The organism is Clostridium sp. (genome assembly GCF_030532265.1).
GTDB lineage: Bacteria > Bacillota > Clostridia > Clostridiales > Clostridiaceae > Clostridium.
On the sequence record NZ_JAUNLM010000010.1, the window covers coordinates 1 to 55,638 of the forward strand.

Below are 55,638 nucleotides of genomic sequence, written 5' to 3' on the forward strand. Positions count from 1 at the left end.
AATAATAAATCAAATTGAATATTTATTTAAAAAAGTAATATGAGTGTTGAAAGACTAATTTTTAATAAATATAATAGTATTTAAATATCTTTGTTATGGATAAGTAAAGTATATAATTTATAGAAATAATAACCTATTAAAATTTAAAAAATATTATATATAATTTATTCAAATTTCAATAAGTGTGATAAATATCACGTTATAAAAGAAAAATGAATGTTAAAATTATAACAACTAAAAGTAGTTAGGACTTTAAAAGGAGATGTTTTTTTATGGATGTTAAACAATCAGTATGTAATTATTGCTCTACTGGATGCAATCTTAATTTTAATATAGAAAATGATAAAATAGTTAAAATAATGGGAAAAAAAGGTTACCCTGTTAATGATGGAATGGCTTGTATAAAAGGACTTAATCTAGATAAGCAACTTACTATGTATGGACAGCAAAGACTTCCTCTTCTTAGAGGTGAAGATGGAAAAATGCATGAAATATCATGGGAAGAAGCATTTGAAGTTTTTGCTAAAAAAATGACAGAGATTCAAAATAAATATGGTAAAGAAAGTGCCGCTTTTATAAGTACAGGACAGCTTCCTATGGAAGAAATGGCTATATTAGGATACGTAGGAAGAGGGCTTATGGGAATGCATGGAGATGGAAATACAAGACTTTGTATGGCTACATCAGTTGTTGCATATAAGCAAAGCTTTGGATTTGACGCACCACCATACACATTAGAAGATTTAGAACTTTCAGATACACTTATATTTATAGGGGCAAATCCAGCTGTTGCTCATCCAATATTATGGGGAAGAATAAGAAAAAATAAAGATGCTAAGAAGATTGTTATAGATCCAAGAAAATCAGAAACTGTAAAGGGATGTGATGATTGGTATCCAATAAAACCAAAAACTGATTTAAGATTTTTATATACATTAGCTAATGTTTTAATAGAAAAAGGATATATAGATGAAGAATATATAGAAAAATATACAGAGGACTTTGAAGGATTCAAAGAACACGTTAAAAAGTATAAATTAGATAATATTTATGAAACTACAGGAATTTCAAAGGAAAGAGTATTAGAGCTTGCAGAAACAATACATAACGGTAAAAAGGTTTCAATTTGGTGGACTATGGGAGTAAATCAAGGTTATGAAGCTGTAAGAACTGCTCAGGCTATAATAAATATTTGTGTAATGACAGGTAATATAGGAAGGGAAGGAACAGGTCCTAATTCAATTACAGGTCAATGTAATGCTATGGGGTCAAGATTATTTAGTAATACAACTTGTATTTATGGCGGAAGAGATTATGCTAATGAAGAAGATAGAAAATTTATAACAAAAGTTATGGGAATAAAAGATGAGCATATACCTAAAAAACCAACTATGGCATATCCAGAAATAATACAAGGAGCATTAGATGGAAATATAAAAGCACTTTGGATAGTTTCAACAAATCCAGCTGATTCATGGATAGATAACAAAAAATTTAAAGAAGCTGCAGAAAAAATTGATTTTTTAGTTGTTCAAGATTTATACTCAGACACTGATACAGCTAAATTATGTGATCTTTTCTTACCTGCTATACCAGGAATCAAGAAAAATGGTACATATATTAATACTGAACGTAGAATGTCAGCATTAGTTCCTATGCTTTCAAGAGGTGAAAAAGAGCTTACTGATTTTGAAATTATAAGGGGAATAGGAAAAGCTTTAGGAAAAGAAGAAGAATTAAAGCTTTGGAAAACTCCAAGAGATGTATTTGAACTTCTAAAAAAATCTACTGAAGGTATGCCATGTGATATTACTGGAGTAGAATATGATATGGTTAGAGAAGGGAACGGAGTACAATGGCCTTTTAAAAAGGGAGATAAGTTAGAGAAAGACCAAAGAAGACTTTTTGAAGATGGAATTTATTATAGACCTAATGGAAAAATGAAATTTATGTATGAAGATATAATGGAAAATAATGAAAAGCAAACAGAACAATTTCCTTATATTTTTAATACAGGAAGAGGGACTGTAGGACAATGGCATACTCAAACAAGAACTAGGGAAATTCCTATGGTTACAAAAATGGTTTCAGAAAAAGCTTATATTGAAATTAGTTCAGAAATAGCGAAAGAGCATGATGTTAAAGATGGAGATATAATAGAAGTTACATCATCAAATGGAGAAACTGTAAGAGTAATTGCTAAAATAAATGATGGCTTATTAAAAGATGAGATGTATGGACCTATGCATTATATAGAAATTAATATGTTAACAAAAGGAAAATATGACACATATTCAAGAGAGCCATCATATAAATATGTAACATGTAATTTAAAGAAAATAGATTAATTAAATAATGCTCATTCTTTTAAAGAGTGGGCATTAATGTTTTAAGGAGGGTTATTTTTGATAAGTTTAGAGGAAGCTAAAAAATTAATTTTAGGAAAAGTGAAAAGTTTAGGTTCAGAAGAAGTTAATATTGAAGATTCTGTAGGAAGAATTTTATATGAAGATATATATTCTCCTATAAATAACCCACCATTTCCAAGATCTCCTTTAGATGGATATGCCATTAGAAGCGAGGATACAAAAGGTGCAACGAGAGAAAATCCTATTAATTTAAAAGTAATAGATAAAATATATGCAGGGTATGTATCAGATAAAATAGTAAAACAAAATGAAGCTATAAGAATAATGACAGGGGCACCAATTCCAGAAGGAGCAGATACGATAATAAGACAAGAAGATACTGATGAAGGAGTAGAATTTGTTAAGATATATACTGCACTTAATGAATATGATAATTACTGTTATGAAGGTGAAGATTTTAAAGAAGGAACAGAATTGTTAAAAAGAGGAAAACTTATAACTTCATCAGAGGTTATAGCTCTTGCCTCAATTGGATTTAATAAGGTTAAAGTTTATAAAAAAGCAATAGTTGGAATAATAAATACTGGTGATGAAATCCAAAATCCTGGAACAAAATTAAAAAGTGGAAAAATTTATAATAGTAATGGATACTTTTTAAAAGCAAGACTTTCAGAATTGGGTTTTGAAAGTATTTTGTATAATTTAATTTGTGATGAGGATGAGGAAATAATAAAAGCTATAAAGTACTTAGAAGATAAATGTGACATTATAATTTCAACTGGTGGAGTATCAGTTGGTGAAAAAGATAGAGTTATGATAAGTGCTGAGAAAGCAGGATATAATATATTATTTTGGAAAGTTGATATAAAGCCAGGTTCACCAATGTTTGCTGCATTTAAAGAAGACAAATTATATATAGGATTATCAGGTACTCCAGTGGCATCAGCAACGACGTTTGAATTAACATGTAGAGATGCTTTATCAAAAATGTACAATACAGATAGTTTATGTATCAAAAAGAGAATAGGAATATTAATGGACAATTACACTAAATTATCAAATAAAAGAAGATTTTTAAGAGTTTATATTGATAATGAAAATAAAGTTTTTATAAATAATGTATATCAAACTCCAGGGCAAGTTCACACTATGATAAACAGTAATGCAATACTTGAAATTCCAAAAATGAAAGAACTAAAAAAAGGTGAGAAGGTAGAGGTATTAATTTAAATATGATAAATAAGTCTGTAATAATATTATCAGGTGGTAAAAATAGCAGAATGAACTATAAGACAAAAGCTTTTTTGAAGATAGATGGCATAAGGTTTATAGATAAAATTTTTTTAGAAACATCAGACTTTGAAGAAAAAATTTTATCTTGTAATGATATTAATCTTTATGAAGAATTTAAAAATCAAGCTTTATTAGTTAAAGATGAATTTAAAGATATAGGTCCAATGGGAGGTATATATTCATGTCTTAAAAAAAGCAACTTTGAATCTTCTTTGGTGGTTGCAAGTGACATGCCTTTTTTAAATAAAGATTTTTTGAATTATATTTCAAGTTATAAATTCAATGAGGATGCTTTAATACCAGTAGTAAATGGAAAAATAAATCCTCTTTGTGGAATATATAAAAAAAGTATTTTAAAAATTATAGAGTCAATGATTTTTAAAAAAGATTATAAGCTTAAAAATTTATTAGAAAAAATTAGTACAAAATATATTGAATGTAATGAAATAAACAATTTTATAAATGTAAATACAGAGGTTGAGTATAATGAGTTGTGCAAAAGAAAATTTAAATAAGAGTCCTTTTGTTGTAAATATTGTAGGAGAAAGGTCTAATGTTGGTAAAACTACATTAATTGAAGGGCTTATAAAAGAATTGGTAAAAAGAGGTTATAAAGTTGGAACTATAAAACATGATATACATGGATTTGATATAGATAAAGAAGGAAAAGATACGTATAAACATAGAGTTGCTGGAGCATCAACTGTAATAATATCATCAAAAAACAGAATGGCAATGATAAAGGAAGTTAATGAGGAAGAAAAATTAGAAAATTTAATAAAACTGTTAAATGATAAAGATTTTATTATTGTAGAAGGTTATAAAAAAAGTAATTTAAAGAAAATTGAAGTATTTAGGAAAGGAGTAAGTAGTAGAATTATAACGCCAAATGATAAATTAATATGTGTAGCAACGGATATTCCACTTAATTTAAATAAAATAAAAGAAATTAAGTATAACGATTACAAAATGTTAATAGACTTATTGGAAAATTTAAAATATAATCAAATAGAGAGGAGTTGATAGATATGTATACTTTGGGAATAATAACCAGCAGTGACAAAGGCTCGAAAGGGCAAAGGGAAGACAAAAGTGGAGAAGTAATAAAGAAAATATCTGAATCTAAAGGCTTTAAATTAGAAAGATATACAATACTTCCAGACGAAAGAATTAAGCTATCAGAAGAAATGAAGTATATGGCAGATGAGCTTAATTTAGATTTAATACTTACAACCGGTGGTACAGGCTTTAGTGAGAGAGACATAACACCAGAAGCTACTAAGGATGTAATAGAAAAGGAAGCTTTAGGTATAGCAGAAGCTATAAGAAATTATAGTTTTACTATAACAAAAAGAGCTATGCTTTCAAGAGGAACAGCAGGAATTAGAAAAAGAACATTAATAGTTAATATGCCTGGAAGTCCTAAGGCATGTGAGGAAATCTTAGATTACATATTAGAGGACTTAAAACATGGATTGGACATAATGAAAGGAAGTGCTTCAGAATGCGCAAGAAAATAATTAGTGCATTTTTAATATCATGTTTATTTGTAACTACATTACTTGTTGGATGTGCTAGTAAAGATGATAGTAAAAAGGCAGAAGGAAAAGAGTTAACAGTAAGTATAGCAGCTAGTCTTAAAAAACCTATGGAAGATATAGCTAAGAAATTTAATGAAGAAACAGGAATTAAAATAACTTATAATACAGGTGGATCAGGTACATTAAAGAAACAAATATCAGAAGGTGCTAATGTTGATTTATTCTTTTCAGCAAATACTAAGTATATGGATGAATTAATAAATGAAAAATTAGTAAATAAAGATGATACATATAACTTTTTAACAAATTCATTAGTTTTAATAGAAAATAACGATATGAAAAAAGATATAAAATCATTAAATGATTTAAAAGATACTAAAGGAAAAATTGCAATAGGTGATTTAAAAACAGTACCAGCAGGTCAATATGCAAAACAAACATTAGATAATTTAAAATTATGGGATTCATTAAAAGATAGATTCGTATATGCTAAAAGTGTATCAAATGTTGTAAGTTATGTTGAAAATGGAGATGTAGATTATGGATTTGTTTATAAAACAGATGCAAAAGATATTAAGGGTATTAATATAGCTTATGAAATACCAAATAAATATCACAAGGAAATCCAATATTCTTTATGTGTATTAAAAGATAGTAAAAATGCTGAAGAAAGCAAGAAATTTGTTGAATTCTTAAAAGGTGATGAATCTAAAAAAGTATTTAAGGAATATGGATTTGGAGTAGAATAATATGTTAATAAATGCTTTTATTATATCATTTAAAGTAGTTGTAATTGCAGTTATTATAAGTTTAATTTTATCAATAGTTGGAGCATACATTTTAATTGAAAAAAAAATAAAGCTTAAACATATTATAGAAACAATAATACTATTTCCTATGTTTTTGCCACCATCTGCAATTGGTTATTTAATACTTATATCTTTAGGTAAAAGAGGTTTTATAGGAGAATTTCTTTTGAATAACTTTAATATAACAATAATATTTACTTGGATTGCAGCTGTAGTAGCAGGAGTTGTTGTTTCTATGCCTATAATGTATCAGAGTATAAAGGCGCAATTAATAGGAATAGATGAAGATATAAAAAATGCAGCAAAAGAAATGGGAGCAAGAGATAGAGTAGTATTTAGAAAAATAAGTTTACCATTATGTAAAAAAGGAATATTTACAGGAATAATATTAAGTATAGCTAGAGTTTTTGGGGAATTTGGAGCAACAATACTTGTAGCAGGGAACATACCAGGTAAAACTCAAACAGTTCCAATGGCTATGTATTACGCTATAGAAAATAATGATGACAGAACTTCCAAGATTATACTAATAGCAATTGTTATTATTTCAGTGACATTAACTTTTTTATATAATAAAATACTTAAGAGAATAGCATAAGGGGGTAAATAGAAATGAAAAGTGTAAGAGTACAAGATGCAGTAGGTATGGTATTATGCCATGATATAACAAAAATAGTTCCAGGAGAATTTAAGGGGAGAGCTTTTAAAAAAGGTCATATAATCAAAGAAGAAGATATAAAGGAATTATTATCAATAGGGAAAGAGCATATATATGTTTGGGAAAATCAAGATGGTATGCTTCATGAAAATGATGCAGCTATAAGACTTAAAAACTTAGTTTGTGGAGAAGGATTAGAATTTGGAGAAATAAAAGAAGGAAAAATAAGCTTTATGGCTTCAAAGGACGGTCTTTTAAAAATAAACAAGGAAAAACTTTTAGAGCTTAATATGTTAGGAGAAATAATAGTTGCAACTATACAGAACAATACTCCTGTAAAAAAAGGAGAATTAGTTGGATCTACAAGGGTAATTCCTTTAGTAATAGATGAGAAAAAAATAATAGAAGCTGAAAATTTAATAAATGAAAAAATTATAGAAGTTATTGATATAAAACCTAAAAAAGTACATATGATAACTACAGGAAGTGAAGTTTATCATGGAAGAATTAAAGATGCCTTCGGACCTGCAGTTAGAAAAAAATTAGAATATTATGGATGTTTATTAGAAAATCAAGTTATACTACCGGATAACAAAGAAATGATTGTTTCTGAAATAAAGAAAGCATTAGAAAGTGGAGCAGAAATGATAGTATGTACAGGTGGTATGTCAGTGGATCCTGATGACGTTACTCCAACAGCAATAAAAGAATGTGGAGCTAACCTTATAACATATGGAGCACCAGTTTTACCAGGAGCAATGTTTTTATTAGCATATAGTGGTGATGTTCCAATAGTAGGCCTTCCAGGATGCGTTATGTATTGTAAGAGAACAATTTTTGATTTAGTTCTTCCAAGAATATTAAGTAATGAGAAGCTAAATCTTAGAGATATTGCTTTATATGGACATGGAGGTTTATGTTTAAGCTGTGAAGTTTGTACATTCCCTCATTGTTCATTTGGAAAAGGAGAATAAAATGAATGATAAGTTAACACATTTTGATAATAAAGGAAATGCAATTATGGTTGATGTAGCTCTTAAGAATAAAACAGAAAGAGTTGCTATAGCTACGGGAAAAGTTAAAACAAGTAAAGAAATAATAAATAGAATAAAAGAGGGTACAATAGGAAAAGGTGATGTTTTAGCTGTTGCAAGAGTAGCAGGAATTATGGCAATAAAGAAAACATCAGATTTAATTCCAATGTGCCATCCAATAATGATAGATGGATGTAGTATAGATTTTGATATAGATGAAGAAAATTCAGAAATAATAATAAATTCTAAAGTTAAAATTGTTGACAAAACAGGAGTTGAAATGGAAGCATTAACTGGTGTTTCAGTTGCTGCACTTACTATATATGATATGTGTAAAGCCGTAGATAAAAGAATGGAAATAGGCGAAATACATTTAGTTAAGAAAACTGGTGGAAAAAGTGGAGAATTTAATTTTTAAAGCTTTGAGGTGGTAGTGTGTTAGATAGATTTGGAAGAAATGTAGACTACCTTAGAATTTCTATTACTGATAAGTGTAATTTAAGATGCCTATATTGTATGCCAGAGAAAGGAAATACTTTTTGTAGTGATGAAAAAAAACTTTCTAATGATGAAATACAAAGAATAGTTAACTTATCTTCTAAGCTTGGTATTAGAAAAGTAAGACTTACAGGAGGAGAACCTCTTGTTATGGACGGGGTAGTAGATCTAATAAAAAACATAGATTTAATTGACGGAATAGAAGAAATAGCAATAACTACAAATGGAATATTGCTAGATGATAAAATTGAAGCTTTATCGAAGTGTGGTCTTAAAAAAGTAAATATAAGTCTTGATACTTTAAATAAAGATAAATATTTTAAGATTACAAGAGGTGGAAACTTAAGTAAAGTTTTATCAGCTATAGACAAGGGGATAAAGCTTGGAATTAAGATTAAACTTAATACAGTTATAGTTGAAGGTATTAATGATGATGAAATATTGGATTTAATAGATTTAACAAAAAAAATTCCGGTTGATGTTAGATTTATTGAACTTATGCCAATTGGAGAAGGTAAGAAATTTAAAGGATTATCTAATGAGAATATATTAAAATTCATAACAGAAAGTAATATTGAATTTGAGGAAATTAAAAGAAATTCTCATGACGGACCGGCAGAATATATAAAACTTAAAGGGGCTTTAGGACGAGTTGGATTTATAAGTGCAATGAGTAATTGTTTCTGTAAAGATTGCAATAGAATGAGAATTACAACTGATGGATATTTAAAGCAATGTTTAAATTGGAAAAGTGAAATAAATTTAAAATCTATAATAAAATCAGGAGCAAATGATGAAGAGATAAAGAATATAATAGAAAAAGCTATATATAATAAGCCAGAAAAATATCTTTTCAAAAGTGTTGATGAAAACAAAGAAATAAAATTTATGAATGAAATAGGAGGCTAATTCATGGCAAAAATAGTAGCGATTTGTACAAGTCCTAAAAAAGGAACTGCAAAGAAACAAGTAGAAGAGGCTATTTTAATAGAAGATTTTGGTGTTAAAGATGATGCGCATGCAGGAAAATGGCATAGACAAGTAAGTCTTTTAGAACTTAAAAAAATAGATGATTTTAATAAACAAGGTGGAAATGTTAAGTTTGGGGACTTCGGCGAAAACATTGTAATAGATGGAATTGAAGTTGATAAATTAAATATAGGACAAAAAGTTAAAATTGGAGAAGCTATTTTAGAAGTAACTCAAATAGGTAAGAAGTGTCATAGTGAATGTGAAATATTTCATAGAGTAGGAAAATGTATAATGCCTATACATGGTGTTTTTACAAAAGTATTAAAAGGTGGAACTATCAGAGTTAATGATATAGCAGAGTTAATATAAATAAAAAATGACTATCTTAATTGATAGTCATTTTTTTATTTATATTATTTTAATTTCATTTTCTTTTCATATCTATCATAAAGAATTAATGCAATTGCACCAAATATTATAGGACCTGCAATTTGGAATAAAGTTGCAACGTAATCTCCTGAATCTAAAGCAGGTTTTATTATTGTAAATATGTTTGCAAATATAATAGTAATTATTACAATAACAGTCCAAATTTTTGTAGTAGTATGGTTTTTATACATAACAAAAGGTTTATGTATTTCTTCCTTTTTCTTAAAGGCAATAAAAGCAAATGCTATAAATATATAAGGTATAGTCATTGCAACATTGCTCATAAGAATTAAGTAGTTTAAGAAAGCTGATGCAGTTTTACCACCAAGTGAAGAAATTAAAATTATAGCAACAACAATTATACATTGTATCCACATTGCATTTTTTGGCATATCATTTTCATCAAGTTCACTCCATGATTTTGGCCAAATTTCTTTTGGTGTTCCTTCAATAAGTTGCTTAATAGGTGAATAAGTTAAGGTAAAGAATGAACCCATTAAGGCTAAGAACATTGAAAGTCCAATAAATCTTGCAAATGAAGCACCAAGTATTTGAGCTCCAGAAGTTCCAAGGTTAAAGGCTAAACCTAAAGTATAACCTAAATTACTCATAACAACATATCCGGCATTTGCCATATTTACTGTTGAAGAATTTAATGTTGTTGACCAATTAGTAAAGAAGCCAACACACAATATTCCTAAAGAATAACCAATAGCAATAATTACAGCTGCTATTTTAATTCCTTTTGGGAATGTTTTTTCAGGATTTTCAGTTTGATCAACTAATCCTCCGATTGCTTCAAGTCCACCATAAGCAAAAATTGCAAATACCATAAATCCTAATACTCCAATTGGAGATTGATAAGTTGGATTTGGTGATGAAATAAGTGAATATGTACTAATAGGTTGTGCAAGTTCAAATTTATTAGCAATAAGAACTACTATTGCACCAATTAATAAAACTATATTTGCTAAGGCTATAAAAGTACCACCTATTGATGTAACTTTTGTTATGCTTTTTAAACCTTTTGAAGCGGCAAATGTTATTATGATAAATAAAGTTATACCAAGTAATGCCATTGTATGTGAGGCATTCATTCCAAAAAGGCTCCAAGTTGAAGTTCTATCTTCTCCAAATATAACATTAGAAAGTGGTACCCAAATTGATGATGATGTAGAAACCATCCAAATTATATAAGAAGTATACCACATGAAAGTAACTATAAATGCATATTTAGGGCCGACAGATTTATTCATCCAAGAATAAATTCCACCCTTTTCGTCTTTGAATGCAGCACCATATTCAGAAAGCATAAATGAATATGGAATAAAAAATGTTATTGCTGAAATTATATACCAAGGTATAGCTGAATATCCCATAAGTAAGAATGCTCTAGCTATATTTGTAAATCCAAAAACTGATGTAAATGTCATTAATATTAGTGCAATTAATGTAAGTTTTTTGTTATTATGTTTGCTCATAAGCTCCTCCTTAGAAGTAATGTTAATAATTTACTTTATCACATTAAAGTTATGAAATAATGAAGTATAAATTAATATTTTATTAATAGTATTTAACAATATGAGTGGACTATACTTATTTAATATAAAATAATAAATGGAAGTACATAGAATGTTTAATAAAATTTAAAATTTAATACATTTAATGCTGATAATATTAATAGTATTATTAATAAACTTTGGAGGTCAGTTATGAAAAAAATTCTTTCTATATTTAAGAGAGATATGAAGGCAATAATAAAAAATCCAGTTGCAATTTTAATAATTGGTGGACTTTGTATTATTCCTTCACTTTATGCATGGGTAAATATAAAAGCTTGCTGGAATCCATATGAAAATACTAGTACAGTTCCTATTGCTATTGTAAATAATGATAAAGGAGCAACAATTGATAATAAAAATATAGACATTGGAAAAAGTGTTGTTTCGGAACTTAAAAATAATAAGGCTATAGGATGGACTTTTGTAGATTCTAAAAAGGCAGAGCTTGGAATTTTAAATGGTGATTATTATGCAGTAATTGAAATTCCAGAAGATTTTTCAAAAGATTTAACAAGCCTTGCAACAGATAAACCAGTTAAGCCGGAAATTATATACAAAGTTGATACTAAGTCAAATCCAGTTGCAGGAAAAATAACAGAAGTTGCTGAAGAGCAGTTAGTTGATCAAATAAAATCTAATTTTGTATCAACAGTAAATAAAACAATTTTTGCATCATTAAATAATGTTGGTAAAACTCTTCAAGCAAATAAAGATCAAATAATAGGATTAAAAGATGCAATAATAAAAATAAATAAAAATATGGATATTATAATTAGCACGTTAAATTCTACAAGTAGCAATGCTAAAAATCTTAATACATATTTAAATAATGTAAAAGCAACTATGCCAGAATTAACAAAAGGTGTAGATGCAATAAAAGATGGGGCGAATCAGTCAAAAAAATTAACTACATATACAAAGAATGCTATAAATAATTCTTTTGACAGTTTAGATATGAACATAAATCAGATAAGTTCATCAAATAAAAAAATAAGTTCACTTATAAAAGGTTTAAATGATTCAATATCATCGGGAGGTAAAGATGGTGTAGGTACAGCTATATCTTCTATAAGTCAAGAGATAGATTATACTATAAATAATGTTGATACTATTAGTAAGTTTTTAAAAGAATTAAATAAAAATACTAATACAAATAATATTGACTTATCAAATGTAATTACATCATTAGATAGTTTAAAATCAACATTAAATAGTGAAAAAGATAAGTTGAAAGAATTAGAAACTTCATTTAGTTCACAAGGGGAATTAAGCTCTAGTATAGTTAAAGATATAACATCAATAAATTCAAGTATGAGCAGTAAAGTTAAGAGTATATTAGGTGAATATAATACTTCAACTAAAAGTTCAATAAATAAAATATGTAATAATTATATAGATGCTACAAATGAAGCTAATAAGATTTTAGATGGTTCAAAAGATATGATAGCTAGTATTGATAGTATACTTAATTCTGGAGTAAATGCTACAAATTTAACATCTGATATATCAAATGATTTACTTAAAAAATTTAATTACTTTAAAGATAGTATAAGTGAATTAAGCAAAAAGCTAGAGGAAATTAATGATAATAATTTAAGTGAGATAGTAACAATCCTTCAAAGTAAACCGGAAATTATGGGTTCATATATTTCAAGTCCTTTTAATGTTAAAGATGAATCAATTTATAAAATTGCAAATTATGGCTCAGGAATGGCACCAATATATTCAGTACTTGCAAGTTGGGTTGGATGTCTTGTATTGACATCACTGCTTTCTACTGAAATAAAACCATTTGAGGGAAGTGAGAATCTTACAATAAGAGATAGGTATTTAGGAAAACTTGTTACATTTACTTTTCTTGCTGTTATACAAGGCTTTATTATAGCAGCAGGTGACAAATATATATTAGGAGTTCAAACAGTTAATACACCTTTGTTTATTTTCTTTGGAGTATTAGCGTCATTTAGTTTTTGTATAATAGTTTATACACTAGTTTCATTATTTAGAAATGTTGGTAAAGCATTAGCGATAATATATATGGTAATACAAATAGCAGGTTCAGGAGGAAGTTATCCAATACAAGTAGACCCTAAGTTTTTTAGAGTATTACAACCATTATTTCCATTTACATATGCACTTGGAGGTTATAGAGAGGCAATAGCAGGACCTCTTCTAAGTAGTGTTGCATTAGATATATTTATGCTACTTTTATTTGCAGCAATATTTTTTATAATAGGAACATTCTTTAAAGAAAAGATATGGAAATACGTAAAAAGATTTGAGGATAAATTTGAGGAATCAAGAATAGCTGAATAAAGTTTTATTCCATTAATTATTACAGGAGAGGATATTATGAAGAAAATATTTAAGATTTTCAAAAGAGATTTGAAAAATATTATTAAAAATCCAGCAGCAATAATAATTGTAATAGGTTTATTCTTTATTCCTTCACTTTATGCATGGGTAAATATAAAGGCTTGTTGGAATCCTTATGTAAACACAGGAGCATTACCAGTAGCTGTTGTAAATGAAGATACAGGAACAAAATTTAATGGTAAAAATATTAATGTTGGAAATGAAATAGTAGAGGAATTAAAGAAAAATAAAGATATAGGATGGCAGTTTGTTGGAGATTGGCAAGGAAATTATGGACTAAATGAAGGAAAGTATTATGCACTTATAGAAATTCCACAAAACTTTTCAAGTGATTTAACAAGTCTTTTAAGTTCAAATCCTATAAAACCAAATATAATATATAAAGCTAATGAAAAGGCAAATGCAATTGCAACAAAAATAACTCAAGTAGCTGAAAATAAATTAACAGAAGAAATAAAAAGTAACTTTATAAATACTGTAAATGAAGAAGCATTTAAATATTTAAATAAGTTTGGAGATAATATAAAAAATAATAAGCCACAAATATTAGAATTAAAAGATACATTGAATCAAGCTGAAAACAATATTAGTAAAATAAGTAATGAACTATCTAGTTCTGTTAAACAAATAAATAGTACAAAAGGAAATTTAAATAATTTAAAAAATGATTTACCTGCTATTACAAATTCAATAAATAATCTTCAAAGTATGGTTACAGGAAGTAAGGAATTAGTTTTAAATACTAAATATAGTATTCAAAATTTAGGAAATGGACTTAAAAATGATTTATCACAAATTCAAATGACACAAAATAAATATAATGAATTGTTAAATAATATATCTACAGTAACAAAGGATAACTTAGATAAAGAAAAGATTAATAAAACAATAAAAGATATGAACTCTATATTAGATTCAATAAATACTAGTATAGATAGCGCAAAAGCAGTTTTAATAAAATTAAATGAACAAATGCACAACAATTCAATACAAGGTCAAATAGATAAATTAGCTAGTTTACAAAGTGTAATAGTACAAGAAAAAGAACAATTATCTATTTTAAAATCTTTAATAGATAATAATAAATTTGCAGAAAAAGGACAAAATGTAATAAATAAATTAATTGAGCTAAATAATAATTTTTCAAGTAAGACAACAAATGCATCAAATAATTTATATAGCAATATCATTCCTTCATTAAGTGCTTTTGCAGATACATTTGCACAAGGTGGGGATAGTGCAAATAATGTTTTAGAGGCGAGTAAAATAGTTGTGCCACAATTAAATGGGCTAGCTAATCTTGGAATATTAAGTGGAGATGTTGCTTCATCTCAAATAAAAGATGCAAATAAGAAGGTAGAGGATTTTAGTAAAAAGATTAATAAGCTTCAAGATGAAACTAAAAATATAACAAGTAAAAATATAGATAGTGCAATAGAATTATTAAGCAAAAATCCAGAAACAATAGCTTCATTTATGTCATCACCAATAAACGTAAAAACAGTAGAAGTATATAATACAGGAATATTTGGAGTAGCTTTAACACCATTTTATACAGTTTTAGGAATATGGGTTGGAATACTTCTTATGGCTGCATTACTTACAACAGAATGTGATGAATTTGAAGATGGTGAAAAATTATCATTTCTTCAAAAGCATTTTGGTAAAATGTTATTATTTTTATTTATTGGTGTAGTTCAAACATTAATTGTAATTACAGGAAATATACATATACTTGGAATAAATCCCGAAAATACAGGATTATTATTTGCTATGGCATTACTTTCATGTATAGTATTTACTATAATTATATTTACGTTAGTATCTTTATTTGGGAATATAGGTAAAGCTATTGCAGTTGTAATAATGGTATTTCAAATAGCTGGTGCTGGAGGAATATATCCAATACAAACAAATCCTGAGATATTTAGAATGCTTGAGCCTTTATGGCCATTTACTTATGCAATAGATGGATTTAGGGAAGCTATAGCAGGGCCAGTATGGAGTAGTACAATGAAAGATATTAAAATGTTATGTATATTTGGAATTGTATTTTTAATATTAGGAATATTTAAAAAGAGCTTAAATAAAATAAGAATATTTATGGAAGAAAAGTTTGAAGAAGCTGAATTATAAAAGAAAGACTGTTACACTAATAAATCATAGTGTAACAGTCTATTTTATTTATTATTTATATCAGATATTGATAACCCTTTTTCAGCTAATTTTCTATTTGTATTTTTTCTAGTAATTTTATATATTACTCCAAATAGAGGAATACCAAGTAGAAATCCTAAAAATCCAAATAAACTTCCACCAATTAACATAGCAAACATTACCCAAATAGAAGATAAACCTATTGAATTTCCAACAACTTTTGGATATATAAGATGTCCTTCAAATTGTTGTAATACTATTATAAATATAATAAAAATTACAGCTTTAATAGGACTTATTATAAGTATTATAAAAGCTGATGGAATAGTTCCTATAAATGCTCCAAATATAGGAATTAAGCTAGTTACACCAACTACAAATCCTATTAATAGAGAATATGGAAGCCTTAAAATAAACATTCCTATAAAACATAAAGTTCCAATTATAACTGCCTCAATACATTGACCACCAATAAATTTTTGAAATGTTTCGTTAGATATTCTTCCTATTTCAAGAATTTTATCTGCATGGTTGTCCTTTAAATGTGCATATATAAATTTTTTACATTGAAAAATAAGTTTTTCTTTATTAGAAAGCATATATATTGAAAAAACAAGAGCTAATAAAAAATTAAATATACCAGATGTTATGCTCATAGTTAAATTTAAAATATGATTTAATGTAAATCCTAATACTTGGCTTGCAACACCTAATATATCTTTCCAAGCATTCATAAATGTGGTCCAAATAGAATCAAAACCATCAATATTTCCTAAGTTTTTAAGAACAATATTTTCAAATGATTGTATATATTGTGGAACGCTATCAACTAACTTAGATACGCTATCTAAAAGTTGAGGAATTATAAAAATAACTAAAGTACTTAACAATCCTATAACTAGTAATAGGGTAATTACAATGGATAAAGGTCTTTTTAATGAATTTAAAAATTTAAAATTTTTAACTTTTGAGATAGGTGTAAGTAATTTATTTTCAATTATTCTCATCGGTATATTTAATACAAATGCAATACCTATAGCCATTAAAAATGGAGCGGAAATATTTAAACTCCATTTTAGAAAATTACCAACAGTAGATAGATTCAGAAAAATATATGATAAAACTATTATATATGTGGAAATTAAAAGTGATTGTTTGACTTTACTATTTAAATTTTTCAATTAAAATTCCCCTTTCATTATTTTCAGTAAATATAGTTATAGAAAATATTATACATATATAAAAAATTTATAGCAATGAAAAGAGATAAATATTTAAAAAGAGAAATGGTAGGATAATTATCCTACCATTTCATCTTTAGATTGTTATTATTTTATTGTTTTCTCGTATTGTTCTACCATTCTTTTAACCATTTCTCCACCAACGCTTCCGCATTGTTTTGAAGATAAGTCTCCGTTGTAGTCAGTGAATGGAACTCCCATTTCATTAGCTACCTCATTTTTGAATTTTGCTAATCCGTCTTTTGCTTCTGGTACTAATTTTCTTGCCATTGTTCATTCCTCCTTATACGAGATGTTTTTGTAAAGTTTATTTGATTTACTTTACATTCATAGTTTATGTCTTTTTAGAATTTATAAACTATGTTTCTAAAACCATATATGGAATATTTATGAAATAATTTTGCTAAAAAATATTTTAGAGTTTAATTCTTATATTTCATATGTGGTAATAGATTATTTATAGTTTAACCAGGAAGAAAAAAAATACTACAAAAAAATTAATCCAATTTATACCTAAAAATTTTAAAGCAAATCTTTATAAGCTTTAATTCCATTTAATGAATCGGCTTCTTTTATTGCTCTTAATATAGCTTTTTCCATAACATTAGAAGCTATCATACCTACAGTTGTAACATCTATATCAACTTCATTTGTAGCCATTGTAAATATAGTATCTCCATCAAACATTGTATGAGCTGGTCTCATAGTTCTTGCATAGCCATTATGAGCCATTGAAGCTACTTTTTTTGCATTAGCTTTTGAAAGATTAGCATTAGTTACTACTAAGCCTATAGTTGTATTTCCTTTGAATGGAGTTTTAGGATTTTTTAAGTTATTAATTAAAATATTTTCACTATTTAAAAATTTGTTTGTATTTTTATCTAAAGCACCTGCAATAATATTTGAAGTTTTAGGATCTATAACATCTCCAAGACAATTAACTGCAACTATAGCACCTACTTTTAAATTACCAACTTCTACAGCATATGTTCCAAGTCCACCTTTCATAGCAGTATGTGGACCTAAAATTTTGCCAATAGTAGCTCCGTATCCTGCACCTATATTACCATTTATATCATCATTATAAGTTTCACTATTAACACAGGCTTCGTATCCCATAGATTTATCAGGTCTTATTTTAGGATTTCCAAAAGCTAAGTCAAAAAGAACAGCAGAGCAAACTATTGGAACTTTAGCAACTTGAACATCAAATCCTATATTTTTTTCTTCGAGATATTTCATAACACCTGAAGATGCATCAAGACCAAAAGCACTTCCACCTGACAGTACAACAGCATGAATTTTTTCTATCATTTCAGAAGGATCTAAAAGATCTGTTTCACGAGTGCCAGGAGCTCCACCTCTTACGTCAACACCACCAGTTGCACCTTTTTCACAAAGTATTACAGAACATCCAGTAAGACCTTTAATATTTTGAGCATGACCCAATTTTATTCCGTTTATATCAACAAATTTAATTTCTCTCATAAAAATTAACCCCCTAAATCAAAAGCTCCTATAAAAGATAGGAGCATAAAATCAAATTATTTTTTTATTTTTTTAATAGTTAAAACTACTGGTATTGTTATAAGCGCTGATAATAAAGCTTCTGGAATACCATTAGTTGCACCAACAGTTGCAATAACAGTTCCTGCTGCTGTTGGATCTATGTTTAAAGCTTTTGAATACTGTTCTAAATAAAAAACATAAGTAAGCCCCAAAACACCAACAGTGTTTGTAATAGTTCCAAGTACAGCTGCAACTCCTATAGGAATTGATTCTTTTCTAAACTTATTTTTTAATAGTTTATAAACATAATAAGCTACTATACCAATTAATATTCTTGGAACAATTGCAATTATTGGATTATAAAATATAAATGATGTTGGACCAGGAGCTGTAAATGCTTGATACATAGAAAAAATACCAAAAACGCCTCCTACTAATGCACCAACTAAAGGACCTTCAACTATTGCGCCAATTATTACTGGTATATGCATTATTGTAGCTTTCATAAAAGGTAGCGGTATAAATCCTAGTCCTGTAAGTCCTAGAAATATTGATATACCTGAAAGCATACCTACAATAACCATTTGACGAAGTCCTAAAATTCTTTTGCTTGCACTTCTTTCCATTTTGTAACCTCCGTTCTTATTCCCCCATTTAGGATATAATTCGGCAAAAAACAATATAAAAATTTTGAATTTTGCGTTCAGTTTCAAAAAATTTGAATACCGACAGTATATATTTTACAATGAAGAAAAAGGAGTTTCAATAGAAATTGTTAAAAATTTATCGATATTTTTCAATAGAATTTAAAATATGAGTTATTTACTATATTTAGGAATGAAAAGTAGTTTTATTCAGAAAATTTAAAAAAGAGTAACTTTATTAGCTACTCCTTGAAATTAGTATGAATTATTATCAGTATTTTTAATTATATCGTCTTTATTTGGCATTATAAAAATACAAGCAATATATCCAGCTATACCTGCCCCAAAAGAACAAAAAGTAAATATAATCCAAATAAGTCTTATTACAGTAACATCAATATTTAAGTATTCTGATATACCTTGACAAACACCGCTTATCTTACCCTTATCAGGAACTTTATATAATCTTTTCATTATAATTACCCCCTAAAAGCTTTTAATTAATAAATACAGTATATTTAAAAATAATGTAATATACAATATAGTTTGTTGGACTTAAATTAACATTTATATTTTTTTAAGAGTTTAATATACTTTCTTAAGAATTTAAAAAATAAATAGTATAATAATATTATAGTATGTCTTAGGAGGAAGTTATGAAAGAAAATAATTATATTGTGAAAGCTTATCCAGAGAAATCTTGGAGTATTTCTAGGGTTAAGACATTAAAAAACTGCTTAAGGCAGTATTATTACACATACTATGGTTCACATAGAGGATGGGAAATGGAAGTTTCAGAGGAAAGAAAATTAGCTTGGAGATTGAAAAAATTAACAAATATATGGATATATTTTGGAGATATAATTCATGAAGGAATAAAAAATATAATAAAATTTCAAAGTAATAACCAAGGTAAAGAAATTGATGTGGACAAGTTTAAGGAATTTATTAGACTTAAATTAAATATATTAGTTAAACAAAGTAGTAAAAAGAATCGAGATGTTGAATGGGATACTTATCCTAAAGGAAATATGCTTCAAGAATATTATTATGATGGAAAAATAAATAAAGAAGATATAGATGAAATTAAAGAAAGAATAGAACAATGTACTGAGAATTTTTTTGAGAGCAAAACATTTTTTGATATATCAAATGGTAACTTTAAAAATATCATAGAAATTGATGAAGGGAGTTTTAATCACATTTTTATCCACAAAGTTAAAGTTTTTTCTATAATAGATATGCTTTATGTTGATAAAAATGATAACTGGGTAATTGTTGATTGGAAAACTGGTAAATATGATGAGGAAAATAAAGATCAAATTTTGGTTTATGCAATATATGTTATGGAAAAATATAATATTCCAATAAATTATATAAAGGGTAGAGTAGAGTATTTATATCTAGGAGAAAATTATGAATATGACTTTACTAAAGAAGACATCAATAATATGAAAGATAGAATAAATTTAGAATTGAATGTTATAGATGCATTATTGGAGGATAAAAATATAAATAAGCCAAAAAATAAGGAAAGTTTTTTAATGTGTGAAGAGGATTATAAATGTTATATATGTAAATATAAAAGATTATGTAAGAAGGGTGGATATTAGTTATGAAATTACTTAAATTAAAAAAGCAAACAAATAATAAGTATTTAAATATGTATGAAATGGAATTAGAAAATAAAAAAGGGAATTTAAAAAAATATTATTTTGCAACAAGGAGAGAAGAAAAAGATCTTGCTTGTAAGACAAAAAATCATAATAAAGCAGATGGTGTTATGATAATTCCAATAACAAGTGATAGAGAAGTTGTATTAGTTAAGCAATATAGACCTGTAATAAGTGATTATATATATGAACTTCCAGCAGGAATAATAGATCCAGGAGAAACTATGGAAGAAGCAGCAAAAAGGGAGTTATTTGAAGAAACTGGTCTTAAATCAACAAGTTATGAAGTTTTTTTAAAGCCTAGTTATACATCAGTTGGTATGACTGACGAAACTACGGCTATAGTAAAAATGGATGTATGTGGAGAGATAACTTCTGATAATGTAGAAGAAAATGAAGAAATTGAAGTTATTAAAGTTAAAATAGATGAGGTAATTGATTTTGTAGATAAAAATAATGTATCAATAAAAGGTGGTATAATATTAAAATTAATTAAAAATTTATATTGATATGTTAAAAAAGTTAAAAAAATGTGTATACAAATAAAATACAGTTGTATACAATAAAGACACATGTTATTATAATGATGGCAGTAACAATTTTATTACATACACTAGAGATGAGTAATATATATTTGGGGGCTATTATTATAGAGGTGTAGTGAATGAAAGGCAATTATTTAGTTGTAGATAAAAAAGTTTTACCTGAGGTGTATTCAAAGGTTATAGAAGTTAAGAATATACTTAAAGATGGAAAAATAAAAGAAATAACAGAAGCTACTAAGATAGTAGGGATAAGCAGAAGTGTATATTATAAATATAAGGATCATGTATTTGATTTTGCAGAAAGCGTCCAAGGAAGAAAAATGACTTTTAGTATGATTATAAAGCATGAAAAAGGAGTTTTATCAGATACATTAAATTATATATCAGATAAAGGTGGAAATGTACTTACAATAGATCAAGGCATTCCTATAAATGGAGCTGCAAATCTTAGTGTAACTATAGATATGACATCTTTAGAATGTGATATAACGGCTCTTTTAGATGGACTAAGAGAGATGTCTAGTGTGGAAAAGGTTGACTTTATAGCGATGGAATAAATTATTTTAATTTAAAAGCCTAATAAACTTTTAGTTTATTAGGCCTTTTTAAATAAATATAGTGTTTAGAATTTTAATATTATTAAGTATATATACTTATTATGGTATAATATAACAAGAATAAGTTAAGATAGAGGTGTTTAATTTATGGGGGAAATGTTAGAAAGTATTAACTTAAGAAAGGCAGTAGAAAGTGACATAAATTTAATTGTAGGATTTATAAGAGAAATAGCTGAGTATGAAAAAATGTTAAATGAAGTTATTGCAACAGAAGATGAGGTATATGAGTCTATATTTAAAAGAAAAGAAGCAGAAGTTTTAATAATAGAAAAGGATAGTAATCCTATAGGATATGTAGTTTATTTCTTTAATTATTCTACATTTATTGGAAGATCAGGTTTTTATTTGGAGGATATATATATAAAGCCTAAATATAGAGGTAAGGGTTATGGAAAAAAGGTATTTAAATATTTAACAAAGTTAGCTTATGAAAAAGGTTGTCATAGAATGGAATGGAGTTGCCTTAATTGGAATAAGCCATCAATTGAATTTTATAAAAGCCTAGGAGCTGTTCCTATGAGTGAATGGACTGTATATAGATTAACTAGAGATAAGTTTAAAGATGTTTATGAAAGTAAAATGTAGAGGTGAAAGATATGGGGGATAGTAAATATTATAGTGTTGTAAGAGATGAAGTTAAAAAGCTTATAAAGGAATATTGTAAAGAAGGAGCTCATGATATATATCATCTAGATAGAGTATATAAGATGGCTTTATATATAAATGAAAAAGATAAATTAAATGGAGATTTAGATATTTTATGTTTAGCATCATATATGCATGATTTACACAGACTACAATTAAAAGATGATGTTGAATTAAAACATTCAGATGATATAGAAGAAATATTTAATGATATATGTTTGAAATTAAAAATTGATAATAATTTAGTAGAAAAAATAAAAGAGTGTATAAAATTAACTGACAAACATTCTTTTTGTGGTGATGTAATTAAAGAATTAGAATCACCTATAGAGGGTATAATACTAAGAGATGCTGATAATTTGGATTCATTAGGAGCAGTTGGAATAGCGAGAGCATTTATGTTTGGTCAATATATAGGAGAAGAAATGTATGATCCAAATCAAAAGTTAAATGATAGAGAATATGATTTAACTTCTAGAAGTAGTTCCATAATACATCATTTTTATGAAAAATTATTTAAGCTTGAATATGATATGATAACAAATACAGCTAAAGAAATTGCAAAAGATAGAGTTGATTATATGGAGGAATATCTTAATAGATTTTTTGAAGAATTTGATGTTATAATATAAATTTAATAAATAATTAAATATATAAAAACAATTTATATATATTTTTAATTTATTATTATGAAATGCAAGAATTTATTTTATAATATGAGGGTGGCAAAAGATGAAAAAGAAAACTAAAATTATTTTATCTATATTAATATCTGTATTAATATTAATTTTATTGATTTTAAATACAATAAGAGAAGATAAAATAATAAAACAATTTGAGCAATACTTAAACAGTCATAAAACTGAATTTAGTGAATATATGATTGGAAAAGAAGAAAAAGAATATAAACAGTTAAAGAAGAAAGCTGATAGAGCTATAGATCATAAAAATGTAAAAATAGTTCCAGAATTAGAAAGTCAAATGAATGAACTAATAAATAGAGCTAAGACTGATAATGAAAAAATATTAAACAATCAATTAAATGATATTAGAAATTTTGATTTAAGTAAATTTAGTGATTCTAAAAAGAAATCAATAAAAGATGAGATAAAAGAAATTCAAAGTTTAATTGATAATAAAAAATATAGTGATGCAAGTAAAAAAATTAAAAATTTAAAAAATAAAATGTATAGTTCTATAAATAATTAATTTATTTTATTCAATTTAATTACTATAAGTTTTTAAAATAATAGTGTTAAAAAAGATGATTTTTAAAAATCATCTTTTTTAATTTTAAATAATTTTTAAATATTTTATTTTACATATTAAAAAAAAATGATACAATGTAAATATCAATATTGGAAACGTATACTTTAAAATCTTATTTTTATCTTTTTATTAAGATTAAGGAGAAGATAAAAATGAAAGAATTTAGTCTAAAAACTAAAATATATTTTGGTGAAGGAGCTTTAAATAAATTAAGTGAAATTTCAAATAAAAATGTTCTGATTATATGTGATAAATTTATGGAGGAAAGTAAAACAGCAGAAAAAATTGCAATTAAATTAAACAATTGTAATGTTTCTATTTTTAGTGATATAGTTCCAGACCCTAGTGTTCAAATAGTTGCACTAGGAGTGAAAAAGCTTAAAGAGTTAAATGCAGATATAATTATTGCATTAGGTGGAGGGTCTTCTATAGATGGAGCTAAAGCTATACGTGAATATTATAATAATTTATTTAAAGAGAATTCAAAATATATAGAATTTTATGCTATACCTACAACAAGTGGAACTGGATCAGAAGTTACGGAATATGCGGTAATAACTAATAAAGAAGAAAATTTAAAATATGCATTAACTAACAAATCACTTTTACCAGACGTTGCTATTTTAGATGCAGAACTTACAAAAACTGTTCCTAAATCTATAACAGCAGATACTGGAATGGATGTAATAACACATGCAATTGAAGCGTATGTTTCAAAAGGTTCTAATGATTTTTCTGATGCTTTAGCAGAAAAAGCACTATGTTTAGCCTTTAATAATTTAAAATTAGCGTATAATGATCCAGAAAATTTAATTTTTAGAGAAAAACTTCATAATGCATCTTGTCTTGCAGGGATGGCATTTAATGCTTCAGGTCTTGGAATAACTCATAGTTTAGCTCATGCTATAGGAGGAAAACTTCACATACCTCATGGAAAGGCAAATGCTATAATACTTCCATATGTTATGGAGTTTAATGCTAATATTAATAATAATTTATATATGCAAGATTATGATTTAGTTGCGTTAAAATATCAAAGATTAGCAAAACTTTTAGATATAAATGCATGTAGTACTGTTATAGGAGTTAATAATTTAATAAGAAATATAGCAAATTTAAAATCAGATTTATCTATTCCTAAAAACTTAATAGAACTTGGAGTAGATATAAAACTAATTAATGACTTTAGAGATGAAATAATAGAGGCTGCATTGAAGGATGTATGTACTAGTTCAAATCCTAGAGAAGTTTCTAGAGAAGATTTAAATCTATTACTAGATAAGATAATTGGAATTTAAAATATAGAGGTTAAGCATATTTTATGTTTAACCTTTAATTTATTTTATAGGTTTTTATAAAGTTATTTAAGTATTTTTATAAGTTTTAATAAATAATAAGAAAATATTGACAATAAATTCTCAATATGATAATGATAAATTAATGACAATTAATAATTTTTACTCAAGGTTAACAAAGGATAGGAGGAAGAAATATGAAGGATGAAATGTATTATATCGGGAAAGTGGAGAAAATTTGCAAGATAAGCAAGAAAACATTACGATATTACGATAAAGTAGGAGTATTATCTCCTGATGTTGTACATGATGAAAACGGATACAGATATTATAGTAAAGATAATATGTTATCTATTCCAGTCATAAAGTATTATAAGCAAAGCGGATTTAAACTTGAAGAAATTAAAAATTTAATTTGTGAATGTGAGTGTAGTGAAATTGAAGAGAATTTTAGGGAAAAAATTAAAGAACTTGAGGAAGTTGAAAGAAATTTAAATTTGAAGAAAAAATCTATTATAGATTGGTATTCATTAGTTAAAGAGGCAAAAATGGTTATTGATAATAATTTAAATGAGGTTTCGGTAAAATATATTAATAAAGTTGATATGCTGTTTTTAGATCAAGATTTTGATTATGATTATATAGATTCTATAATAAACATTGATTTTACTAACTATATAGAGAGTATTGATAATGCGATTACAGGACCTGTTATAATACAATTTCCATCCTATAAAGAAAAAATTAATGGCACTTGTAAAACCATGAGAATAATTCAGCAAAGTTTAATAAAATGTGAAAAAGAAAAAACTATTGAATTCGGTGGAGAATTAGTAGCTTCATGTTATCATATAGGATCTCATGATAATATAAATAAAACTTATGAAAAAATACTAGATTGGATAAAATTACATAACTATGAATGTGAAGATGAATGTTATGAAAGATATGTAGTTGATTATTGGACAAGTAAAGATAGTAGAAATTTTGTCACAGAAGTTATGATAAAAATTAAAAATTAGATTAATTATTAAGTTATATAAAAAAGCTTACCCTTAGGTGAAAGGTTTTTTATATAACTTTTTTTGTTTTATATTACAAATTATAGAAAAAAGTATTAAAAAATGGAATTATAGCATTATAAATATAGAATTATTTAAAATAAAGTTAATAAAGTTTAAACAAATATGAAAATAACGTTTACATAATTCTCGAAATTTGTTGTTGACCTTTAACTTAAGTGGAGGGATTATAATCAAATTGAATAAAGCGAAGATAAAAATAAGAAGTATACAATATTCCAATTTAAGAAATTTAATTTGTAAGTACATTTATATTATTTTGGTAAACGTTTAATAGTAAAGTGATTGCTAAAAAATTAACAATGCAATCGGTTTATTTATAAATCAATTAATATGGGAGGAGTTCTTATTTATGTCAGAGATATCAGTAGGAGTTGATTCTAAAGCAAATACTAATGATCAAAGAATTAGTAAGGCGATGGAATTAAAAGCAAAAATGAAAAGCAATTTCTTTAAAAAAGGAGTTGCAATAGCACTATTTTCAGGTATTTCATATGGTCTTTATACTGCATTTTTAACAATGGGAATGAGTAAAGGAGTTTGGGAAGATTGGTATGGAGCAAATACAGCAGGTCTTTCAGCATTTGTTATAGTTTATTTACTTGCTGCCCTTGGAAATGCAATTAATGATACTTGTAGTGCTGTTTGGGCAATTGGAAACTCTTTAGTCCAAGGTAAGTTTAAAGATTTTATAAGATGTTTGGTTTCTAAACCAGGAAGAATAATTATAGGGGCAGCACTTTTAGGAGGTCCATTAGCAGGAACAGCTTATGTTGTTGCTCTTCAAATGGCAGGTCCAATTATAGTTCCTATATCAGCTCTTTGCCCTGCAATTGCTGCAATTCTTGGAAAAATACTTTACAAGCAAGAAATTACAAAACGTATGGCAGTAGGAATTGCAATATGTGTATTTGCAAGTTTCTTAATAGGAAGTACAGGATTTTCAGGAGGAGTTTCAGGAACTGTATTTTTAGGAATTTTCATAGCAGTTATAGCAGCTTTAGGTTGGGGATTTGAAGGTTGTGTTGCAGGATATGCATCAACAATGGTTGATCCACAAATTGGAATATGTATCCGTCAATTATCATCAGGTATAGCTAATTTATTTATAGTAGTACCTATAATGGGACTTTTAGCAGGAGATTTACAAATTTCTAAAAATTTAGCTATTCAAGCATTTACTAGTGGCCCTGCAATGATATGGTTCATTTTAAGTGGATTATTAACATTCTTAACATTTATGGCTTGGTATAAAGGAAATAGTATGTGTGGTGCGGGACTTGGAACTGCTTGTAATGGTACATATTCATTCTTTGGACCTTTCTTCTGTTACTTAGTTTTAGGAGTTATTTCAGGTATGGATGGATGGTCACTACCAGCAGTAGCTTGGATTGGAGCTATTATAATGATGTTTGGTATTTTAACTATAGCTACAAATCCTTTAGACTTTTTTAGAAAGAAGGAGGCATAAAGTTTATGAAACCTTTAAATTATGCTATATTAAAACATTTTACAAAAGTTCATGAAGCTTCAGCATTAGATGTTATGGAAGCTTTAAAGGGAGATTACTCAAGCTTTAGAACATTTAATAAAGAATCTATAATTGATGCCTTATTAACAGCAGAAGCTAATGGATTAATCGAAGAAACTAGAGTTGATTTAGATGAAAATGATGAGCTTATTATTTTTTATCATGCAAATGAAGAAGGTAAAGCTGCAATCAATGGATATATAAAGGATTAATTTAAGATGGAGGTATTCATATATGAAGTATTATGGAGATGAAGCTTTAGGGCTTGTAGAAACAATAGGTTTAGTTCCTGCACTTGAGGCAGCAGATAAGATGCTTAAAGCTGCAAATGTTGAATTAGTTTCATACGAAAATATAGGTTCAACTCTTGTTACTATAATGGTTAAAGGTGATGTTGCTGCTGTAAAATCTGCTGTTGAAGTTGGAGCAGAAGCTGCAAGAGCTATAGGAAAGCTTACAGCAAAAAATGTTATGCCAAGACCAATTAGAGAAGTTGGAAAAATAGTATCAGTTCATGATATTGATGAATAGAAAGGAAATGGTTAATATGATTAGACGTGAAGCAATAGGATTAATTGAGACATTTGGATTAGTTTTTGCTTTAGAAGCAGCAGATGCTATGTGTAAAGCAGCGGATGTTGAATTAGTCGGTTATGAAAATGTGGCATCTGGTTATATTTCAGTTATAGTAACAGGAGATGTTGGAGCTTGCAGAGCTGCTGTTGATGCTGGAGTAAGAGCTGTTGAAGAGATGGAAGATGGAAATCTTTATAGTTCAGTAGTTATAGCAAGACCTCATAATGATCTTCAAAAAATTATAGATAAGTATTCTTTAGAAGTACTTTAATAAAGTTTTAGAAAAGGGGAGATGAAAATGAATATTATAGATAATGATTTACTCTCCATGCAAGAAGCTAGAATACTTGTTGAAAATGCAAGGGAAGCTCAAAAAAGTTTAGCTACATTTCCACAAGAAAAGCTAGATGAGATAGTAAACCGTATGCTTGAAGTTATTAAAGAGTATGATGGTGAATTAGCTAGATTAGCTTTTGAAGAAACAGACTTAGGAAGAGTAGAAGATAAATTAATAAAAGATAGGTTTGTAGTTTCTTATCTTAGAAAAAAGTTAGATGGAATGAAGTGTGTAGGAATAATAGAAAAAGATGATAGTAATAAAACTATGGATATTGGAGTTCCAATAGGAGTAATTACAGCTTTTTGTCCTATGACAAGCCCAGTTTCAACAATAATCTACAATGCAGTTATAGCTATAAAATCAGGAAATGCAATAGTATTTGGTCTCCATCCTAAAGCAAAGAATGTTATGAAAAGAACTTTAGATATTCTAATTAGAGCAGCTGAAGGTTATGGACTTCCAGAAGGAGCAATTTCTTATTTAAGTATAGTATCTGAAAGTGGTTTTATAGAACTTATGAAACATAAAGATACATCATTAGTTATGAACACTGGTGTTAAAGATTTATTAAAAGTTTCAACTAAATGTGGAAAACCAGTTATTTATGGTGGAACAGGTAATGGGCCAGCGTTTATAGAGAGAACTGCTAATATAAAAAAGGCAGTTAAAGATATTATAGATAGCAAAAGTTTTGATTATGGGGTAGTTTCAGGTGCAGAGCAATCTATAGTTGTAGATAGTCCTATTGCAAAAGAAGTGAAAGATGAGCTTATTAAAAATGGAGCTTATTTTATGAGTGAAGATGAATCTAAATCTCTTGAGAAAATTATATTTGATAAGTATGGAAATCTTGAAAAAGAGTTTATTGGAAAGTCACCAGAATTTATAGGAAAAAGAGCTGGAATAAATATTGCATCTGATGTAAAGGTTTTGATATCAACTCAAAAGTTTGTTTCCTTAAATAATCCTCATTCTAGAGAAAAACTTTGTCCAATACTTTCATTTTATGTAGAAGATGATTGGATGCATGCTTGTGAGAAATGTATAGAATTGCTTTTAAGTGAAAGACAAGGTCATACCCTTATAATTCATTCAAATGATAAAGAAGTAATAAAGCAGTTTGCTCTTAAAAAACCAGTTGGAAGAATTTTGGTTAATACTTCAGGAGTATTTGGAAGTATGGGGGCTACAACAAATCTTTTCCCATCAATGACACTTGGAAGTGGATCTGTTGGAAAAGGAATGACCTCTGATAATGTATCTCCAATGAACTTAGTATATATAAGAAAAGTTGGTTATGAAGTAAGAAATAAAGATGAATTTTTAAATTCTATAGGCATGAATAGAGAGGTTAATAATATTACTGATAAAAGTTTAGATAATTCTTTAGATAATATGCAACTTCTTAAAAATGTTTTAACTCAAATTTTAAAAGAAAAATAATTAAATAGAAAAGGAGTAGATAAAATGGATATTCGTGAATTTTCAAATAAATTTATGGAAGCAACTAAAAATATGTCTGAAAATGAACGCCAAGCATTATTAAAAATGTTTGAAAGTGTTTCAGATGAAATAAAAAAAGATGATCAACCTGTAGTTGCAGAATGTGCAGTATCTTCAAATGATGGGAAAGTTCCAGATGGAATAACAGAACGTTTAAAGAAACTTAAGGAAAATTATTTAAAGCAAGTTCCTTCAATAACAACTCATAGAGCAAGAGCTATAACTGAAATAGCAAAACAAAACCCAGGAACACCTAAATCAATATTAAGAGGTAAATGTTTCAAACACTGCTGTGAAACTGCACCATTAGTAATTCAAGATAATGAACTTATAGTTGGAGCTCCAAATGGTGCACCAAGAGCAGGTGCATTTTCACCAGATATAGCTTGGAGATGGATGGTAGATGAAATAGATACTATAGGAGAAAGACCTCAAGATCCATTCTATATTTCAGAAGAAGATAAGAAATTCATGAGAGAAGAATTATTCCCATTCTGGAAGGGTAAATCAGTAGATGAATATTGTGAAGATCAATATAGAGAAGCAGGTGTTTGGGAACTTTCAGGAGAATCATTTGTTTCTGATTGCTCATACCATGCAGTAAATGGTGGAGGAGACTCAAATCCAGGATATGATGTTATTTTAATGAAAAAAGGTATGCTTGATATAGTTAATGAAGCTCAAGAAAAATTAAAAGAGCTTAACTATGCAAATCCAGAAGATATAGAAAAAATATACTTCTATAAATCAGTAATTGATACTGCAGAAGGTGTAATGATATATGCAAAACGTATGTCAGAGTATGCAAGAGAGTTAGCTGAAAAAGAAACAAATCCTAAGAGAAAAGCTGAACTATTTAAAATTTCAGAAGTAAATGCTAAGGTTCCAGCTCATAAACCAGAAACTTTCTGGGAAGCTATCCAAGCTGTTTGGACAATAGAATCACTATTAGTAGTAGAAGAAAACCAAACAGGAATGTCAATTGGACGTGTTGACCAATATATGTATCCATTCTTTAAAGCTGATTTAGAATCAGGAAGAATGACTGAGTTTGAAGCTTTTGAACTTGCAGGATGTATGCTTATTAAGATGTCAGAAATGATGTGGATAACAAGTGAAGGTGGATCTAAGTTCTTTGCAGGATATCAACCATTCGTAAATATGTGTGTTGGTGGAGTTACAAGAGAAGGTAGAGATGCAACTAATGATTTAACTTATTTATTAATGGATGCAGTTAGACATGTTAAGATTTATCAACCATCATTAGCTTGTCGTATTCATAAGTCATCACCACAAAAATATCTTAAAAAGATAGTACAAGTTATAAGAGCAGGAATGGGATTCCCAGCATGTCACTTTGATGATGTTCATATAAAGATGATGCTTGCTAAAGGAGTTTCAATTGAAGATGCTAGAGATTACTGCTTAATGGGATGTGTTGAACCACAAAAGTCAGGTAGATTATATCAATGGACTTCTACTGGATATACTCAATGGCCAATATGTATAGAATTAGTACTTAATAATGGAGTTCCATTATGGTATGGAAAGCAAGTTTGTCCAGACTTAGGTGATGTTGATAGCTTTAAAACTTATGAAGAATTTGAAGCTGCTGTTAAAGAACAAATTAAATTTATTACTAAATGGACAAGTGTAGCAACAGTAATATCTCAAAGAGTTCACAGAGAGCTTGCACCAAAACCACTTATGTCAATTATGTATGAAGGATGTATGGAAAAGGGAAAAGGTGTTGAAGCTGGTGGAGCTATGTATAACTTTGGACCAGGAGTTGTATGGAGTGGACTTGCAACTTACATTGATTCAATGGCTGCAATTAAGAAATTAGTATTTGATGAGAAAAAATATACATTAAGAGAAATGAAAGAAGCATTAAAAGCTGATTTTGTTGGATATGAAAAATTAAGAAAAGATTGTTTAGAAGCACCAAAATACGGTAATGATGATGATTACGCTGACTATATTGGAGCAGATCTAATAAACTTTACTGAAATGGAACATAGAAAATATAAAACATTATATTCAGTTTTAAGTCATGGAACATTATCAATTTCAAATAATACTCCATTTGGACAATTAACAGGAGCTACTGCAAATGGACGTAAAGCTTGGACACCTCTTTCAGATGGTATTAGTCCAACTCAAGGGGCAGATTTTAAAGGTCCAACTGCTATCATTAAATCTGTTTCAAAAATGGCTTGTGACAATATGAATATAGGAATGGTTCATAACTTTAAATTAATGTCAGGTCTTCTTGATACTCCAGAAGGAGAACAAGGAATTATAACTTTATTAAGAAGTGCTTGTGCTCTTCAACTTGGAGAAGTTCAATTTAACTATTTAGATAATAAGACATTAATAGAAGCTCAAAAGAACCCAGAAGCTTATAGAGATTTAATAGTTAGAGTTGCTGGATATAGTGCATACTTCGTAGAGTTATGCAAAGATGTTCAAGATGAGATTATTAGTAGAACTATGCTAACACATTTTTAATAAAACTATAGATTATGTAGTAGTTTTTCTACTACATAATCTTAAGAAAGCTGGAGAGTTTAGATATGAATAATAATGCAAATGGAATTATTGAAAGACAAGCAAGAATTTTCAATATACAAAAATACAATATGTATGATGGCCCAGGTGTTAGGACTATAGTATTCTTTCAAGGATGTCCACTTCGTTGTAAATGGTGTGCTAATCCTGAAGGGATGATGAAGAAAAATAGGGTAATGTTTAAAAGCAATCTTTGTGAAAATTGTTTAGAATGTGTAGATGTTTGCCCTGTTGGTATTCATACAGTAAATAGTATTACAAATACTCATGAAATAAATAGAAATATAGATTGTATTGGATGTAAAAAATGTGAAGAAGCTTGCGTAAAATCAGCAATAAATATAATTGGTGAAAATAAAACAATATCAGAGCTATTAGAAATCATTGAAGAGGATAGAACTTTTTATGAGATGTCTGGTGGCGGAGTTACCTTAGGTGGTGGTGAAGTTTTAATGCAACCTGAAGCGGCCTTAAGTCTTCTTATGGCATGTAAAAATGTTGGAATTAATACTGCTATAGAAACTTCAGGATATACAAAAACAGAAACTATTTTAAAAATTGCAGAATTTACTGATTTATTCCTATTTGATATTAAACATATAAACTCTGATGAGCATTTTAAATGGACAGGAGTTAGAAATGAACAGATTTTAGAAAATTTAAAAAATCTTCTTCAAAATAAATTTAATGTCCAAATACGTATGCCTCTTTTAAAAGGTGTAAATGATAGTGAAGAAGCTATAACAAAAGCTATGGAGTTTTTACTTCCATATAAAGAATATAAAAATTTTAAAGGTATAGATTTATTACCATATCATAAGATGGGAGTTAATAAATATAACCAACTTGGAGTTGAATACCCTGTATACGGTGACCCTAGTTTAAGTGATGAAGATTTAAATCGAATTGAATCTTATATAAAAAGATATGATATGAATGCGAAGGTAGTTCGACATTAAAATGAATGTTGGAGAAATAGTTAACTTAAAAGAAAAAAATATACAAAGGGTAATTCAAGAGTCAGTACCAGGAAAGCAGATAACTTTATCACACATTATTGCATCTCCTATGAAAGATATTTATGAAAGATTAGGAATAGATGAAAAAGGAGCTATAGGGATACTAACATTAACACCATATGAAACTGCAATTATAGCTGCAGATATAGCAACAAAAGTTGCTGATGTAGAAATTGGTTTTTTAGATAGATTTACAGGATCAGTTTTAATAAGCGGTAATGTAGATAGCGTTTATGAAGCGTTAAATTCAGTAAATGAAACTTTAAAAGATATGTTAGGTTTTACAGTATGCCCTATAACTAGAACATGAGGAAAAAGAGAATAATGGTTGTTGGACGAAGAAATTCAGGGAAAACAACTATTGTAAATTATTTAAATGATTATGATGGTCCTCTAAAACGGACAGCCGATGTTATTTATGGTGAAAATACTATGGACATTCCTAGTTCTTATTTAGATAGTGCTTGGATGTACAAACATATAATAGCATTAGCTCAAGATGCTAAAAAAATAGTATATGTTTTAGATTATGAAAATCCTAATGAAATAATTAGTGAAGGATTTGCGAATCTTTTTAATATAGAGGTCATTGGGGTTGTAAACAAAGTTAGTAGTAACTATGAAAATATAGATAAATGCAAAGAAAATCTAAAGAGAATAGGAATTATAGAGCCATATTTTTTAGTTAGAAAAAATAGTGATGTAGATATGAAGAAACTTAAAGAATATCTACTTAAATAGGTAGGTGAATAGATATATGTTTAGATTTATTACTGAGGATTATTTAAAAGACTTATATAGAAAGGAACCCTTTAAGGAATTTAAGCTTAATGAAAATGAAAAGCTTACTCCAGGAGGTAGACAATACTTACTTGATAAAGGGATAAAGATCAATAGTAATTTACCTACAGATAGCAAAAAAGAAGAAAAAATAGATGAAACTTTAATAGATGAAAATAATAAGTATGGTTATAAGACTATTACATATAAATGTAAATCTATTGAAGCATCATTTTTAGAGTCAGCAAGCAAGATAATTAATGAGGACTTAAATTTAGCTCAGAAACTTATTGATTTAGGAAGAGAAATAAAGAATATAAGAGAGTTTACAGAAGGAAAAACTAAATTAGAATCCAATCCTAAAATTTGTGATTTTTATAATGAAGAAATAGAAATTACAGACGTTTATATACACCTAAAAAATAGTAAGCAAATATTAAATCTTTACATCCTCCTTTGTAAACTTAATGAATTTAAATATTATCTTCTAGAAAAATATGAAAATGATGAGCTAGTAAAAGAGATTTTAATTAATTTAGAAAATATTATAAATATATTATCTATGACTATATCTAAAGAAATTGGAGGATAAAAAATTGAGTGATAAAAGTAAAACTTTCGAGTACTGTGATGAGTTAGTAAGTGAGTTTGAAAAAGTTATAAAAAAACCTATCTTAGAAAAATCATCTGTTTATTACACAGGAGTTGATCTTGGAACTGCATGTATAGTTTTAGCAGTTTTAGATGAAAATTATAGACCAGTTGCAGGAGCATATAAATATGCTGATGTAGTAAGGGATGGTATGGTAGTTGATTATATAGGTGCAGTAAAAATAGTTCGAGAGCTTAAGCAACAAATAGAAGAAAAATTAGGCACTGAGCTAATTTATGCTGCAGCAGCTATACCGCCAGGAACAGATTCTTTAGATGGTGGTGCTATAAAAAATGTTGTACAAGCTGCTGGATTTGAATTAACAAATCTATTAGATGAACCTACAGCTGCAAATCAAGTATTAAAAATTCAAAATGGTGCAGTTGTAGATATAGGAGGAGGAACTACAGGTACTTCCATTATAAAAGATGGAAAAGTAGTTTATGTGGCAGATGAGCCTACAGGAGGAACACATTTCTCTTTAGTTATATCAGGTGCATATGGAATGAAATTTGATGAAGCAGATAATTTTAAAAGAGATAATAGCAATCATTCAGAGTTATTACCAGTTTTAAAACCTGTAATTGAAAAGGTTGGATCAATAATTAATGATCATATAAAAAATCATGATGTTAGGGAAATATCATTAGTTGGAGGGACTGCTTGTCTTACAGGAATAGAGGAAGTAATAGAAAACAAAATAAAAGTATATACGCATAAACCAAAAAATCCAATGTTTGTTACGCCACTTGGAATAGCACTTAGTTGCACAAGTGAGATTATAGATTAAATGGAGTTGGAGCCTTATGGATTTTAGACTTATAAAATCGCCAACAGAAGGAACAAAACGTGCTCTTATAAAGAGAATGGGTATAGAAGGAAAAGAAGCAATAAAAAATGTAGATGCTATTGGGCTTGCTCAAGGCAAGCTAATTGAAATGATTTGTGCTATAGATATTGCAGAAAAGGCAGCTGGAGTAATAGTTGAAGATATAAAAGGAATTTGTCCTCAACATATGACCTCAATTGCTATACTTGGAGATACTTCATCAGTAGAATCTGCAATAGAAGAAATCAAATTAAAGTTGAAAGAGGGAAGAGTCTTATGATAACAGCAAAATTAATAGATAATATTTGGGCAACTAGAAAAGCTGATAATCTTTACGGATTAAAGTTTATGTTAGCTGAAGAAATTGGCGGAAGCTTTAATGGTAGAAGATTTATAGTGGTAGATAATATTGGAGCCGGAATTGGAGATAGAGTTATCGTAAGTACAGGATCATCTGCAAGAAAAATGCTTAGGGATGATGAAATTCCAGTTGATGCAGCAGTAATAGGAATTATTGATGAAGATTGCAAATTTAGTGAGTAAACGATATATATAGCATCTTACATGTATTTTAATTAATTAAATATGAATGATAAGAAATTAATCAATATGCTTGATATAAAACAAAAGATATAAATAGAATTATAAATCTTTTGAAAGGATGTGAGAAAATGAAGAAGTTGATTTGTGCAAAAGATATGGAAGAGTTTTTAGAAACTGGAGAAAAGGTTTTCTATATAGACAAAGACGTAATTTTAACTCCATCAGCTAAAGATATAGCTAAAAATAATGGTATTTCAATTACTACAGAAAAAAGTATAGAGAAAAAAGTATGTAGTAAAAGTGATAAATGCTTAGAAGGTATAGAAACTAAAAATTTAGATTCTATGAAATTATTAGAGATGTTTAAGCAAATGGTTAATGAAGGTTTGCTTCAAGAGATGCTAAAAATATTAGCTACTGGTGAAGCTTCAAAATTTGTATCATCAACCGATGAAAGTGGACTTAAGGTTATAAAAGGAAGTTCAGTAAAAATGGATGTATTTGATACTGGAAATCCAAATGATAGAGTATTTTTTCAAGAGTTAATAAGTAAAGATGAGTCTAAAATGAGTGCTGGTTTTTTAACTATTGAAGACTCAAGATTTGAATGGGAATTAACTTATGAAGAAATAGACTATGTTATTGAAGGAACTGTAACTGTAGAAATAAACGGCAAAACTTACGAAGCAAATGCTGGAGATGTGTTATTTGTTCCTAAAGGATCTAAAGTAATTTGGGGATCACCTAATAAAGCTAAGTTATTTTATGCAACATATCCAGCCAATTGGGCAGATTTACTTTAATTACTTAAGGAGGATAGATAATTATGCAAGCAATAGGAATGATAGAAACTAAAGGATTGTTAGCTACTATTGAAGCAGCTGATGCCATGGTGAAATCAGCAAATGTTAATATCCTTGAAAAAGTATATATTGGTGGAGGATATGTATCAGTTACTGTAACAGGAGATGTTGGAGCTGTTAAATCAGCAGTTGATGCTGGAGTTTCAGCAGTAAATAGACTAGGCGATAATATTTTAGTTTCACACCATGTGATTGCAAGACCACACTATGAATTAGAAAGCATAATAGAAACTAAACCTGCTATAGAGAGATTAGAAGAATCTATAGAAGAAACTGTTTCATGCGAAGTAGTAGAGGAAGCTATTAAAGAAGAAATTAATGAAAATATAGAAGAAGAAATAATAAGTGAAGCCTTAGAGGAAGTTGAAGCTTTAGAAGTTGTAAACAATAGTATGGATTTAGAATTTACAAAAGAAGAATTAGACAAGCTTGTAGAAGAAAAAGGATTAGATGAGGCTTTTGAGATTTTAGGTAATTTAAAAGTATCTAAAATAAGAAAGTTAGCAAAAGAATTTAAAAATATTGATATAACAAGTAAGGCTATTTCAAAAGAAGATAAAGATTCTCTTCTAATTAGACTTAGAAATTATTATAAAAAATAGTCTTTTAAAGAAGGAGGAAAATTAATTTGGAAAATTTCGATAAAGATTTAAGATCAATACAACAAGCTAGAAATTTAGCAAGAAGAGGAAAAGTAGCGGCAAATAAAATTGCTGATTTTAACGAAGAACAAATAGATAAAATAATTAGAAATATGGTTAGAGTGGCAAAGGAACATGAAGTTTGCTTAGCAGAGATGGCCGTTGAAGAAACTGGATTTGGTAAAGTTTTAGATAAGGCTACTAAAAATAATTTAGCATCAACAGTTTTATATGATTCAATAAAAGACATGAAAACTATAGGTACTGTTAAAGAGGATAAGGAAAATAAATTAATTGATATAGCTGAACCAGTAGGATTAGTTATGGGAATAGTTCCTTCAACTAACCCAACATCAACAGCAATTTTTAAATCAATTATAGCTATAAAATCAAGAAATGCTATAGTATTTTCACCACATCCATCAGCAGTAAAATGTACAAGCACAGCAGCTAAGCTTATGCATGATGCAGCTGTAGAAGCAGGAGCACCAGAAGATATTATAACTTGTGTAGAATTAACTTCACTAGGAGCTACTAATGAGCTTATGAAGTCAAAAGAAGTAAGTTTAATTATAGCAACTGGTGGACCTGGTATGGTTAAAGCAGCTTATTCTTCAGGTAAACCTGCATTAGGTGTTGGAGCTGGAAACTCACCAGCATATATTGAAAGAACTGCAAATATTGAAAAAGCTATAAGAAACATTATAGCTAGTAAAACATTTGATAATGGAACTATATGTGCATCAGAACAATCAATAATTTGTGAATACTGCAATGAAGCTAAAGTAGTAGAGGAACTTAAAAAACAAGGTGGATACTTCATGACAGAAGAGGAAACTAATAAGGTTTGCAATATTTTATTTAAGCAAGGTAATGCTATGAATGCTGCTTTTGTTGGAAGATCTGCTGATGTAATAGCAAAAGCTGCAGGATTTTATGTTCCAGAAGGAACTAAAGTACTTATAGGAAGACAAGGAGGAGTTGGTCCTAAATATCCACTTTCATATGAAAAGCTTACTACAGTACTTGGATTCTATGTAGTAAATGACTGGATGGAAGCTTGTGAATTAAGTATAGAACTTCTTCAAAATGGAATAGGACATACAATGAGTATTCATACAGAGGATGTTGAAATAGTTAAGAAGTTTGCTAAAAAGCCAGCATCAAGAATATTAGTTAATACAGGTGGATCATTTGGAGGAACAGGAGCTTCAACAGGACTTATGCCATCATTCACTTTAGGATGTGGAACATGGGGAGGAAGTTCAGTATCTGAAAATGTAACTCCAATGCACCTTTTAAATATAAAGAGAGTAGCTTATGGATTAATAGATTGTGAAAATATAGTTAGAAATAGAGAATTACAAGAAACAACTTTTAAACCTCAAGCTAATAATGTTAGTTGTTGTGTAGAATCAAGCAGAAGAAGTTATTCAGAAATGAATTTAAGCCCTGCAGAAATTCAAAGAAAAGCAGAGATACCAGAAACTACTGCTAATACAATAATAGAAAAAGTCAATAACTTAGATAATGAGGAAGTAATGGACTTAGTAAATAAGATCATAGCAACTATGAAAAAATAGAGACTATGAAGAGGAAGATTTGAACATGGAAAATTTAGACGAAGTATTAAAGCTTTTACTTACAGCAGTTAAGGAAAGTGAAGAAAAGAAAAAACAAATTAAAGAATCATTTGAAATACCAGTAGGAATTTCTAATAGACATATACATCTTTCAAAAAAGCATGTAGAAACACTTTTTGGAGAGGGATATGAATTAACAAAGTTAAAAGACTTATCTCAAAAAGGACAATATGCTTGTAAAGAAACTATAACAATATGCGGACCTAGAGGTTCTATAGAAAAAGTAAGAGTACTTGGACCTGTTAGAAGTAAAACACAAGTTGAACTATCAATAGGAGATTGTAGAAAAGCTGGAGTATCACCAAGTGTTAGACTTTCAGGTGATTTAAAAGATACATCAGGTATTACTTTAATAGGACCTAAGGGAAGTGTCCAATTAGAAGAAGGAGTTATAGTAGCTCAAAGACATATTCATATGAACAATAAACATGCGGAACATTTTGGAGTCACTGATGGGGAAATCGTAAAAATTGAAGTAGATGGACTTAGAGGTGGAATATTAAATAATGTAAGTATTAGAACAAATGATTCATTTAGTCTTGAATGTCATTTAGATGTTGAAGAGGCAAATTCATTTGGTATAACACCAAAATCAAAAATTAAAATTGTTAGGGAAAGTGCCTAACACAAATAAAATAAGTTAAAAAATAATTTAAATAAAAAATAATTGGATTTTTAGGAGGATTTTAATATGAAATACGATGCTTTAGGAATGATTGAAACAAAAGGATTAGTAGGATCAATAGAGGCTGCTGACGCAATGGTTAAGGCTGCTAATGTTTACTTAATAGGAAAAGAATATGTTGGAGGCGGACTTGTAACTGTAATGGTTAGAGGTGATGTTGGAGCTGTTAAAGCTGCTACAGATGCTGGAGCTGCTGCTGCTCAAAGAGTTGGAGAGTTAGTTTCAGTACACGTTATTCCAAGACCACATTCAGAAGTTGAAGTTATATTACCTGCTTCAAAAGAAGAAAAATAATTAATAAATATAGTTAAAATAGTTAAGAAAGCTACCTTATTTAGGGTAGCTTTTTTAGTTGTTAAAAAGTTAAGGGTAAACTAAAAATTTTTATGAAATTAATTAAAAATAAAATATTAAAAATATAAATTTATATAAATTTCAATACTTTAATTAAGTTTTAGTAAGTTTTAAATATGTACCATTGTTTAATTTTTGTAAATAAAATATTTTATATTTTGTTATTAGTGGTATTTGGAGTTTTTAATTATTCTTTATATTAAATAATTATATGTATACTAAATTTAATTAGAGAAAAAATAATTTTGAGGAAGGAGATGATATTATGCCAAAGAAAGATAATTTAGGCAATCCTATGCAAAAGGGAGAAAGAAGACAAAGGTTACACGAAAAACAAAACAATGTAGGAAATAGTAAAAAGCCTTCAGGATATAAAACTTTTGATGGTGAAGAAATATAATAAGTATATTTTAGGACTTTAATAAAAATAATTAAAGTCCTTTAAATTTTTATTATAAATTATAGCTAAAGAAAAATATTAAATTATAAAAAATAATAATTAAATTATTTTAAAAATGATATAATTATAAAAAATATAGATATATAAAAATAAGGGGTATTATTATGAGGTATAGAATTTTTAATATAGAACATTTAGAAGAAGTTTCAAAGCTTTATGTAAAATCATTTAATGCACCTCCGTGGAATGATAAGTGGACAGAGGATACTGCTAAAAAAAGATTACAGCAGATGTTAAATTGTGAAGGAGCGTATGGGCTTGTATGCTATTTAGATAATGAAATAGTTGCTATGATTTTGGGAAACCATGAATACTATTATGACGGAATACATTTTAATATAAAGGAGTTTTGTGTAGATCATTCTAAAAAGGGAAAAGGTATAGGGAAAAAAGTATTAAATGAATTTACTGTTAGGCTAAAAGATAGAGGTATAAATAATATATATTTATGGACATCTAGAGGAGATATGACAGAAGGTTTTTATGAGAAAAATGGCTATAATATTGTAGATAAATTAGTTGTTATGGAAAAAATTTTATAAGAAATATAAATTATAGGGAGAAGTTATGAGGTTTAAAGAAGAAATAGAAAAATATATTCCAATAAATGAACAAGAGGAAAAAGATAAGCAAGCTATATTAATGTGTATAAATAATTTTAATGATGTATTAACAAGGAAAAATGTTGTTTGTCATTTAACTAGTTCGGCTTTTGTAGTAAATAAAAATAAAGATAAAGCACTTATGGCTTATCATAATATTTATAAATCATGGGCTTGGACAGGTGGACATATGGATGGTGATAGTGATTTTTTAAAGGTTGCATTTAAGGAATTAGAAGAAGAAACAGGGCTTAAAGGTGCAAAGTTACTTTATAATGGAATAGCATCAATAGATATACTTACAGTTGAAGGACATATAAAAAGAGGAGAATTTGTATCACCACATCTTCATTTGTCAATTGCATATCTTTTTGAAGGTGATGAGAATGAAAAACTTAGAATAAAAGAAGATGAAAATAGTGGTGTTAAGTGGATTTCTTTAAAAGATTTAAAAAAATGTACTGAAAGAGAACCATTTATGTTAAATGTATATAAGAAAATCTTAAATAGAGGTAATATAAAAATTGACTAAAAGGAATTGTATATACAATTCCTTTTTATAATTTAATTAATTAGTCTATAATGATAGTAAGTAAAGTGTGAAAAAGGAGAAATGTTTTGAGTAATGCACTAAAAATATTAAAAGAGTATTTTGGATATAGTAATTTTAGAAAAGGTCAAGAAAAAATAATTAATGAAATAATTAATGGGAATGATGTTGTAGCAATAATGCCAACAGGAGGAGGAAAGTCCATCTGTTATCAAGTTCCTGCTTTACTTAAAGAAGGAATAACTATAGTAGTTTCACCTTTAATATCTTTAATGAAAGATCAAGTAGATACATTAAATAGTATAGGAGTAGAATCTGCATATATAAATTCTTCACTTTCAGATATTGAAATGAAAAATACATTTAAAAATATAGAAGATGGAAATATAAAAATATTATATGTAGCACCAGAAAGGCTAGAGTCATTAGAATTTTTAAATATAATATCAAATAAAGATATAGCACAAATAGCCGTAGATGAAGCACATTGTGTATCAGCATGGGGACATGATTTTAGAAGTAGTTATAGAAGAATTAAAAATTTTATTGAAGTATTAAAAGAAAGACCTATAGTTACAGCATTTACTGCAACAGCAACAAAAGAAGTTAGAGAAGATATAATAAATCTTTTAAATCTTAATAATCCAAAAGTATTTATATCAGGATTTGACAGAGAAAATTTAAAAATAATAATAGAAAAAGGAGTTAATAAAAAACAATATATATTAGACTATGTAGATAAAAATAAGGATCTATCAGGAATAATATATTGTGCTACTAGAAAAGAAGTTGATTATTTATATGATTTATTAAGACAAAAAAATCTATTTCTCGGGAAATATCATGCTGGGTTATCTGATGATGAGAGAAAGAAAAATCAAGAGGATTTTGTATATGATAAAACAAATTTAATGATAGCAACTAATGCTTTTGGTATGGGCATAGATAAACCTAATATAAGATATGTAATACATTATAATATGCCTAAAAATATAGAGGGGTATTATCAGGAAATAGGAAGAGCAGGAAGAGATTTAGAACCTTCAGAATGTATAATGTTATTTTCACCTGGAGATGTTCAAACTCAAAAATATATTATAGAAATAGGGACAGTAAATCCAAATAGAAAATTAAATGAATTATCAAAACTTAAAAGCATGACAGACTTAGTTTATTTTAATGGATGTTATAGAAAGTATATACTTAGTTATTTTGGGGAAGAGCTTAAAGAAGATTGTAATAATTGCAGTAATTGTGAATCAGATGGAGAAGTTGTTAATAAGACAATAGATGCTCAAAAGGTAATATCATGTATATATAGAATGAAAAGACCTTATGGAATAGGGATGATAATTGATGTATTAAGAGGTTCTAATAATAAAAAGATAAAAGAATTAAACATACATGAATTAACTACTTATGGGATAATGAAAGATTATTCAAAAGAAGAATTAAAGGATTTTATAAATACTTTAATTGCTCATGGATATATTAATTATGGTGGTGAGTATCCTGTTGTTAAACCAAATTCAAAATCTCTTGAAGTAGTTAAGGGAAGTGAAACTGTTTTATTTAAAGAGCAAAGAAAGATAATTAAATTAATCGAAAATAATGATTTATTTAATGTATTAAAAGAACTTAGAAGAGATATTTCAGAAAGTGAAAAAATACCACCGTATATGGTTTTTGGAGATAATACTATAAAGGAAATGAGTATTAGAATGCCTATTAATAATACTCAGCTTATTGAAATAAGTGGAGTAGGTGAAAAGAAAATTGAGAAGTATGGAAATATTTTTATAAGTAAAATACAAAATTATATAAATGAAAATAATATAGATAAAAAATGGGATAATGAAAATTTAAATAATAATAAAGAAAAAATAAAAAAGCAAAAATCTTATGAAATAACAGTAAATATGATTAAAGATAATATGTCTTTAGAAGAAATAGTAAGCAATAGAAAAATCACAATATCAACTATTATATCTCACATAAATCAATATGTATCAGAAGGGTTTGAAGTTGATTTTAATATTAATTTTAATAAATACTTTACTGAAGTAGAAGAAAAAATTATATTAGAAAAAGTAAAAGATATTGGATATTTAAAGATAAAGCCAATAAAAGAAGCATTACCAAGCAATATAACTTATGACCAAATAAAGTTAGTTATATTAAAATATAATATGGAAAGTAATAGATAGATATTTAATAATGAGATTAGGAGGAAAAATAAATGAAATATTTTATAGTTGAAGGTATATTAAAAAATGTAGATAAAATAAATGATAGTATTATGAAAGAACATATGGATTATACTAAAAAAGCTATGGATGAAGGACTTATATTAATGTCTGGACTTAAAGAAGACATGAGTGGAGGAATGTTTGTTATTAAATTAGAGTCCTTACAAATGGTACAAGAATATTTATCAAATGAACCTTTTAATATAAATGGAATACAGGAATATAAAATTATAGAGTTTAATCCACATTATTTTAATGAATCACCAAAAGCATGGTTTAATAAATAAAATTAAGATTATAATTAATACTTTATAAAATTTACGATTTATATTTAAAATTATTAGTATAAATAGATAAAGGGTAAGCAGTTTGCTAACCCTTAATTTTAAATTTAAAAATTTATTTAGTTGTAGAATTCCATTCTTCAATTAAATTTATCATAAGTCTACGCATTACTTTACCTATAGTATAATATTCTTGATCATCTAGATTTGCAAGAGAAACTCTAAGAGACCATTCTGAATCATCAAAACCACTTCCAGATAAAACTATTATAGAACATTCTTTAGCTAATTCATAAAGTATATACACTAATTTATAATTATCTTGTAAGTAATTAGCGAAATCTTCACCAAAAGAATTTCTAGCCCATTTAAGTATATTAAATTCAGTGTAATAGTAAGCACTATATTTATTATCCTTAAGTTCAATTCCTAAGCCATCAAACAATAGTTTTTTACGACGACGGCAAATTTCTATTGTTAGCTTTTTATAATTATCATCTTTATCAAGTAGTGCAAAGGCACAGAAAAAAGCCATTTGTACTTGCTGTGGTGTTGAAAGACCAGCGGTATGATTAAGAGCAACCTGTCTGCTATCTGCAACCAATCTATCAATAAAAGGTATATTATCACAATTTGTAGATAAATCTTTATAACGAGATTTAATTAGATTTTTCTTTTCTTTAGGAAGTTCTCTAATTAATTTATCTAAAACATTATCTTTTTGAAGAGCGATAGTTCCGAGACGATAACCTGTAACACCAAAATATTTTGAAAAAGAATATACTCCAATTGTATTATAAGGTAAATCAGCCATTAATGAACGAAAACCTGGCACAAAAGTTCCATAAACATCATCTGATATTATTATTAAATTTGGATTATTTTCTTTTACTATTTTTATTAAATTATCTTTGCTTTCGTTTGTCAAAGCAACAGAGGAAGGATTCCCAGGATTTACTATAAACAATGCTTTTATAGAATTATCTTTAAGTTTTTCTAATTCTTCGGAAGGTACTTGCCATGAATAGTTACCGGTATTTGGATTTTCATTTGCTTTAATTTGTATAATATCAAGGCTATATCTTGGTATTTTTGGTATCTCTAAGTAAGGGGTAAATACTGGGGTGATTATAGCAATTCTATCTCCTTTGCATAAAAGTTCATTTGCTTTTAATGAATCAAATATATAACACATAGCAGCAGTTGCACCTTCTACTGCAAATATATCAAAGGATGAATTACTAAAATCAGAAGAACACATTTCCTTAACTAAATAATCATGAACTATGCTTTCTATATGACTTAACATTCTATCAGGGAATGGATAGTTGTCTCCGATTATTCCATCTGTAAGTTCATAAACCCAAGAATCGGCATCAAAATTTTTATTATTAATACCATATTCTATTATATTTATTAAAAGTTCTATACCTGGTGAATTTATATTTTCATCTGCAAATTCTTTAAATCTATTATATATGCCTTTTTTATGAGGCATACCTGCAAGGTCTCCATCTTTCCAAACTCTTTGAGTTTCAAGAACAGCAAATTGACCAAAAGTAAAGAAGGCTTGACGTGGTGTTGCGCATGTCCAGTTTGGATTTCCTCTTCCAGCATCAAGTAAAGGACGTTTACTAACATCTAAATCTTTTTTTGCAATTTCTATAAGTTTATCTTTAAACTCAAAGGGACTTATTTTTCCATAAACTTTTTCTATTTGTTTAATGTCTGAAGTATTAATTTTCATATAAAAAATCCTCCTGAAAATAATATATAAATTTAGCCCCAAAAAAACTATACAACAACTTTTGTTCAATAAAATAGATAAACAGTAATAATATTGTTAAATTTTTTTAGAGTGATATTAAATTATTTTTATATAAATTTTTAATAGTTATAATGGGTATTTTTTTGTGAATTATACATAAAAGTAAATTTTTATAGAGTATTTATATGAAAAAATAGAATGAATTTATTTAATATATTAGATTTTAAATTATATTTATAAAAAGTTAAATATATATTATAAAATAATATATACAAGTTTATAGTAATGAAAGAAAAGGATATCGACTTTGTATTTTTCGATATCCTTTGATAAATGGTTTAATTAAGAAATATTATTTTATTATTAATTTAGTAAAGCCTTTTTTACCTTTTTTTATCATAGCAAAGCCTTGATTAAAGTGTTCTTTTTCTAAAGTTTTTCCAAAGTCTTGAACTTTTTCATCATTTAAAGTTAGACCACCTTGAGTTACAAACCTTTTAGCTTCTGATTTTGATGGGAAGATTTTAACTTCAACTAGTATGTCAATTAAGTTGTTTCCGATTTTTGTAGTTTCTAATTCAATAGTAGGGACGTGTTCTAAATTAATACCACCTTCAAAGAGTGCTTCTGAAGCTTTTAAAGCTTTTTTTGCTTCATCTTCACCATGAACTAATTTAGTTATTTCAAAAGCTAACTTCTTTTTAGCTTCATTTATAGCAGAGCCTTCAACTGAACATAATTTATCTATTTCATTAAGTGGAACAAAAGTTAAAAGTTTTAAGCATTTTTCTACATCAACATCAGCGATATTTCTCCAGTACTGGAAGAATTCAAAGGGGGAAACTCTTTTTGGGTCAAGCCACAAAGCTCCACCAACAGTTTTACCCATTTTTTCACCTTGGCTATTAGTAAGTAGGGTACAAGTCATAGCATATACGCTTTCACCTTTTTTCTTTCTTACTAAATCAACCCCTGCAATCATATTTGACCATTGATCATCTCCACCAAGCTCCATCTTACAACCATATTTTTTATTTAAAATAAGGAAATCGTAAGCTTGCATTAACATATAGTTAAATTCTAAGAAAGATAAACCTCTATCAAGGGCAAATCTTCTTTTGAAAGCATCAGCAGCTAACATTTTGTTAACAGTAAAGTGTCCACCAACTTCTCTTAAGAAATCTATGTAATTTAAATCTCTAAGCCAATCAGCATTGTTTACTAATATTGCTTTTCCATCTTCAAAATCTATGAATTTTGAAAGTTGATTTTTTATTGACTCAACATTATGTTGAATTTGTTCATCAGTTAACATTTTTCTCATATCAGTTTTGCCACTTGGGTCACCGATAGTAACGGTTCCACCACCAACGAGAACGATAGGTCTATGGCCAGCTTTTTGCATATGAGCCATAAACATCATTGCTATAAAATGCCCAACATGTAGGCTGTCTGCAGTTGGATCAAATCCAATATAAAAAGTAACTTTCTCTTTTCCAAGTAATTCTCTTGTTTCTTCTTCATGTGTGAATTGTTTAATGTATCCACGCTCTTTTAGAACATCCAAAACATTTCTTTCCATGTTCATTACCTCCAATAATTAATGTAATTTATATATTTAGCATTAATTATTGACCTTCTTTAAAAAAAACAATATAATTATATTTGGGAAAAAATAATATTGTAGAAGATCAATAATTATGCTTAATTATTAAATCTTTTATTAAAACTATATAAACTATGTTTATATAGTTTTTTAATTTGAATAAAATAAAAAAATCTCATCCAATAAGGACGAGATTACTCACGCGGTACCACCTTAATTTGAAACATACAAATAAATAGTATGTAACATCTTAATAAGTTAATAACGGTTCTTAACCGATAACATCTAATTTCTATTAAAATATAATAGGGTTCAATGTATGACTCCAAGATGTATTCAAAATAACTGATTTAGTGCCTCTCATCAACCGGCAACTTTCTGTTAAATCTTAGATATTTTTACTTGTTCTTTTCATAGTCTTTAATATTATTACAATACAAATAATTTTTTTGTTATATGAATTCATTATAATATTATAAATTTTTATAGTCAATAATATTTAAAAAATATTTCAATTTAAATTAATATTTGGTTAGTTTGTAAAATTTAATTATATAAAAATATAGTTATTTAAAATAAAGAAATTAGAGAAGTTAATAGTTTTCTTATTTAAAATTTATTAATATTTATATTGTATAATTTTTAATTATAAAAATTATTATATTAAGTCAAAATAATAGTTAAAAGATTTAAATTAAGTTATAGAATTTTGTATATTAAAGGTTTATATAAATTTAAATTAGGAAGAGGTTTGAATATGAAAATATTAAAATACTTATTAATATTTATTCCTATAAGTATTATTGCAGAATTTATGCATGTATCTCCAACAATAATATTTATATTAGCTGCACTTTCAATAATTCCTCTTGCAGGACTTATGGGGGAAGCTACTGAAGAAATATCATTTTATACAGGACCTAAAATAGGAGGGTTTTTAAATGCTACATTTGGTAATGCAACAGAACTTATAATATCATTTTTTGCTTTAAAAAGTGGATTATTTGATGTAGTAAAAGCATCTATTGCAGGTTCAGTTATAGGAAATGTTTTATTAGTTTTAGGAGCTAGTATGTTAGCTGGTGGATTAAAATATAAAACTCAAAAATTTAATGAAAAGATTATAGATATAAGTTCTAGTATGCTTTTGTTTGCAGTTATAGGACTTAGTATACCAGCAATATTTACTCATACTGTAAGTCCGGAATTATTAAATACAAAATATGAGGGGCTTAGTATTATAGTAGCTATAATTATGTTTCTCATATATATACTAAGTTTAGTTTTTTCATTTTTTACACATAAGGACCTATATAATTCAGAAGTTGAAGAAGGTGGAAATGCTAAATGGTCAATGAAAAAATCAATTTTAATTTTAGCAGTATCTACAGTTTTAATTGCTATAGAAAGTGAACTTTTAGTAAGCGGAGTTGAACCTATAACTAAAACTTTAGGGCTAAGTGAATTTTTTGTAGGTATAATATTAATACCTATAATAGGTAATGCAGCTGAACATAGTACTGCAGTAGTTATGGCACTTAAAAATAAAATGGATGTTTCTGTTGAAATAGCATTAGGATCAAGTCTTCAAATAATATTATTTGTTGCACCAGTATTAATATTTTTAAGTTTGATTTTTACGCCAATGAGTATAGTATTTAATCCTTTTGAACTTGTTGCTTTAATAGTTTCTGTTTTAATAGCAAATAAAGTTGCATTAGATGGAGAATCAAATTGGTTAGAAGGGGTTCAATTATTAGCAGTTTATATTATAATAGCAGCTTCATTTTTTATAGTATAATAAAATAAATATTATAAAGGGTGGTTAGATTATGGTTGAATTATTAAGTAAAAGAAGAAGTATAAGAAAATATAAAAATAAAATGGTGGAAGATTTTAAATTAGAACAAATACTTAAGGGAGCACTTCTTGCACCATCTTCAATGAATAAAAAGCCAGTAGAATTTATTGTTATTAATGATAAAAATATATTAGAGAAATTAGAAGGGTGCAAAGATAAAGGGACAGTTGCATTAAAGACAGCACCTGTGGCTATTGTAGTATTAGCAGATTTTGAAAAAAGTAATGTTTGGATTGAAGATGCATCTATTGCATCAACAAATATTATGTTGGAAGCTGAAGATTTAGGACTTGGTTCTTGCTGGATACAAATTAGAAATAGAAAATCTGGAAATATATCATCAGAAGATGCTGTAAGAGAAGTTTTAGATATACCAAGTAATATGGCAGTATTAAATATAATTACATTAGGTTATAAGGATGAAGAAAAGTCAGCTTATAAATTAGAGGATTTAAATTTTACAAAAATTCATTATAATAAATATTAATAAAGTAAGAGCTTAAATATTTTATAGAGTATTTAAGCTCTTGTTACATTTATTAGTGTATAAATGATATACTATGTACAATACTGTTAGAAGGGAAGTAGATTATTTTTGGAAAAATTATATTATATAGATCAGTATATAAAGGAATTTACAGCTGAAATTGAAAATGTAGTAGAAAGAAATGGTGAATACAATGTTGTATTGGATAAAACTGCATTTTTTCCAGGTGGGGGAGGTCAACCTTGTGATATAGGCTTTATAGAAAATTGTGAAGTTATAAATGTTTATGAAGAAAACGGAAATGTAGTTCATGTATTAAATAAAAAACCAATAAAAATACATAAAGTAAAATGTAAAATAGATTGGGAGAGAAGATTTGATTATATGCAACAGCATTTAGCACAACATACTCTCTCAGGATGTTTCTTTAAGTTGTTTAATCAAAATACAGCTGGAATTCATTTAGGAAAAGAAATAAGTACTATAGATATAGTTGGGGAACTTACTGAAGAAAAAATAAGAGAAGCAGAGAAGTTTGCTAATAAAATGATAAATGAAAATTTAAAGGTTGAGTTTTTATTGCCTGAGAAAAGAAAACTTAAAAAGCTAGGACTTAGAAGAGATTTACCTAAAACAAATGAAAAGATTAGAGTAGTAAAAATTGAAGACTTGGATATAAATGCATGTTGTGGAGTACACCCAAGTAGAACTATAGAACTTCAATGTATAAAGCTTTTAAGATTTGAAAAGCACAAAGGAAATACAAGAATAGAATATTTAGCAGGAAATAGAGCCATAATAGATTATCTAAAAAAAGATGAATTTTCAAGGAGTATATGTAATTTTTTAAGTTGTAATGATAAAGAAGCTATAAATAGTATTAAAAAATTAAATGAAGAAGTTAAAGAGCTAAATAGTAAAAATAGAAGTCTTACATTAGAAATTTCAGATTACAAAGGAAAGGAACTTATCGAAAATTCGCCTAAGATAGGAAATATATCTGTAATTAAAGAAATATATGATAATGAAGATGTGAAATATATTAGCAAAATAGCTACAAAACTTTCAGAGTGTGATAACGTAATAGCTTTATTTGCAGTTAAAAATGGTGAAAGAGCTAATTTGATTTATTCATGCTCAAAGGGAGTAAATATAAGTATGAATGATTTACTTAAAGATTCAATTAGCTTAATTGATGGAAGAGGTGGTGGAAATTCAACACTTGCACAAGGCGGAGGAAAAAATAATAATAATTTAGAATCTGTTTTAGATTATGCTTTTATGAAAATAAAAGAAAATTTAAAATAATAATTTAGGGGAATATATGAAAATTTTAACTAATAATACATTTAAAATGGCTACATCAGCTACTATAGCTATAATGATAGCAGAAGCATTAGGATTAAAGTTTGGTGTTACAGCAGGGATAATAGCAATACTTAGTATACAAAGAACAAAAAAAGAAGCATTATTAGTTGGCTTTAGAAGATTAATAGCTGCAACTATAGCAGTTGGATTGTCTTATATTTTGTATGTTATGCTTGGAAATGATTCAATAGTATTTGGGTTATTTTTACTTATTTTTATTCCTGCTACTAAAATTTTAAAAGTAGAAGAAGGTATGGTGGTTGGAGCTGTTTTATCAACACATCTTCTTGTAAGTTCTAATATAGATTTAACATGGATAATAAATGAGGAACTAGTTACTTTAATAGGAATAGGAGTAGCTTCACTTTTTAACTTATATATGCCATCTTTAAGTGATGAATTTAATAAAAATAAAGAAAAAATAGAAGAGACTTATAGGGATATAATAAACGATATGTCAAAGAGTTTATTAATAAAGGCAGTTCCCATAAATGAAAGAAAAAGACTTAGAGAAATAGATAGAGTAATAGAAGAAACTAGAGAAATAGCATATAAGATAAATAATAATTATATATTTAAAAATGAATATTATTATATAGACTATATAGAAATGAGAAGTAAACAATTAGAAACTATAAAGAGAATGAATTCTCACTTTTCAAGATTTTCTATAACTTATGACCAAACAAAAATAATGGCAGAGTTTACTGAAAATATTGCAAATAATATATATTCAAATAACGATTGTATAGAACTTATATATAATTTAAATAAGTTAAGAGCTAGATATAAAGAAATGGATCTTCCAAAAACAAGAGAAGAATTTGAAAATAGAGCTATGTTATTTCAATTTTTAAATGACCTAGAAGATTTTCTATACATAAAGAAAGATTTTATGAAATTACATAAAAATAATAAATAAGGTTGTCCATAACGAGGGGATAATAAATTCTCTCGTTATAGATAACCTTATTTTTATAATTTTATAATATGAATTTTTCTTTCCTTAAAGTAAACTGGAGTAAGGTTACATTCTTTTATAATATTTAAGGCTACATCAAAGTTTTTACCAATAGATTCTTTATTGTGTGAATCAGACCCTATTGTTACATACTTGCCACCTAATTCTCTGTATCTTTTATATATAGGTATTAATGAATCAACAGCTTTCTTATCATTTAACCTTCTAGTATTTAATTCAATAACTTTATTTTTTTTAATTAAAACTTTAAAAATTTCATTTATGTAATTTTCATATTCAGATAAATATATGTTATTGTCTTTAAAGTGTAAATATCTACAAGGATAATCTATATGAGCTAATGAATCAAAGTTATCAAAAAGCTTTATATCATTTAACATTTCTTCAAAATATGATTTGAAAAATTCTTCTTTTGACATATTATCTTTATTAGAGTCTGAAAAAATATCTATATTATTAATAGAATGTATTGAACCTAAAATAAAATCAAAAGGAAAAGAATTTGTAATTAAAGTAGCCTCTTCAATTATAGTTTTAGAAAGACCAACTTCTATTCCTAAAAGTAAATTATCATTTCTATATTTTGAGTATTTTTCAAAGAATAATTTGCAGTCAACTTTAAATAAATCCTCTACTGGATAATTTAAATCTAAGTGTTCTGTTAATATACATCCTATATTAAGCTTAGAAGATTTATCTAAAATATCAGATAATAACATTTTGCTATCAGAAGATAATTCTGTATGCATATGACTATCAAAAATCATGAATTTAAGCACCTCCAATTATAAAATTGCTTTTTTATATTATAGCATAGTATTATAATAAAGAAGATTAAGGCCTATAATAAGGAGGATGTATTATGAAAGAATTATTTAAAATAAAAGATATGTCTTTTTATGAAGAAGACTTTTTAGATGATATTAATGAATTTGAGGATATAATTCCAATCATTAAAGAATTAGAAGATAATTTAACTTATGAAGAAATTGAATGTGTTGAAATTAATGAGTGCTGTAAGATAAGTAAGAAAAATTATTATGTTGAAATACATGGATATATAAATTCTAATGATGAATTTGTAACAAAAGAAGAAAAAGAGCAATATGAAAATGTTCTTAAAAATGAAAAGTTTGATCTTTTTGTTATAAGAGTTTATAAATGTGTTGATTGTGGTAAATGGATAATAGATATTTTAGAATCAATGGACTAATAGTTTGTACGAGTGAATTATTCACTCGTTTTTTTATATAAAAATATTGATTTTTATTGTATAAAGGGTATTATATATGTAAAAAGTAATGAGGTGGGAGTTATTTGAGAGAAAAATTAAAAGAATTAATGGGAGATATAAAAGTATTTATTATAAAAAATAAAATTATAGTTGTTTTTTCTGTATTAATGATATTTTTAATAATGGGTTACATGTTAGGAAGTATTAATAGTAATAAAGAAAGTGTAATGAAAAAATTTGAATTAGGACTTGAAGAGGGAAGCTATAATAAACTTAAAGATGTACTAAGAATAAATGGAAAGAAAATTTCAAGAAAAGAATTAAAGCCTTTAATAGAATATTATAAAGGAGAAAACTCAGAAGTAAATACTATAGTAGATGCTTTAAATAGTACTGGTAAAAGTAAGGTATTTGAACTTAAAGAAGATAAAGAATTATTTTTAGATGATTATTATATAAGTTTAAAAACTTTAGAGTTAAAAGTTACAAGTAATTATAAAGATGCTTCTATTTATTTAAATGATAATAGTATAAAGCAAGGTGAAGTATTAAAAAATTTAATACCTGGTATTTATAAATTAAGTGGAAATCTTAAAAATAAATATGGTGAAATGAAATCAACAGAAAATATTGTTTTAATGGATAATAAGGATGTAGAACTTAAATTAAATGGATTATTAGTTAGTGTAGAAAGTGAGTTTAAAGATGCTAATGTACTTGTAAATGGAGAAAATAGTGAAATAAAAGTTTCTGATTTTAAAAATATAGGACCTATGCCATCAGACGGAAGTATAAAGCTCTCACTAAGTAATAATTTCCCTTGGGGAACAATAAAAGGGGAAGAAGTAACAGTAAAAGATGTTCCAAATATATCATTAAGTTTAAATATAACTAATGATAAGCTTTGGAGTGAGATAGATAATACTATGAATTTATTTTATAAGAGTGTGTTTAATTCTTTAAATAATGAAGATAAAAATGAAATACAACTAACAACAGAGGGAACTAAAAATAAAATATATTCTATATTAGAAGAAAAATATTTTATATTAAAAAATAAATATACCTTAATATCTCTAGAATTAGATAAGGAAAAAAGTAAATTTCAATATAAAAATGGAGAGTATATAGGGACCGTTGTTTGTAATGCAAATTATGATACTAGTAAAGTTTTATTTGGAATTGGTAGGGAAGAAAAAAGCAAAAAGTTTTTAACAAAAGTATTATATAAGAATAATGAATGGATTATAACAGATATAGAAAATTTTTCATTGTAAATAAATCATACATGCCTTGATTGCATGTATGATTTAAATAAAAAAACCTGTACTAAAATTAGCACAGGTTAAAGGGTTATGTTCATTTAAGAAAGGGAATAAATGAACATTTTGTGGGGTTTATTTAAACTCTATAGCGTTTGCTAATAGAGTGGTATGGGC

The 55,638-nt window shown here is 27.2% G+C and carries 59 protein-coding genes and 1 other annotated feature; of the genes, 50 read left to right on the forward strand and 9 right to left on the reverse strand.

From position 1 onward, the window contains the following. The first annotated feature begins 272 nt into the window (after window positions 1-272). Genes Q4E08_RS03945 through Q4E08_RS03995 form a run of 11 tightly spaced genes read left to right on the forward strand, consistent with a single transcriptional unit; the run spans window position 273 to window position 9,543 of the window. On the forward strand, window positions 273-2,348 hold the full coding sequence (locus Q4E08_RS03945; RefSeq protein WP_303128719.1) for a molybdopterin oxidoreductase family protein: 2,076 nt from the start codon (window positions 273-275) through the stop codon (window positions 2,346-2,348). Between the two features lie 57 nt (window positions 2,349-2,405). Then, on the forward strand, window positions 2,406-3,599 hold the full coding sequence (locus Q4E08_RS03950) for a molybdopterin molybdotransferase MoeA (protein WP_303128720.1): 1,194 nt from the start codon (window positions 2,406-2,408) through the stop codon (window positions 3,597-3,599). Window positions 3,600-3,601: 2 nt separating this feature from the next. Beyond that, window positions 3,602-4,177 (forward strand): molybdenum cofactor guanylyltransferase, encoded by a 576-nt coding sequence (locus Q4E08_RS03955; protein WP_303128722.1) that lies wholly within the window; start codon window positions 3,602-3,604, stop codon window positions 4,175-4,177. Then, the gene (gene mobB, locus Q4E08_RS03960; RefSeq protein ID WP_303128724.1) at window positions 4,149-4,685 is read left to right on the forward strand and encodes a molybdopterin-guanine dinucleotide biosynthesis protein B; all 537 of its coding nucleotides are present in this window, start codon (window positions 4,149-4,151) and stop codon (window positions 4,683-4,685) included. Before Q4E08_RS03955 ends, mobB begins: the two co-directional genes overlap by 29 nt. Window positions 4,686-4,690: 5 nt before the next feature. Further along, the gene (locus tag Q4E08_RS03965; RefSeq protein WP_303128726.1) at window positions 4,691-5,182 is read left to right on the forward strand and encodes a molybdenum cofactor biosynthesis protein B; all 492 of its coding nucleotides are present in this window, start codon (window positions 4,691-4,693) and stop codon (window positions 5,180-5,182) included. Beyond that, window positions 5,167-5,952, forward strand: a complete 786-nt coding sequence (gene modA / locus Q4E08_RS03970) for a molybdate ABC transporter substrate-binding protein (protein ID WP_303128727.1) — start codon at window positions 5,167-5,169, stop codon at window positions 5,950-5,952. The genes Q4E08_RS03965 and modA overlap by 16 nt, the downstream gene beginning before the upstream one ends. 1 nt (window position 5,953) lies before the next feature. Then, window positions 5,954-6,610 (forward strand): molybdate ABC transporter permease subunit, encoded by a 657-nt coding sequence (modB, locus tag Q4E08_RS03975; RefSeq protein WP_303128728.1) that lies wholly within the window; start codon window positions 5,954-5,956, stop codon window positions 6,608-6,610. Window positions 6,611-6,624: 14 nt separating this feature from the next. Beyond that, the gene (locus tag Q4E08_RS03980) at window positions 6,625-7,644 is read left to right on the forward strand and encodes a molybdopterin-binding protein (protein WP_303128729.1); all 1,020 of its coding nucleotides are present in this window, start codon (window positions 6,625-6,627) and stop codon (window positions 7,642-7,644) included. Between the two features lies 1 nt (window position 7,645). Further along, window positions 7,646-8,122, forward strand: a complete 477-nt coding sequence (moaC, locus tag Q4E08_RS03985) for a cyclic pyranopterin monophosphate synthase MoaC (protein WP_303128731.1) — start codon at window positions 7,646-7,648, stop codon at window positions 8,120-8,122. Window positions 8,123-8,139: 17 nt separating this feature from the next. Continuing rightward, window positions 8,140-9,111 carry a GTP 3',8-cyclase MoaA gene (moaA, locus tag Q4E08_RS03990; protein ID WP_303128733.1) on the forward strand — a complete coding sequence of 324 codons (972 nt, stop codon included), beginning with the start codon at window positions 8,140-8,142 and terminating at the stop codon, window positions 9,109-9,111. A 3-nt stretch (window positions 9,112-9,114) separates the two neighbouring features. Beyond that, the gene (locus Q4E08_RS03995; RefSeq protein WP_303128735.1) at window positions 9,115-9,543 is read left to right on the forward strand and encodes an MOSC domain-containing protein; all 429 of its coding nucleotides are present in this window, start codon (window positions 9,115-9,117) and stop codon (window positions 9,541-9,543) included. A gap of 44 nt (window positions 9,544-9,587) precedes the next feature. Here Q4E08_RS03995 and yjeM read toward each other — a convergent pair whose 3' ends face one another. After that, window positions 9,588-11,084 (reverse strand): glutamate/gamma-aminobutyrate family transporter YjeM, encoded by a 1,497-nt coding sequence (gene yjeM / locus Q4E08_RS04000; protein ID WP_303128737.1) that lies wholly within the window; start codon window positions 11,082-11,084, stop codon window positions 9,588-9,590. A 231-nt stretch (window positions 11,085-11,315) separates the two neighbouring features. Here yjeM and Q4E08_RS04005 point away from each other — a divergent pair, with 231 nt between their 5' ends. Next, the gene (locus tag Q4E08_RS04005; protein WP_303128739.1) at window positions 11,316-13,481 is read left to right on the forward strand and encodes a YhgE/Pip domain-containing protein; all 2,166 of its coding nucleotides are present in this window, start codon (window positions 11,316-11,318) and stop codon (window positions 13,479-13,481) included. 36 nt (window positions 13,482-13,517) lie between these two features. Next, window positions 13,518-15,677 (forward strand): YhgE/Pip domain-containing protein, encoded by a 2,160-nt coding sequence (locus Q4E08_RS04010; protein WP_303128740.1) that lies wholly within the window; start codon window positions 13,518-13,520, stop codon window positions 15,675-15,677. A 44-nt stretch (window positions 15,678-15,721) separates the two neighbouring features. Here the strand turns inward: Q4E08_RS04010 and Q4E08_RS04015 are convergent, their stop codons facing one another. The 5 genes from Q4E08_RS04015 to Q4E08_RS04035 form a co-directional block, all read right to left on the reverse strand. Continuing rightward, window positions 15,722-16,879 (reverse strand): AI-2E family transporter, encoded by a 1,158-nt coding sequence (locus tag Q4E08_RS04015; RefSeq protein ID WP_303128741.1) that lies wholly within the window; start codon window positions 16,877-16,879, stop codon window positions 15,722-15,724. 147 nt (window positions 16,880-17,026) lie between these two features. Then, window positions 17,027-17,209 (reverse strand): alpha/beta-type small acid-soluble spore protein, encoded by a 183-nt coding sequence (locus tag Q4E08_RS04020; RefSeq protein WP_303128742.1) that lies wholly within the window; start codon window positions 17,207-17,209, stop codon window positions 17,027-17,029. Window positions 17,210-17,461: 252 nt separating this feature from the next. Beyond that, window positions 17,462-18,427: a P1 family peptidase gene (locus Q4E08_RS04025; RefSeq protein WP_303128743.1), complete on the reverse strand. Its 966-nt coding sequence runs from the start codon at window positions 18,425-18,427 to the stop codon at window positions 17,462-17,464. 56 nt (window positions 18,428-18,483) lie between these two features. Beyond that, the gene (locus tag Q4E08_RS04030) at window positions 18,484-19,074 is read right to left on the reverse strand and encodes an ECF transporter S component (protein WP_303128745.1); all 591 of its coding nucleotides are present in this window, start codon (window positions 19,072-19,074) and stop codon (window positions 18,484-18,486) included. A gap of 273 nt (window positions 19,075-19,347) precedes the next feature. Further along, the gene (locus tag Q4E08_RS04035; protein WP_303128746.1) at window positions 19,348-19,566 is read right to left on the reverse strand and encodes a PspC domain-containing protein; all 219 of its coding nucleotides are present in this window, start codon (window positions 19,564-19,566) and stop codon (window positions 19,348-19,350) included. Between the two features lie 182 nt (window positions 19,567-19,748). On the opposite strand from Q4E08_RS04035, the gene Q4E08_RS04040 reads away from it, so the two are divergent. The 31 genes from Q4E08_RS04040 (at window position 19,749) to Q4E08_RS04190 (ending at window position 44,896) form a co-directional block, all read left to right on the forward strand. Continuing rightward, complete coding sequence (locus Q4E08_RS04040; RefSeq protein WP_303128747.1) at window positions 19,749-20,705, forward strand: PD-(D/E)XK nuclease family protein; 957 nt, start codon at window positions 19,749-19,751, stop codon at window positions 20,703-20,705. Window positions 20,706-20,707: 2 nt separating this feature from the next. Further along, entirely contained in the window at window positions 20,708-21,274 is a 567-nt protein-coding gene (locus Q4E08_RS04045; protein ID WP_303128748.1) for an NUDIX hydrolase, read from the forward strand. Between the two features lie 155 nt (window positions 21,275-21,429). After that, on the forward strand, window positions 21,430-21,867 hold the full coding sequence (locus Q4E08_RS04050; protein WP_303128750.1) for an ACT domain-containing protein: 438 nt from the start codon (window positions 21,430-21,432) through the stop codon (window positions 21,865-21,867). A 147-nt stretch (window positions 21,868-22,014) separates the two neighbouring features. Further along, window positions 22,015-22,512 (forward strand): GNAT family N-acetyltransferase, encoded by a 498-nt coding sequence (locus Q4E08_RS04055; protein ID WP_303128752.1) that lies wholly within the window; start codon window positions 22,015-22,017, stop codon window positions 22,510-22,512. 11 nt (window positions 22,513-22,523) lie between these two features. Further along, window positions 22,524-23,204, forward strand: coding sequence for an HD domain-containing protein (locus Q4E08_RS04060; RefSeq protein ID WP_303128755.1), 681 nt, complete (start codon window positions 22,524-22,526; stop codon window positions 23,202-23,204). A gap of 100 nt (window positions 23,205-23,304) precedes the next feature. Continuing rightward, window positions 23,305-23,781, forward strand: coding sequence for a hypothetical protein (locus Q4E08_RS04065; RefSeq protein WP_303128756.1), 477 nt, complete (start codon window positions 23,305-23,307; stop codon window positions 23,779-23,781). A 212-nt stretch (window positions 23,782-23,993) separates the two neighbouring features. Next, complete coding sequence (locus tag Q4E08_RS04070) at window positions 23,994-25,139, forward strand: 1-propanol dehydrogenase PduQ (RefSeq protein ID WP_303128758.1); 1,146 nt, start codon at window positions 23,994-23,996, stop codon at window positions 25,137-25,139. A gap of 194 nt (window positions 25,140-25,333) precedes the next feature. Continuing rightward, the gene (locus Q4E08_RS04075; RefSeq protein WP_303128760.1) at window positions 25,334-26,158 is read left to right on the forward strand and encodes a MerR family transcriptional regulator; all 825 of its coding nucleotides are present in this window, start codon (window positions 25,334-25,336) and stop codon (window positions 26,156-26,158) included. A 412-nt stretch (window positions 26,159-26,570) separates the two neighbouring features. Continuing rightward, window positions 26,571-27,689: a hypothetical protein gene (locus Q4E08_RS04080; protein ID WP_303128762.1), complete on the forward strand. Its 1,119-nt coding sequence runs from the start codon at window positions 26,571-26,573 to the stop codon at window positions 27,687-27,689. Between the two features lie 5 nt (window positions 27,690-27,694). Next, window positions 27,695-27,961, forward strand: coding sequence for a hypothetical protein (locus Q4E08_RS04085; protein ID WP_303128764.1), 267 nt, complete (start codon window positions 27,695-27,697; stop codon window positions 27,959-27,961). A 22-nt stretch (window positions 27,962-27,983) separates the two neighbouring features. Further along, window positions 27,984-28,280 carry a BMC domain-containing protein gene (locus Q4E08_RS04090; RefSeq protein ID WP_303128765.1) on the forward strand — a complete coding sequence of 99 codons (297 nt, stop codon included), beginning with the start codon at window positions 27,984-27,986 and terminating at the stop codon, window positions 28,278-28,280. 16 nt (window positions 28,281-28,296) lie between these two features. Continuing rightward, window positions 28,297-28,596 carry a BMC domain-containing protein gene (locus Q4E08_RS04095; RefSeq protein WP_039316665.1) on the forward strand — a complete coding sequence of 100 codons (300 nt, stop codon included), beginning with the start codon at window positions 28,297-28,299 and terminating at the stop codon, window positions 28,594-28,596. Between the two features lie 27 nt (window positions 28,597-28,623). Further along, window positions 28,624-30,108: an aldehyde dehydrogenase family protein gene (locus Q4E08_RS04100; protein ID WP_303128767.1), complete on the forward strand. Its 1,485-nt coding sequence runs from the start codon at window positions 28,624-28,626 to the stop codon at window positions 30,106-30,108. Window positions 30,109-30,132: 24 nt separating this feature from the next. Then, window positions 30,133-32,679 (forward strand): choline trimethylamine-lyase, encoded by a 2,547-nt coding sequence (cutC, locus tag Q4E08_RS04105; RefSeq protein ID WP_303128768.1) that lies wholly within the window; start codon window positions 30,133-30,135, stop codon window positions 32,677-32,679. Window positions 32,680-32,744: 65 nt separating this feature from the next. Then, complete coding sequence (cutD, locus tag Q4E08_RS04110; protein ID WP_303128772.1) at window positions 32,745-33,698, forward strand: choline TMA-lyase-activating enzyme; 954 nt, start codon at window positions 32,745-32,747, stop codon at window positions 33,696-33,698. 16 nt (window positions 33,699-33,714) lie between these two features. Further along, the gene (locus tag Q4E08_RS04115; RefSeq protein WP_303128813.1) at window positions 33,715-34,068 is read left to right on the forward strand and encodes a BMC domain-containing protein; all 354 of its coding nucleotides are present in this window, start codon (window positions 33,715-33,717) and stop codon (window positions 34,066-34,068) included. Next, window positions 34,065-34,499 carry a EutP/PduV family microcompartment system protein gene (locus tag Q4E08_RS04120; protein WP_303128773.1) on the forward strand — a complete coding sequence of 145 codons (435 nt, stop codon included), beginning with the start codon at window positions 34,065-34,067 and terminating at the stop codon, window positions 34,497-34,499. The genes Q4E08_RS04115 and Q4E08_RS04120 overlap by 4 nt, the downstream gene beginning before the upstream one ends. Before the next feature lie 16 nt (window positions 34,500-34,515). Then, on the forward strand, window positions 34,516-35,130 hold the full coding sequence (locus Q4E08_RS04125; RefSeq protein WP_303128774.1) for a cobalamin adenosyltransferase: 615 nt from the start codon (window positions 34,516-34,518) through the stop codon (window positions 35,128-35,130). Window positions 35,131-35,134: 4 nt separating this feature from the next. Next, on the forward strand, window positions 35,135-35,980 hold the full coding sequence (eutJ, locus tag Q4E08_RS04130; RefSeq protein ID WP_303128776.1) for an ethanolamine utilization protein EutJ: 846 nt from the start codon (window positions 35,135-35,137) through the stop codon (window positions 35,978-35,980). 16 nt (window positions 35,981-35,996) lie between these two features. Further along, window positions 35,997-36,299 (forward strand): BMC domain-containing protein, encoded by a 303-nt coding sequence (locus Q4E08_RS04135; protein WP_303128777.1) that lies wholly within the window; start codon window positions 35,997-35,999, stop codon window positions 36,297-36,299. After that, window positions 36,296-36,562, forward strand: a complete 267-nt coding sequence (locus Q4E08_RS04140; protein ID WP_303128778.1) for a EutN/CcmL family microcompartment protein — start codon at window positions 36,296-36,298, stop codon at window positions 36,560-36,562. Before Q4E08_RS04135 ends, Q4E08_RS04140 begins: the two co-directional genes overlap by 4 nt. Before the next feature lie 128 nt (window positions 36,563-36,690). Then, the gene (locus Q4E08_RS04145; RefSeq protein WP_303128780.1) at window positions 36,691-37,365 is read left to right on the forward strand and encodes a cupin domain-containing protein; all 675 of its coding nucleotides are present in this window, start codon (window positions 36,691-36,693) and stop codon (window positions 37,363-37,365) included. 23 nt (window positions 37,366-37,388) lie between these two features. Continuing rightward, on the forward strand, window positions 37,389-38,027 hold the full coding sequence (locus Q4E08_RS04150; RefSeq protein WP_303128782.1) for a BMC domain-containing protein: 639 nt from the start codon (window positions 37,389-37,391) through the stop codon (window positions 38,025-38,027). Between the two features lie 26 nt (window positions 38,028-38,053). Further along, entirely contained in the window at window positions 38,054-39,649 is a 1,596-nt protein-coding gene (locus tag Q4E08_RS04155) for an acetaldehyde dehydrogenase (acetylating) (RefSeq protein ID WP_303128784.1), read from the forward strand. A gap of 25 nt (window positions 39,650-39,674) precedes the next feature. Next, window positions 39,675-40,334 carry a phosphate propanoyltransferase gene (locus Q4E08_RS04160; protein ID WP_303128785.1) on the forward strand — a complete coding sequence of 220 codons (660 nt, stop codon included), beginning with the start codon at window positions 39,675-39,677 and terminating at the stop codon, window positions 40,332-40,334. Window positions 40,335-40,400: 66 nt separating this feature from the next. Then, entirely contained in the window at window positions 40,401-40,688 is a 288-nt protein-coding gene (gene eutM, locus Q4E08_RS04165) for an ethanolamine utilization microcompartment protein EutM (RefSeq protein ID WP_039311881.1), read from the forward strand. 325 nt (window positions 40,689-41,013) lie between these two features. Further along, window positions 41,014-41,148: a clostri-philic family protein gene (locus tag Q4E08_RS04170; RefSeq protein WP_303128787.1), complete on the forward strand. Its 135-nt coding sequence runs from the start codon at window positions 41,014-41,016 to the stop codon at window positions 41,146-41,148. Between the two features lie 164 nt (window positions 41,149-41,312). Then, window positions 41,313-41,750 carry a GNAT family N-acetyltransferase gene (locus tag Q4E08_RS04175; RefSeq protein ID WP_303128789.1) on the forward strand — a complete coding sequence of 146 codons (438 nt, stop codon included), beginning with the start codon at window positions 41,313-41,315 and terminating at the stop codon, window positions 41,748-41,750. Window positions 41,751-41,775: 25 nt separating this feature from the next. Then, window positions 41,776-42,342, forward strand: coding sequence for an NUDIX hydrolase (locus tag Q4E08_RS04180; protein ID WP_303128791.1), 567 nt, complete (start codon window positions 41,776-41,778; stop codon window positions 42,340-42,342). 86 nt (window positions 42,343-42,428) lie between these two features. After that, window positions 42,429-44,567: a DNA helicase RecQ gene (gene recQ, locus Q4E08_RS04185; RefSeq protein ID WP_303128793.1), complete on the forward strand. Its 2,139-nt coding sequence runs from the start codon at window positions 42,429-42,431 to the stop codon at window positions 44,565-44,567. A gap of 32 nt (window positions 44,568-44,599) precedes the next feature. Further along, window positions 44,600-44,896, forward strand: coding sequence for a YciI family protein (locus Q4E08_RS04190; RefSeq protein WP_303128794.1), 297 nt, complete (start codon window positions 44,600-44,602; stop codon window positions 44,894-44,896). Between the two features lie 112 nt (window positions 44,897-45,008). On the opposite strand, the gene aspD is transcribed toward Q4E08_RS04190, so the two are convergent. Both aspD and tyrS read right to left on the reverse strand, forming a co-directional pair. Next, window positions 45,009-46,640, reverse strand: coding sequence for an aspartate 4-decarboxylase (aspD, locus tag Q4E08_RS04195; RefSeq protein ID WP_303128795.1), 1,632 nt, complete (start codon window positions 46,638-46,640; stop codon window positions 45,009-45,011). Between the two features lie 373 nt (window positions 46,641-47,013). Beyond that, the gene (gene tyrS / locus Q4E08_RS04200; protein WP_303128796.1) at window positions 47,014-48,243 is read right to left on the reverse strand and encodes a tyrosine--tRNA ligase; all 1,230 of its coding nucleotides are present in this window, start codon (window positions 48,241-48,243) and stop codon (window positions 47,014-47,016) included. Between the two features lie 205 nt (window positions 48,244-48,448). After that, window positions 48,449-48,691: a binding site (T-box leader), on the reverse strand. 333 nt (window positions 48,692-49,024) lie between these two features. Here tyrS and cax point away from each other — a divergent pair. From cax to Q4E08_RS04220, 4 genes are all read left to right on the forward strand, one after another. Further along, window positions 49,025-50,068 carry a calcium/proton exchanger gene (gene cax, locus Q4E08_RS04205; protein WP_303128797.1) on the forward strand — a complete coding sequence of 348 codons (1,044 nt, stop codon included), beginning with the start codon at window positions 49,025-49,027 and terminating at the stop codon, window positions 50,066-50,068. 31 nt (window positions 50,069-50,099) lie between these two features. Further along, window positions 50,100-50,615: a nitroreductase family protein gene (locus Q4E08_RS04210; RefSeq protein ID WP_303128802.1), complete on the forward strand. Its 516-nt coding sequence runs from the start codon at window positions 50,100-50,102 to the stop codon at window positions 50,613-50,615. 108 nt (window positions 50,616-50,723) lie between these two features. Continuing rightward, window positions 50,724-51,923, forward strand: a complete 1,200-nt coding sequence (locus Q4E08_RS04215; RefSeq protein WP_303128803.1) for a DHHA1 domain-containing protein — start codon at window positions 50,724-50,726, stop codon at window positions 51,921-51,923. Between the two features lie 16 nt (window positions 51,924-51,939). Continuing rightward, entirely contained in the window at window positions 51,940-52,905 is a 966-nt protein-coding gene (locus Q4E08_RS04220) for an aromatic acid exporter family protein (RefSeq protein WP_303128804.1), read from the forward strand. Window positions 52,906-52,958: 53 nt separating this feature from the next. On the opposite strand, the gene Q4E08_RS04225 is transcribed toward Q4E08_RS04220, so the two are convergent. Then, window positions 52,959-53,732, reverse strand: a complete 774-nt coding sequence (locus Q4E08_RS04225) for a histidinol phosphate phosphatase (RefSeq protein WP_303128806.1) — start codon at window positions 53,730-53,732, stop codon at window positions 52,959-52,961. 95 nt (window positions 53,733-53,827) lie between these two features. On the opposite strand from Q4E08_RS04225, the gene Q4E08_RS04230 reads away from it, so the two are divergent. Both Q4E08_RS04230 and Q4E08_RS04235 read left to right on the forward strand, forming a co-directional pair. Then, on the forward strand, window positions 53,828-54,178 hold the full coding sequence (locus Q4E08_RS04230) for a hypothetical protein (RefSeq protein ID WP_303128808.1): 351 nt from the start codon (window positions 53,828-53,830) through the stop codon (window positions 54,176-54,178). A gap of 104 nt (window positions 54,179-54,282) precedes the next feature. Next, window positions 54,283-55,476, forward strand: coding sequence for a hypothetical protein (locus Q4E08_RS04235; RefSeq protein ID WP_303128809.1), 1,194 nt, complete (start codon window positions 54,283-54,285; stop codon window positions 55,474-55,476). Window positions 55,477-55,638 lie beyond the last annotated feature (162 nt).

Bases quoted from the DNA above. Each gene is read 5' to 3' on its own strand.
- Q4E08_RS03945 (WP_303128719.1), top strand. From the start codon at position 273: ATGGATGTTAAACAATCAGTATGTAATTATTGCTCTACTGGATGCAAT.
- Q4E08_RS03955 (WP_303128722.1), top strand. From the start codon at position 3,602: ATGATAAATAAGTCTGTAATAATATTATCAGGTGGTAAAAATAGCAGA.
- mobB (WP_303128724.1), top strand. From the start codon at position 4,149: ATGAGTTGTGCAAAAGAAAATTTAAATAAGAGTCCTTTTGTTGTAAAT.
- Q4E08_RS03965 (WP_303128726.1), top strand. From the start codon at position 4,691: ATGTATACTTTGGGAATAATAACCAGCAGTGACAAAGGCTCGAAAGGG.
- modA (WP_303128727.1), top strand. From the start codon at position 5,167: ATGCGCAAGAAAATAATTAGTGCATTTTTAATATCATGTTTATTTGTA.
- modB (WP_303128728.1), top strand. From the start codon at position 5,954: ATGTTAATAAATGCTTTTATTATATCATTTAAAGTAGTTGTAATTGCA.
- Q4E08_RS03980 (WP_303128729.1), top strand. From the start codon at position 6,625: ATGAAAAGTGTAAGAGTACAAGATGCAGTAGGTATGGTATTATGCCAT.
- moaC (WP_303128731.1), top strand. From the start codon at position 7,646: ATGAATGATAAGTTAACACATTTTGATAATAAAGGAAATGCAATTATG.
- Q4E08_RS03995 (WP_303128735.1), top strand. From the start codon at position 9,115: ATGGCAAAAATAGTAGCGATTTGTACAAGTCCTAAAAAAGGAACTGCA.
- yjeM (WP_303128737.1), bottom strand. From the start codon at position 11,084: ATGAGCAAACATAATAACAAAAAACTTACATTAATTGCACTAATATTA.
- Q4E08_RS04005 (WP_303128739.1), top strand. From the start codon at position 11,316: ATGAAAAAAATTCTTTCTATATTTAAGAGAGATATGAAGGCAATAATA.
- Q4E08_RS04010 (WP_303128740.1), top strand. From the start codon at position 13,518: ATGAAGAAAATATTTAAGATTTTCAAAAGAGATTTGAAAAATATTATT.
- Q4E08_RS04020 (WP_303128742.1), bottom strand. From the start codon at position 17,209: ATGGCAAGAAAATTAGTACCAGAAGCAAAAGACGGATTAGCAAAATTC.
- Q4E08_RS04025 (WP_303128743.1), bottom strand. From the start codon at position 18,427: ATGAGAGAAATTAAATTTGTTGATATAAACGGAATAAAATTGGGTCAT.
- Q4E08_RS04030 (WP_303128745.1), bottom strand. From the start codon at position 19,074: ATGGAAAGAAGTGCAAGCAAAAGAATTTTAGGACTTCGTCAAATGGTT.
- Q4E08_RS04035 (WP_303128746.1), bottom strand. From the start codon at position 19,566: ATGAAAAGATTATATAAAGTTCCTGATAAGGGTAAGATAAGCGGTGTT.
- Q4E08_RS04040 (WP_303128747.1), top strand. From the start codon at position 19,749: ATGAAAGAAAATAATTATATTGTGAAAGCTTATCCAGAGAAATCTTGG.
- Q4E08_RS04045 (WP_303128748.1), top strand. From the start codon at position 20,708: ATGAAATTACTTAAATTAAAAAAGCAAACAAATAATAAGTATTTAAAT.
- Q4E08_RS04050 (WP_303128750.1), top strand. From the start codon at position 21,430: ATGAAAGGCAATTATTTAGTTGTAGATAAAAAAGTTTTACCTGAGGTG.
- Q4E08_RS04055 (WP_303128752.1), top strand. From the start codon at position 22,015: ATGGGGGAAATGTTAGAAAGTATTAACTTAAGAAAGGCAGTAGAAAGT.
- Q4E08_RS04060 (WP_303128755.1), top strand. From the start codon at position 22,524: ATGGGGGATAGTAAATATTATAGTGTTGTAAGAGATGAAGTTAAAAAG.
- Q4E08_RS04065 (WP_303128756.1), top strand. From the start codon at position 23,305: ATGAAAAAGAAAACTAAAATTATTTTATCTATATTAATATCTGTATTA.
- Q4E08_RS04070 (WP_303128758.1), top strand. From the start codon at position 23,994: ATGAAAGAATTTAGTCTAAAAACTAAAATATATTTTGGTGAAGGAGCT.
- Q4E08_RS04075 (WP_303128760.1), top strand. From the start codon at position 25,334: ATGAAGGATGAAATGTATTATATCGGGAAAGTGGAGAAAATTTGCAAG.
- Q4E08_RS04080 (WP_303128762.1), top strand. From the start codon at position 26,571: ATGTCAGAGATATCAGTAGGAGTTGATTCTAAAGCAAATACTAATGAT.
- Q4E08_RS04085 (WP_303128764.1), top strand. From the start codon at position 27,695: ATGAAACCTTTAAATTATGCTATATTAAAACATTTTACAAAAGTTCAT.
- Q4E08_RS04090 (WP_303128765.1), top strand. From the start codon at position 27,984: ATGAAGTATTATGGAGATGAAGCTTTAGGGCTTGTAGAAACAATAGGT.
- Q4E08_RS04095 (WP_039316665.1), top strand. From the start codon at position 28,297: ATGATTAGACGTGAAGCAATAGGATTAATTGAGACATTTGGATTAGTT.
- Q4E08_RS04100 (WP_303128767.1), top strand. From the start codon at position 28,624: ATGAATATTATAGATAATGATTTACTCTCCATGCAAGAAGCTAGAATA.
- cutC (WP_303128768.1), top strand. From the start codon at position 30,133: ATGGATATTCGTGAATTTTCAAATAAATTTATGGAAGCAACTAAAAAT.
- cutD (WP_303128772.1), top strand. From the start codon at position 32,745: ATGAATAATAATGCAAATGGAATTATTGAAAGACAAGCAAGAATTTTC.
- Q4E08_RS04120 (WP_303128773.1), top strand. From the start codon at position 34,065: ATGAGGAAAAAGAGAATAATGGTTGTTGGACGAAGAAATTCAGGGAAA.
- Q4E08_RS04125 (WP_303128774.1), top strand. From the start codon at position 34,516: ATGTTTAGATTTATTACTGAGGATTATTTAAAAGACTTATATAGAAAG.
- Q4E08_RS04135 (WP_303128777.1), top strand. From the start codon at position 35,997: ATGGATTTTAGACTTATAAAATCGCCAACAGAAGGAACAAAACGTGCT.
- Q4E08_RS04140 (WP_303128778.1), top strand. From the start codon at position 36,296: ATGATAACAGCAAAATTAATAGATAATATTTGGGCAACTAGAAAAGCT.
- Q4E08_RS04145 (WP_303128780.1), top strand. From the start codon at position 36,691: ATGAAGAAGTTGATTTGTGCAAAAGATATGGAAGAGTTTTTAGAAACT.
- Q4E08_RS04150 (WP_303128782.1), top strand. From the start codon at position 37,389: ATGCAAGCAATAGGAATGATAGAAACTAAAGGATTGTTAGCTACTATT.
- Q4E08_RS04160 (WP_303128785.1), top strand. From the start codon at position 39,675: ATGGAAAATTTAGACGAAGTATTAAAGCTTTTACTTACAGCAGTTAAG.
- eutM (WP_039311881.1), top strand. From the start codon at position 40,401: ATGAAATACGATGCTTTAGGAATGATTGAAACAAAAGGATTAGTAGGA.
- Q4E08_RS04170 (WP_303128787.1), top strand. From the start codon at position 41,014: ATGCCAAAGAAAGATAATTTAGGCAATCCTATGCAAAAGGGAGAAAGA.
- Q4E08_RS04175 (WP_303128789.1), top strand. From the start codon at position 41,313: ATGAGGTATAGAATTTTTAATATAGAACATTTAGAAGAAGTTTCAAAG.
- Q4E08_RS04180 (WP_303128791.1), top strand. From the start codon at position 41,776: ATGAGGTTTAAAGAAGAAATAGAAAAATATATTCCAATAAATGAACAA.
- Q4E08_RS04190 (WP_303128794.1), top strand. From the start codon at position 44,600: ATGAAATATTTTATAGTTGAAGGTATATTAAAAAATGTAGATAAAATA.
- aspD (WP_303128795.1), bottom strand. From the start codon at position 46,640: ATGAAAATTAATACTTCAGACATTAAACAAATAGAAAAAGTTTATGGA.
- tyrS (WP_303128796.1), bottom strand. From the start codon at position 48,243: ATGGAAAGAAATGTTTTGGATGTTCTAAAAGAGCGTGGATACATTAAA.
- cax (WP_303128797.1), top strand. From the start codon at position 49,025: ATGAAAATATTAAAATACTTATTAATATTTATTCCTATAAGTATTATT.
- Q4E08_RS04210 (WP_303128802.1), top strand. From the start codon at position 50,100: ATGGTTGAATTATTAAGTAAAAGAAGAAGTATAAGAAAATATAAAAAT.
- Q4E08_RS04220 (WP_303128804.1), top strand. From the start codon at position 51,940: ATGAAAATTTTAACTAATAATACATTTAAAATGGCTACATCAGCTACT.
- Q4E08_RS04225 (WP_303128806.1), bottom strand. From the start codon at position 53,732: ATGATTTTTGATAGTCATATGCATACAGAATTATCTTCTGATAGCAAA.
- Q4E08_RS04230 (WP_303128808.1), top strand. From the start codon at position 53,828: ATGAAAGAATTATTTAAAATAAAAGATATGTCTTTTTATGAAGAAGAC.